The 55965-nt window shown below is 73.8% G+C and carries 50 protein-coding genes and 1 pseudogene (2 of these 51 only partly in view); 38 read left to right on the forward strand and 13 right to left on the reverse strand.

Annotation, left to right across the window (positions count from 1 at the left end; genetic code table 11):
• The 4 genes from ACZ4WQ_RS10670 to ACZ4WQ_RS10685 all read left to right on the forward strand — a co-directional run.
• A protein-coding gene (locus ACZ4WQ_RS10670) for a glycosyltransferase (protein WP_358843681.1) crosses the window boundary here: on the forward strand, nt 1–432 show its end. It extends 843 nt beyond the left edge of the window; 432 of the gene's 1275 nt are visible here — the last part of the coding sequence; its start codon lies off the left edge, out of view; the stop codon is at nt 430–432.
• A gap of 529 nt (nt 433–961) precedes the next feature.
• Nucleotides 962–2173, forward strand: coding sequence for a GDSL-type esterase/lipase family protein (locus tag ACZ4WQ_RS10675; protein WP_385343629.1), 1212 nt, complete (start codon nt 962–964; stop codon nt 2171–2173).
• Entirely contained in the window at nt 2170–5784 is a 3615-nt protein-coding gene (locus ACZ4WQ_RS10680; RefSeq protein ID WP_398376834.1) for a hydantoinase B/oxoprolinase family protein, read from the forward strand. Before ACZ4WQ_RS10675 ends, ACZ4WQ_RS10680 begins: the two co-directional genes overlap by 4 nt.
• Nucleotides 5785–5939: 155 nt before the next feature.
• The gene (locus ACZ4WQ_RS10685) at nt 5940–6188 is read left to right on the forward strand and encodes a WhiB family transcriptional regulator (RefSeq protein ID WP_352127805.1); all 249 of its coding nucleotides are present in this window, start codon (nt 5940–5942) and stop codon (nt 6186–6188) included.
• Nucleotides 6189–6288: 100 nt separating this feature from the next.
• On the opposite strand, the gene ACZ4WQ_RS10690 is transcribed toward ACZ4WQ_RS10685, so the two are convergent.
• Nucleotides 6289–6795: a mycothiol transferase gene (locus ACZ4WQ_RS10690; RefSeq protein WP_311723075.1), complete on the reverse strand. Its 507-nt coding sequence runs from the start codon at nt 6793–6795 to the stop codon at nt 6289–6291.
• A gap of 159 nt (nt 6796–6954) precedes the next feature.
• On the opposite strand from ACZ4WQ_RS10690, the gene ACZ4WQ_RS10695 reads away from it, so the two are divergent.
• The gene (locus tag ACZ4WQ_RS10695) at nt 6955–8352 is read left to right on the forward strand and encodes a S1 family peptidase (RefSeq protein ID WP_311723074.1); all 1398 of its coding nucleotides are present in this window, start codon (nt 6955–6957) and stop codon (nt 8350–8352) included.
• 97 nt (nt 8353–8449) lie between these two features.
• Here the strand turns inward: ACZ4WQ_RS10695 and ACZ4WQ_RS10700 are convergent, their stop codons facing one another.
• A complete protein-coding gene (locus tag ACZ4WQ_RS10700) occupies nt 8450–8737 on the reverse strand; it encodes a DUF1876 domain-containing protein (RefSeq protein WP_311723073.1) in 288 nt (95 codons plus the stop codon).
• Nucleotides 8738–8826: 89 nt separating this feature from the next.
• Nucleotides 8827–9996 carry an acyltransferase family protein gene (locus ACZ4WQ_RS10705; protein WP_398376837.1) on the reverse strand — a complete coding sequence of 390 codons (1170 nt, stop codon included), beginning with the start codon at nt 9994–9996 and terminating at the stop codon, nt 8827–8829.
• 218 nt (nt 9997–10214) lie between these two features.
• On the opposite strand from ACZ4WQ_RS10705, the gene ACZ4WQ_RS10710 reads away from it, so the two are divergent.
• Nucleotides 10215–11117: an endonuclease/exonuclease/phosphatase family protein gene (locus ACZ4WQ_RS10710; RefSeq protein WP_398376838.1), complete on the forward strand. Its 903-nt coding sequence runs from the start codon at nt 10215–10217 to the stop codon at nt 11115–11117.
• On the opposite strand, the gene ACZ4WQ_RS10715 is transcribed toward ACZ4WQ_RS10710, so the two are convergent.
• Nucleotides 11114–12001, reverse strand: a complete 888-nt coding sequence (locus ACZ4WQ_RS10715) for a LysR family transcriptional regulator (protein WP_311723070.1) — start codon at nt 11999–12001, stop codon at nt 11114–11116. The genes ACZ4WQ_RS10710 and ACZ4WQ_RS10715 overlap by 4 nt on opposite strands.
• A gap of 106 nt (nt 12002–12107) precedes the next feature.
• Here ACZ4WQ_RS10715 and ACZ4WQ_RS10720 point away from each other — a divergent pair, with 106 nt between their 5' ends.
• Nucleotides 12108–12476: a YybH family protein gene (locus ACZ4WQ_RS10720; protein WP_358843621.1), complete on the forward strand. Its 369-nt coding sequence runs from the start codon at nt 12108–12110 to the stop codon at nt 12474–12476.
• A gap of 2 nt (nt 12477–12478) precedes the next feature.
• The gene (locus tag ACZ4WQ_RS10725) at nt 12479–13615 is read left to right on the forward strand and encodes a flavin-dependent oxidoreductase (protein ID WP_398376839.1); all 1137 of its coding nucleotides are present in this window, start codon (nt 12479–12481) and stop codon (nt 13613–13615) included.
• Between the two features lie 31 nt (nt 13616–13646).
• Here ACZ4WQ_RS10725 and ACZ4WQ_RS10730 read toward each other — a convergent pair whose 3' ends face one another.
• Both ACZ4WQ_RS10730 and ACZ4WQ_RS10735 read right to left on the reverse strand, forming a co-directional pair.
• Complete coding sequence (locus ACZ4WQ_RS10730; RefSeq protein ID WP_398376841.1) at nt 13647–14687, reverse strand: hypothetical protein; 1041 nt, start codon at nt 14685–14687, stop codon at nt 13647–13649.
• Between the two features lie 117 nt (nt 14688–14804).
• On the reverse strand, nt 14805–15755 hold the full coding sequence (locus ACZ4WQ_RS10735) for a sensor histidine kinase (protein ID WP_311723066.1): 951 nt from the start codon (nt 15753–15755) through the stop codon (nt 14805–14807).
• A 230-nt stretch (nt 15756–15985) separates the two neighbouring features.
• Between ACZ4WQ_RS10735 and ACZ4WQ_RS10740 the strand changes: the two genes are divergently transcribed.
• The 3 genes from ACZ4WQ_RS10740 to ACZ4WQ_RS10750 all read left to right on the forward strand — a co-directional run bounded on the left by ACZ4WQ_RS10740 (nt 15986) and on the right by ACZ4WQ_RS10750 (nt 18318).
• A complete protein-coding gene (locus ACZ4WQ_RS10740; protein ID WP_311723065.1) occupies nt 15986–16867 on the forward strand; it encodes an alpha/beta fold hydrolase in 882 nt (293 codons plus the stop codon).
• 242 nt (nt 16868–17109) lie between these two features.
• Nucleotides 17110–17433 (forward strand): hypothetical protein, encoded by a 324-nt coding sequence (locus ACZ4WQ_RS10745; protein ID WP_311723064.1) that lies wholly within the window; start codon nt 17110–17112, stop codon nt 17431–17433.
• Nucleotides 17434–17487: 54 nt separating this feature from the next.
• Complete coding sequence (locus ACZ4WQ_RS10750; RefSeq protein ID WP_398376842.1) at nt 17488–18318, forward strand: SAM-dependent methyltransferase; 831 nt, start codon at nt 17488–17490, stop codon at nt 18316–18318.
• 29 nt (nt 18319–18347) lie between these two features.
• Here ACZ4WQ_RS10750 and ACZ4WQ_RS10755 read toward each other — a convergent pair whose 3' ends face one another.
• Together ACZ4WQ_RS10755 and ACZ4WQ_RS10760 are read right to left on the reverse strand one after the other, a co-directional pair.
• Nucleotides 18348–21155, reverse strand: a complete 2808-nt coding sequence (locus ACZ4WQ_RS10755) for an AfsR/SARP family transcriptional regulator (protein WP_398376843.1) — start codon at nt 21153–21155, stop codon at nt 18348–18350.
• Between the two features lie 108 nt (nt 21156–21263).
• Nucleotides 21264–22124: a pentapeptide repeat-containing protein gene (locus ACZ4WQ_RS10760; RefSeq protein ID WP_385343574.1), complete on the reverse strand. Its 861-nt coding sequence runs from the start codon at nt 22122–22124 to the stop codon at nt 21264–21266.
• A gap of 202 nt (nt 22125–22326) precedes the next feature.
• On the opposite strand from ACZ4WQ_RS10760, the gene ACZ4WQ_RS10765 reads away from it, so the two are divergent.
• The 6 genes from ACZ4WQ_RS10765 to ACZ4WQ_RS10790 all read left to right on the forward strand — a co-directional run bounded on the left by ACZ4WQ_RS10765 (nt 22327) and on the right by ACZ4WQ_RS10790 (nt 26978).
• Complete coding sequence (locus ACZ4WQ_RS10765) at nt 22327–22890, forward strand: redoxin domain-containing protein (RefSeq protein WP_311723060.1); 564 nt, start codon at nt 22327–22329, stop codon at nt 22888–22890.
• A gap of 118 nt (nt 22891–23008) precedes the next feature.
• Complete coding sequence (locus ACZ4WQ_RS10770) at nt 23009–23212, forward strand: hypothetical protein (RefSeq protein WP_311723059.1); 204 nt, start codon at nt 23009–23011, stop codon at nt 23210–23212.
• A gap of 155 nt (nt 23213–23367) precedes the next feature.
• On the forward strand, nt 23368–23910 hold the full coding sequence (locus ACZ4WQ_RS10775) for a MauE/DoxX family redox-associated membrane protein (protein ID WP_398376844.1): 543 nt from the start codon (nt 23368–23370) through the stop codon (nt 23908–23910).
• 28 nt (nt 23911–23938) lie between these two features.
• A complete protein-coding gene (locus tag ACZ4WQ_RS10780) occupies nt 23939–24520 on the forward strand; it encodes a TlpA family protein disulfide reductase (RefSeq protein WP_398376846.1) in 582 nt (193 codons plus the stop codon).
• Nucleotides 24517–26511: an ABC transporter ATP-binding protein gene (locus tag ACZ4WQ_RS10785; RefSeq protein WP_385343582.1), complete on the forward strand. Its 1995-nt coding sequence runs from the start codon at nt 24517–24519 to the stop codon at nt 26509–26511. Before ACZ4WQ_RS10780 ends, ACZ4WQ_RS10785 begins: the two co-directional genes overlap by 4 nt.
• Entirely contained in the window at nt 26508–26978 is a 471-nt protein-coding gene (locus tag ACZ4WQ_RS10790) for a S26 family signal peptidase (RefSeq protein ID WP_385343585.1), read from the forward strand. The genes ACZ4WQ_RS10785 and ACZ4WQ_RS10790 overlap by 4 nt, the downstream gene beginning before the upstream one ends.
• Nucleotides 26979–27025: 47 nt before the next feature.
• Here ACZ4WQ_RS10790 and ACZ4WQ_RS10795 read toward each other — a convergent pair whose 3' ends face one another.
• Nucleotides 27026–29875, reverse strand: a complete 2850-nt coding sequence (locus ACZ4WQ_RS10795; RefSeq protein ID WP_398376849.1) for an AfsR/SARP family transcriptional regulator — start codon at nt 29873–29875, stop codon at nt 27026–27028.
• A gap of 159 nt (nt 29876–30034) precedes the next feature.
• Here ACZ4WQ_RS10795 and ACZ4WQ_RS10800 point away from each other — a divergent pair, with 159 nt between their 5' ends.
• Nucleotides 30035–30490, forward strand: a complete 456-nt coding sequence (locus ACZ4WQ_RS10800; RefSeq protein ID WP_311723052.1) for a winged helix-turn-helix transcriptional regulator — start codon at nt 30035–30037, stop codon at nt 30488–30490.
• A gap of 49 nt (nt 30491–30539) precedes the next feature.
• Here ACZ4WQ_RS10800 and ACZ4WQ_RS10805 read toward each other — a convergent pair whose 3' ends face one another.
• Nucleotides 30540–31757 carry a globin domain-containing protein gene (locus tag ACZ4WQ_RS10805; RefSeq protein WP_398376851.1) on the reverse strand — a complete coding sequence of 406 codons (1218 nt, stop codon included), beginning with the start codon at nt 31755–31757 and terminating at the stop codon, nt 30540–30542.
• Nucleotides 31758–31829: 72 nt separating this feature from the next.
• Nucleotides 31830–32273 carry a nitric oxide-sensing transcriptional repressor NsrR gene (gene nsrR / locus ACZ4WQ_RS10810; protein ID WP_311723050.1) on the reverse strand — a complete coding sequence of 148 codons (444 nt, stop codon included), beginning with the start codon at nt 32271–32273 and terminating at the stop codon, nt 31830–31832.
• Between the two features lie 112 nt (nt 32274–32385).
• Here nsrR and ACZ4WQ_RS10815 point away from each other — a divergent pair, with 112 nt between their 5' ends.
• The 7 genes and pseudogenes from ACZ4WQ_RS10815 to ACZ4WQ_RS10845 form a co-directional block, all read left to right on the forward strand.
• Complete coding sequence (locus tag ACZ4WQ_RS10815; protein WP_311723049.1) at nt 32386–32865, forward strand: cupin domain-containing protein; 480 nt, start codon at nt 32386–32388, stop codon at nt 32863–32865.
• Between the two features lie 147 nt (nt 32866–33012).
• Complete coding sequence (gene mptB / locus ACZ4WQ_RS10820) at nt 33013–34452, forward strand: polyprenol phosphomannose-dependent alpha 1,6 mannosyltransferase MptB (protein ID WP_398376853.1); 1440 nt, start codon at nt 33013–33015, stop codon at nt 34450–34452.
• A complete protein-coding gene (locus ACZ4WQ_RS10825) occupies nt 34449–35699 on the forward strand; it encodes a glycosyltransferase 87 family protein (RefSeq protein WP_358843638.1) in 1251 nt (416 codons plus the stop codon). The genes mptB and ACZ4WQ_RS10825 overlap by 4 nt, the downstream gene beginning before the upstream one ends.
• A gap of 50 nt (nt 35700–35749) precedes the next feature.
• Nucleotides 35750–36721 carry a YbhN family protein gene (locus tag ACZ4WQ_RS10830; protein WP_398376856.1) on the forward strand — a complete coding sequence of 324 codons (972 nt, stop codon included), beginning with the start codon at nt 35750–35752 and terminating at the stop codon, nt 36719–36721.
• Between the two features lie 367 nt (nt 36722–37088).
• Nucleotides 37089–39815: a YfhO family protein gene (locus tag ACZ4WQ_RS10835; protein WP_398376857.1), complete on the forward strand. Its 2727-nt coding sequence runs from the start codon at nt 37089–37091 to the stop codon at nt 39813–39815.
• Nucleotides 39816–39843: 28 nt separating this feature from the next.
• Nucleotides 39844–40806, forward strand: a complete 963-nt coding sequence (locus tag ACZ4WQ_RS10840) for a glycosyltransferase family 2 protein (RefSeq protein ID WP_311723347.1) — start codon at nt 39844–39846, stop codon at nt 40804–40806.
• Nucleotides 40806–41186 (forward strand): annotated as a pseudogene (locus tag ACZ4WQ_RS10845) (GtrA family protein); the annotation flags it as partial. The gene ACZ4WQ_RS10840 and the pseudogene ACZ4WQ_RS10845, both read left to right, overlap by 1 nt.
• 424 nt (nt 41187–41610) lie before the next feature.
• Here ACZ4WQ_RS10845 and ACZ4WQ_RS10850 read toward each other — a convergent pair.
• Together ACZ4WQ_RS10850 and ACZ4WQ_RS10855 are read right to left on the reverse strand one after the other, a co-directional pair.
• Complete coding sequence (locus ACZ4WQ_RS10850; protein WP_358843641.1) at nt 41611–42261, reverse strand: response regulator transcription factor; 651 nt, start codon at nt 42259–42261, stop codon at nt 41611–41613.
• Between the two features lies 1 nt (nt 42262).
• Nucleotides 42263–43495, reverse strand: coding sequence for a sensor histidine kinase (locus ACZ4WQ_RS10855; protein WP_398376860.1), 1233 nt, complete (start codon nt 43493–43495; stop codon nt 42263–42265).
• A gap of 102 nt (nt 43496–43597) precedes the next feature.
• Between ACZ4WQ_RS10855 and ACZ4WQ_RS10860 the strand changes: the two genes are divergently transcribed.
• The 13 genes from ACZ4WQ_RS10860 to ACZ4WQ_RS10920 all read left to right on the forward strand — a co-directional run.
• Complete coding sequence (locus ACZ4WQ_RS10860; protein WP_398376862.1) at nt 43598–44509, forward strand: ABC transporter ATP-binding protein; 912 nt, start codon at nt 43598–43600, stop codon at nt 44507–44509.
• Nucleotides 44509–45297 carry an ABC transporter permease gene (locus ACZ4WQ_RS10865; RefSeq protein ID WP_398376863.1) on the forward strand — a complete coding sequence of 263 codons (789 nt, stop codon included), beginning with the start codon at nt 44509–44511 and terminating at the stop codon, nt 45295–45297. Before ACZ4WQ_RS10860 ends, ACZ4WQ_RS10865 begins: the two co-directional genes overlap by 1 nt.
• A 16-nt stretch (nt 45298–45313) precedes the next feature.
• Nucleotides 45314–45916, forward strand: coding sequence for a GNAT family N-acetyltransferase (locus tag ACZ4WQ_RS10870; RefSeq protein WP_398376864.1), 603 nt, complete (start codon nt 45314–45316; stop codon nt 45914–45916).
• Between the two features lie 21 nt (nt 45917–45937).
• A complete protein-coding gene (locus tag ACZ4WQ_RS10875; RefSeq protein ID WP_398376865.1) occupies nt 45938–47440 on the forward strand; it encodes an ABC transporter substrate-binding protein in 1503 nt (500 codons plus the stop codon).
• Nucleotides 47441–47445: 5 nt separating this feature from the next.
• Nucleotides 47446–49209 carry an ABC transporter permease subunit gene (locus ACZ4WQ_RS10880; protein ID WP_398376946.1) on the forward strand — a complete coding sequence of 588 codons (1764 nt, stop codon included), beginning with the start codon at nt 47446–47448 and terminating at the stop codon, nt 49207–49209.
• Nucleotides 49206–50786: an MFS transporter gene (locus ACZ4WQ_RS10885; protein ID WP_398376867.1), complete on the forward strand. Its 1581-nt coding sequence runs from the start codon at nt 49206–49208 to the stop codon at nt 50784–50786. Before ACZ4WQ_RS10880 ends, ACZ4WQ_RS10885 begins: the two co-directional genes overlap by 4 nt.
• 114 nt (nt 50787–50900) lie before the next feature.
• A complete protein-coding gene (locus tag ACZ4WQ_RS10890; protein WP_352135355.1) occupies nt 50901–50981 on the forward strand; it encodes a putative leader peptide in 81 nt (26 codons plus the stop codon).
• A 231-nt stretch (nt 50982–51212) separates the two neighbouring features.
• Nucleotides 51213–51767: an NADPH-dependent FMN reductase gene (gene ssuE, locus ACZ4WQ_RS10895; RefSeq protein WP_311723036.1), complete on the forward strand. Its 555-nt coding sequence runs from the start codon at nt 51213–51215 to the stop codon at nt 51765–51767.
• A 52-nt stretch (nt 51768–51819) separates the two neighbouring features.
• The gene (locus ACZ4WQ_RS10900; protein WP_398376868.1) at nt 51820–52974 is read left to right on the forward strand and encodes an LLM class flavin-dependent oxidoreductase; all 1155 of its coding nucleotides are present in this window, start codon (nt 51820–51822) and stop codon (nt 52972–52974) included.
• Nucleotides 52975–53108: 134 nt separating this feature from the next.
• Entirely contained in the window at nt 53109–53879 is a 771-nt protein-coding gene (locus ACZ4WQ_RS10905; RefSeq protein ID WP_398376870.1) for a hypothetical protein, read from the forward strand.
• Nucleotides 53880–53945: 66 nt separating this feature from the next.
• Complete coding sequence (locus ACZ4WQ_RS10910; RefSeq protein WP_311723033.1) at nt 53946–54620, forward strand: GntR family transcriptional regulator; 675 nt, start codon at nt 53946–53948, stop codon at nt 54618–54620.
• Between the two features lie 65 nt (nt 54621–54685).
• Complete coding sequence (locus tag ACZ4WQ_RS10915) at nt 54686–55693, forward strand: 1-aminocyclopropane-1-carboxylate deaminase (protein WP_398376871.1); 1008 nt, start codon at nt 54686–54688, stop codon at nt 55691–55693.
• Nucleotides 55694–55782: 89 nt separating this feature from the next.
• A protein-coding gene (locus ACZ4WQ_RS10920; protein ID WP_311723031.1) for a nuclear transport factor 2 family protein crosses the window boundary here: on the forward strand, nt 55783–55965 show its beginning. 291 nt of this gene lie beyond the right edge of the window; the window shows 183 of its 474 coding nt (coding positions 1–183); it begins with the start codon at nt 55783–55785; its stop codon lies off the right edge, out of view.

Genomic DNA, 55965 nt, shown 5'->3' on the forward strand with positions numbered 1-55965 from the left:
GTCGTGCTCGCCCCGGGGCCCGCGGAGACCTTCGGGCTGGCCGCGCTCGAGGCGCTGGCGTGCGGCACGCCTGTCGTCGTCAGCGAACTGTCCGCCCTCCCGGCCATCGTCGGCGCCGCGGGCGCGACGGCGGCGGACCATGGCGCGGCGTTCGCGGACGCCGTCGAACACGTCCTGTCCCGCCCCGAGCCCATCCGCCGCGCCGCGGCCCGTGCCCGCGCCGAGCGCTACAGCTGGCCGGAGGCGGTGGCCGCGTTCCTCGCGGCGCACGACGCGCAGCCCGTCCACGACGTGTCTCCTGTCCACGGCGGGTCGCTCGTCAGCGGCGATGTCTCCGGTCGTGATCGCCGTACCGATGAGGCCCCCTCCTCGGAGGCGTCGGCGCGCGCGGACGGCCTGCCGGTCGGCCCGGCCGCCGGGACCGGGCGATGAGCTCGGCCCGCGGCGCAGGCCCCGTTCGGGCGGTCTCGGCCGCCGTCCCGCGTCAGCCGGTTATCGACCGCAGCACCCGACGCGAGGGCGCCCCTGTGCCCTGTGATGCCCCTTCAGCCTGGACTCATCTGGGGCGAAGGCCAGGGGAGTCACAGCCTCGGAGATCGCCCGGCCGGGGCCCGGGCCGCGTCCGCGATGTCCCGCCGGGCCCAGGACCGCGACCCCGCGGACACGACCTGGGCACACGGCGCCGCGGCCTGCCGGGGCGCCGACGGCTGTCCAGCGCGGCCTCGGCCTCGGTGCACGCGGCTGCCGCCGCTACCCGCGCCGACCGGAGCCGGACGCCGTACCGCGGACCCGGTGGCCGGCAGCAGCGAAGCGGTACGGCGATGCGACGCCCGCCCGGACAACCTCGAGGCCAGGCGGCGGGATCCCTCTCGTGGCGGGCGGTCAGCCGGACGCGGCCGGGCACTTCCGAAGGCGCTGCCGACCACGGCCTGTCCCGCGTGCGGCGGCGGCTGTGACCGCGATGTGGGGCCCGGGCGCCCCGGTCCCGGCGGATCCGGCGGGGCGGCAGGACGGAGAGGTCCCGCCGGACGGCGTCGTCGTGGCGCCGCGTACCGCCGCGCGACGAGCCGTCGGGCAGCGGCCGGAGACGGGCGAGCCGGGCGGCCTGACCGTGGGCCCGCTTCCGGCACGTTCTCCGCGGCCGCCGGTTTCGGCCGCCCCGGCCGTTTTCGCGGCCGTCCCGGACGACCCGGGCGGCCATCCGGCCGTACAGCCGCCGCGGTCCCCGGGCCCGCCCGCCGCCGTCGACCGCGCACCCCACACCCTGCGGTTCGTCGCGCTCGGCGACTCGCTGACCGAGGGGATGGGCGACCCCGCGCCCGGCGGGGGCCGGCGCGGCTGGGCCGTGCACCTGGCGGCCGGGCTCGCGCCCCTCCCGGGGGCGGTGGAGCTCGTGAACGTCTCCCGGAGCGGCGCGCTCTCCACCGACGTCGCCGACGGGCAGCTGGCCGCCGCCCGCGCCGCCCGGCCGCACCTCGCCTCGGTCGTGGCCGGCGCGAACGACACCCTCCGCGCCGCGTTCGACATCCGGCGGGTCGCCGAGGCGCTCGACACGACGATCGGCGCGCTGCGCGCCGACGGCGCCGTGGTGCTCACCGCGTGTCTCCCCGACCCCGGCCGGATGCTGGGGCTGCCGCCCCCGCTCGCCCGGCCCCTGGCCCGCCGGATGCGCGCCGTGAACGCCGTCGTGCACACGCTGTCCCGGCGGTACGAGGCGGTGCATGTGCATCTCGCCGACCACGCCTGGGTCGCCCGGCGGGCGGCGTGGAGCGTGGACCGGCTGCATCCGAGCGAGCTCGGACACCGGCTGCTGGCGCGGGAGTTCCACGCGTGCCTCGCCGCGCGCGGGATGGCCACCGGCCACCCGCCCGCCGAGGCGCTCGACGGCCCGCCGCCGTCGCTGCTCTCCGGCACCTGGTGGATGGCCACACGCGGCACCCGCTGGGTCGCCGACCGCTGCACCGATCTGCTGCCCGACCTCCTCCGGCTGGCGGCCGTCGAATGCCGCCACGCCGTGCTGGGCACCGGCCACCTGCTGGACGCCCGGGACCGTCGGGAGACCCGCGCCGCCCTCGCCACCATCACCCGCGAGCGGGCCACCCCCCACGACACCGACCAGGCCGATCACACAGACCCGGCCGTCCGGACAAAAGGGGCGACAATGGCGGGGTGACGACGGGACGCTGGGAGTTCTGGATCGACCGTGGCGGGACCTTCACGGACGTCGTGGGCAAGCGCCCGGACGGCCGCCTGGAGACCCGCAAGCTGCTCTCGCACCACCCCGAGCGATACCGGGACGCGGCCGTCGCCGGCATCCGGCTGACGCTCGGCCTCGCCCCCGACGAGCCCATCCCGGCCGACCGGATCGCCGTCGTCAAGATGGGCACCACCGTCGCCACCAACGCCCTGCTGGAGCGCACCGGCGAGCCGACCGTCCTGGTGGTCACCGAAGGCTTCCGGGACGCGCTGCGCATCGCGTACCAGAACCGCCCCCGCCTGTTCGACCGGCGGATCGTGCTGCCCGAGGCGCTGTACGACCGGGTCGTCGAGGTGCCCGAGCGGGTGGACGCCCACGGCGGCGTGGTGCGCGCGCCGGACCTGGACGCCACCGCACGCGCGCTGCGCACCGCGTACCGGGACGGCTTCCGCAGCGCCGCCGTCGTGCTGCTGCACGGCTACCGGCACGCCGCGCACGAGCGGGCGGTCGGGGCGGTGGCGCGCGAGCTGGGTTTCACGCAGGTCAGCTGCTCCCATGAGGTGAGCCCGCTGATGAAGCTGGTGCCGCGCGGCGACACCACCGTCGTCGACGCGTATCTCTCCCCGATCCTGCGCCGCTATGTCGAGGACGTGGCCGCGGAGCTGCGCGGCATCCGGCTGATGTTCATGCAGTCCAACGGCGGGCTGCGCGAGGCCTCGCACTTCCGGGGCAAGGACGCGGTGCTGTCCGGCCCCGCGGGCGGGGTCGTCGGCATGGTGCGCGCCTCGGGCGAGGCGGGCCACGACCGGGTCATCGGCTTCGACATGGGCGGCACCTCGACCGATGTGTCGCACTACGCGGGCGAGTTCGAGCGGGTCTTCGGCACCGAGGTGGCCGGGGTGCGGATGCGCGCTCCGATGATGAACATCCACACCGTGGCGGCGGGCGGCGGCTCGGTGCTCCACTTCGACGGGCGGCGCTACCGCGTGGGGCCCGACTCCGCCGGGGCCGTCCCGGGCCCGGCCTGCTACCGGCGCGGCGGCCCGCTGACCGTGACCGACGCGAACGTGATGCTGGGCCGCGTCCAGCCGGGCCACTTTCCCGCGGTGTTCGGCCCCCGCGGCGACCAGCCCCTGGACGCCGAGACGGTGCGCGGCCGCTTCGCCGCCCTCGCCGCCCGCATCGCGGAGGAGACGGGCGACCGGCGCGGGCCGGAGGAGGTCGCGGCCGGTTTCCTGGACATCGCGGTGCTCAACATGGCCAACGCCGTCAAGAAGATCTCCGTGCAGCGCGGCCACGACATCACCCGCTACGCGCTCACCAGCTTCGGCGGCGCGGGCGGCCAGCACGCGTGCGCGGTCGCCGACGCGCTCGGCGTGAACACCGTGGTCGTGCCGCCGCTCGCGGGTGTGCTCTCCGCGTACGGCATCGGCGTGGCCGACGCCACCGCCATGCGCGAACAGGCCGTCGAGGCGGAGCTGGGCGAGGCCACGCTGCCGCGGGTGCGCGAGACCTGCGCGGAGCTGGAGCTGCGGACGCGCGCCGAGCTGCGCGCGGACGGCGTCCCCGAGGAGACCGTCACCACCTCGGCCCGGGTCCATCTGCGGTACGCGGGAACCGACTCGGCCATCCCGGTCCGCCTGGACACCGCCGAGGCGATGGCCGAGGAGTTCGTACGGGAGCACCGCGCGCGCTACGCCTTCACCATGGACAAGCCGCTCGTGGCCGAGGCGGTGTCGGTCGAGGCCGTCGGCGCGGCGGGCCCAACGGCCCCCACCGGCGGGTACCCGGACGGGCGGCCGGGGCGCGCGGGCGGGCCGCGCCCGGCCGCCACCGTGCGGATGTTCACCGAGGGCGCCTGGCGGGACACCCCGCTGTACGAGCGCGCCGAACTGCGCCCCGGGGACGCCGTCACCGGCCCCGCGATCGTCGCCGAGTCGGACGCCACCACCGTCGTCGATCCGGGCTGGCGGGCCGCCGTCGGCGAGGGCGGCCATCTGCTGCTCACCCGGGTGCGCCCGCGGCCGCGCACCATGGCGGTCGGCACCGAGGTCGACCCGGTGATGCTGGAGGTGTTCAACAGCCTCTTCATGGCGATCGCCGAGCAGATGGGCCTGCGCCTGGAGAACACCGCCCACTCCGTGAACATCAAGGAGCGGCTGGACTTCTCCTGCGCCCTCTTCGACGCCGGGGGAAATCTCATCGCCAACGCCCCGCACATCCCGGTGCACCTCGGGTCCATGGGCGAGTCGATCAAGGAGGTGCTGCGGCGCAACGGGGACGCGATGCGGCCGGGCGACGTGTACGCCATCAACGACCCGTACCACGGCGGCACCCATCTGCCGGACGTCACCGTCGTCACCCCGGTCTTCGACGAGCGCGGCGCCGAGCTGCTGTTCCTCGTCGCCTCGCGCGGCCACCACGCCGAGATCGGCGGCATTACGCCCGGCTCGATGCCCGCCTTCAGCCGCCGGATCGAGGAGGAGGGCGTGCTCTTCGACAACTGGCTGCTGGTACGGGACGGCCGACTGCGCGAGCGGGAGACCCGCGAGCTGCTGACCTCCGGGCCGTATCCGTCGCGCGCCCCCGAGGCGAACCTCGCCGATCTGCGGGCCCAGATCGCCGCCAACGAGAAGGGCATCCATGAACTGCGCCGGATGATCGGGCAGTTCGGCCTGGACGTCGTCCACGCCTATATGGGACACGTGCAGGACAACGCCGAGGAATCCGTGCGCCGCATCGTCCCGCGCCTCAAGGACGGCTCGTACCGCTACGAGACGGACAGTGGCGCGGTCATCGAGGTGTCCCTGAGGGTGGACCGCGCGGCGCGCGGGGCCGTACTGGACTTCACCGGGACCTCACCGCAGCAGCCGGGCAACGCCAACGCGCCCAGCTCGGTGGTGATGGCGGCCGTGCTCTATGTCTTCCGGACGCTGGTGGCCGAGGACATCCCGCTCAACAGCGGGTGCCTCAAGCCCCTCGAGGTCCGCATTCCCGAGGGCTCGATGCTCGCGCCCGCCTTCCCCGCCGCCACGGTCGCGGGCAACGTCGAGACCTCACAGGCCGTCACCGGCGCGCTGTACGCGGCGCTGGGCATCCAGGCCGAGGGCTCCGGCACGATGAACAACGTCACCTTCGGCAACGACCGCGTGCAGTACTACGAGACCGTGGCCAGCGGCTCGGGAGCCGGGGACGGCTTCGACGGCGCGGACGCCGTGCAGACCCATATGACCAACTCCCGGCTGACCGACCCCGAGGTCCTGGAGTGGCGCTACCCGGTGCGCGTGGACGCCTTTGAGGTGCGGCGCGGCAGCGGCGGCCGCGGCCGCTGGCGCGGCGGCCACGGCGTCACCCGCCGCATCCGCTTCCTGGAGCCGATGACGGTGGCGCTGCTGACCGGCCATCGGCGGGTGCCGCCGTACGGCATGGCGGGCGGCGGGCCGGGCGCGTGCGGCGAGAACCTGATCGAGCGCGCCGACGGCTCGGTGGACCGGCTCGGCGGCTGTGACACGGCGGAGGCCGGGGCGGAGGACGTGCTCGTCGTCCACACGCCGGGCGGCGGCGGCTTCGGCCCGCCGCGCGACTAGGGTGTTCCGACTGCCCGAGCGACTGCTGAGCTGACTGTCTGTCATAACCCGTATGCCGTAACCGGAGTTCGGCGCCCGTACGGCCGTTTGCCGCCCGGGCCGCGGGGGACCCGCCACCCGTCAGGCGTACGGCGATCGGCAGCTGAGGAGCGGCCATGGAGTGGTGGCGCCACGCCGCGTGCGTGGACGAGGACCCGGAACTGTTCTTCCCGGTGGGGGTGGCGGGCCCGGCGGCCCAGGAGCAGCGGGCGCGGGCCAAGCGGATCTGCGGCCGCTGCCCGGTGATCGACGAGTGCCGGGAGTACGCGCTGGACGCGGGGGTGACCCACGGCGTGTGGGGCGGCACGAGCGAGGAGGAGCGCCGGGCGCTGCGCGTCCGGGCGCGGCGGCGGCACGCACGGTGACGGTCGGGCGCGGCTGAGCGGCAGCCGGGGCGGGGCGGCGGACTGCCGCGGCGCGGAGGGATGGCGCTGAGCTGAAGGACGGATCGCGCCTCGGGCCGCGCTACCGCCGCCGCAGCACGCCGCGGATGAACGCCGCCTGCCCCGCGTGCTGGAGATCGTCGGAGATGACGCTGACCAGCCGGACGCCCAGCGTCACCGGTGGGGTCCACGCCTCGTCCACGATCACGTCCAGATCGGCGTCGCGCAGCCCCCGGACGAAGCCGACGGTGCGCTCGTGGACGGCGTCGTGGTACCCGAGGAGCAGCTTCGGGGGCACCCGGACGGCGGCCACGTCCTTGGCCCGGTGTCCGTAGCCCGTCGCCGCCGCCGAGAAGGGCAGCCCGAACCGGTCGTACCAGCCCTCCTCGGTCCAGACCTGCTCGGTCTCCGCGACCTCGGAGACATGGTCGTCCTGAACCCGCGTCAAGTGCCACACCAGCCAGGCGACGGTGTTGGCCTTGTCGTCGAGGCGGGTGGCCAGCTGGTCCTCGTTAAGTCCCTTCACCGCTTCGTGAACCGTCTCCTGAACGCGGCCGAAGCCGTCGGCCAGGACGTCTGCGCTGTTCATTCTCACGATCGTAGGTGGCCCGGCCCCGATTTCCCGGTCATCTGAGGTCGTGGTGAGCGGAATGGCGCCGCGGTCCGTATGGAAGGGGGGTCCATGCCGTCCAGGGCCCCGGCGACCGGAGGGCGGCGCCGTGCTGGAACGACGTAAGGAGGCAGGCTGGTGGGACACACGCGGCGCAGGGCGCACCGTGTCGCGCGCCTGGTGGCCATCGGGGCAGTGGTGTGCGGCGGTCTGATGGTCTCTCAGGCCGCGGCGGACGGATCGCCCGCCCACAAGTCCGGCGGCGATCCCACCCGGGCCCTGGGGGCGAGAGACACCCGGGACGCCGAGCTGGCCAGGAGCCTGGTGGACAAGCTCGGCACCTCCCGTACGGCCGGCGGCTGGATCGGCGCCGACGGCCGGGCGGTGGTCGCGGTGACGGATGAGGCGGCGGCCGAGGAGGTCACCCGGGCGGGGGCGCGGGCCAAGCAGGTGCGGTACAGCATGCGGCAGCTGCGCTCGGCGACCGACACGTTACGGGCGGCGCCCCGGGTGGCGGGGACCGCTTGGGCGGTGGACGCCACGACCAACAAGGTGGTGGTGCTCGGCGACAGCACCGTCTCCACCGACCAGTGGTCACGGATGAAGGGGGTGGCCGCGGAGATCGGCGGCGAGGTGCGGATGGAGCGGACGACCGGCTCCTTCACCACCCGCACAGCCGGCGCCGAGCCGATCTTCACCCAGGGCGGGCGCTGCTCGGCCGGGTTCAATGTGACCAACGGCCAGGCCGGGTTCATCCTGACGGCGGGCCACTGCGGTCCGAACGGCACCCCGTGGTTCGCGGACAACCAGGGAAACACCACCGTCGGCACGACGGTCAGGAGCGACTTCCCCGGAAGCGACTTCTCCCTCGTGCAGTACCAGAACGCCGACCTGGACCAGAGCAGCGTGCTGAACGTCGGGAACGGGCAGATCGTGCGGATCACCGGCGCCGCCGATCCGGTCGTCGGCCAGCAGGTGTCGCGCAGCGGCAGCACCTCGGGGCTGCGGTCGGGCGAGGTGACGGCGCTGAACGCGACGGTGAACTACCCCGAGGGCACCGTCAGCGGGCTCATCCAGACCAATGTGTGCGCCGAGCCCGGTGACAGCGGGGGCCCGCTGTTCGCGCAGAACGTGGCGCTCGGCGTGACCTCCGGCGGCACCGGCGACTGCACCAGCGGAGGCGTGACCTTCTTCCAGCCGGTGACCAAGGCGCTGACTGCGCTCGGCGTGTCCATCCCGAACGCCCCGGCGAGCGACGGCGGCGACGCCGCCGCGGGCGCCGCGCCCACCACCCCCGCCAATGGCGCCAACGGCGCGGGCGCCCCGGTTGCGCCGGGAGGCGCGGGCGGACAGGTCAGCCCGATCATTCCGGGGACCCAGGGCGACACGTCGTCGCTCGCCGGGATCGTCTCCTACGCGGAGAGCCTCGGCCCCGGGCTGGCGCTCATCGGCGCGGGACTCCTCGGGTTCCTGGCCACGCTGGTCATCCGGCCGGGCCGGCGGAGGTACAGCGGCTATTCCACCCGCTGGGGGTGAGGTCCTCCGGCGGGCGGCCGCGTGTCGGGCGGCCTCCTGCCGCAGCCGCCGCGCGGCGCCGCCGGTGGACCAGCGGCGCCCGCGGCGGAGCGACCGCCTACAGGGCCCACCCGGGGGCCGGCCTGATCCGTGGGCGGTGCGAGACGATCTCGCCCTCGATATCGCGTTCCGCGGCGATCAGCAGCTGTTCGCCCAGGTCGTGCATGGCCCGCCCGGCCGCCAGCTCGTCGCCGATCTCCGGCACATCGTGGTCCTCGGGGCTGCACCGGGCGACGCCCCGGCCGGTGAACGAGGTGTCCTTCGTGTCGAGCACCACACGCGCCTTCGTCGTTCCCTGGTCCTCGTAGAGGTAGAGGTGGACCTTCCACTCCATTGTCTGCGGCATGGCCGACTCCTCACCTGGTTTCTCACCTGATGGCGGTCCGGTGTGCTCCGGATATGGCTTGTGCCCGCCTCACGCGGATATCACCCACTCTAGTGAGTGTCCTGTGCTGTTTTCTGATGCTGCGCGGTGTTTGCGGCGTTCTTGGCGGCGCCCCGGCCGGAGCCCTCGGTCTCGCGCCGGAACGCCCAGGCCATCCGGGGCTCGACCAGGGGGCGGAACACGCGCCGCACGGGCGCGGTGCACTGCACGGTGATCATGGCGATCGCGGCGCCCGTGACCGCCAGCTCGCCGACGGGGGTGTGCAGCCAGGGGTGGTCGTACCAGTCCCAGAAGCGGGACGACTTGATCACAAAGCCGTGCAGCAGATAGCCGTACATCGTCCCGGTGCCGAGCGCGGTGATCCACAGCCGCCGCCCTGGCACCCAGGCCAGGAACGCGGCCGTCAGCGCCAGCGCCAGCAGAAAGAGCGCGGGGGTGGTGAACACCCCGGCCCAGGCCGGCACGCCCCGGCCTGCCACGCTCCCGCGCCGGTAGAACCACCCCGCGTCCAGCCGGGGCGCCAGCGCGTACGCGGCGAGCAGCGCCCCCGCGCCGACCGGCAGCGCGGCCAGCCGGACCCGCCGGGTGCGCAGCCGCGTGAAGTGCTCGGGCCGCAGCGACAGCCCGAGGACGAAGAAGGGCAGGAACGCCAGCACCCGCTGGAGGGCCAGATCGCCGCCCACGTCCGGTGAGACCGCGGCGAGCACGGACAGGGCCAGCGCGACCGGCACCGGATGGCGCAGGGCCGGCCACAGCGGCGTGGTGAGCCGCCAGATGAACAGCGCGACCAGGAACCACATCACATACCAGGGGTCGAACAGGCTGATCGGATAGCCCGGGTCGTCCTGCGCCCAGCGGTAGAAGAGGGTGTACGCGACCTCGAAGACGACGTACGGCACCGCGACTCCGGTCAGGAGCCGCCGCAGCCGCCCGGGCCCCAGGTCGAAACCGCGCGAGAAATAGCCCGATATCAGCGCGAAGGCCGGCATGTGGAACGCGTACACCGTGAGATACGCCGCGGTCACGGTGCGGCTGCCGTAGGTGAGCGGCTCCCAGGCGTGACCGCAGACCACCAGCACGATGGTGAGGTACTTCGCGTTGTCGAAGTACGGGTCGCGGGTGCGGCCCGCGGAGCCGCCGGCCCGGGGCGGCGCGGCGGCGGCCGACGGAGTTCGCACTCGCGTGGGGCTGTCCTGCTGCACTGACTCTCCCGGGAACATTTGATCGAACGGTCATCGGACCCGGGGGCGCCTGCCCCGCCGCGGCCGCTCTCAATACAGATCGCCGCGGGGAAATCTCCGCGATCCGAGCCGCCGCGCGGTGGCTCGGCGGCAATCCGCGGGTAGTCCTACGTTTCAAAGCACGGTCACCGCAGGTCACTTCGCCCACACCGCGAGGCCCGAGACTTGAGGCCATCGCCGGACCTTACGGAGGAGCCATGCCCGCACCTGTGTTCAGCCGTCGCCACGGCATGCGCGCCGCGACAGCCGCGGCCCTGGCCATGCCACTGGCCATCCACGCCGAGGGCGCCGCCGAGGCCGACTCCGGCCCGGAGCGTGACGCGCGGCTGCGCGTCATGACCTTCAACCTCCGCTACGCCTCCGACGCCGAGCCCAACTCCTGGGCCCGGCGCCGCCCCGTGATGCGGGAGCTGCTGCGCCGCGAGGCGCCCCAACTCCTCGGCACCCAGGAGGGGTTGTACGGCCAGCTGCGCGATATCGCCCAGGACCTCGGGGCGCGTTACGACTGGCTGGGCACGGGGCGGGCGGGCGGCAGCCGCGATGAGTTCATGGCCGTCTTCTATGACACCGGCCGCCTCGAACCGCTCGAGTACGACCACTTCTGGCTGTCCGACACCCCGTATGTGATCGGGTCCAACACCTGGGGCGGGGCGGTGGTCCGCATGGTCACCTGGGTCCGTTTCCATGACAAGCGCACCGGAGGGCAGTTCTACGCCCTGAACACCCACCTCGACCACCGCAGCCAGCCCGCCCGCGAGCGCGCCGGCGCGCTGATCACCGAGCGGCTCGGCGGCCTCGACGCCGCCCTGCCCCGCATCGTCACCGGCGACTTCAACGTCGCCGCCCACGGCAACCCGGTCTACGACGCGATGCTGGGCGGCGGCTCCCTGGTCGACGCCTGGGACGCCGCCGAGCGGCGCAGCGCGCTGTACGCGACCTTCCACGGCTACAAGCCGCTGGTCCCGGACGGTGACCGGATCGACTGGATCCTCACCTCGCCCGCGGTGCGCACGCATGCCGCCACCATCAACACCTACTCCCGGGACGGCCAGTTTCCCAGCGACCACCTCCCGGCGCAGGCGCTCCTGGAACTGCCCTAGGCTGCCCAGTCGCCGATCTGCCGCCGCGCGCGCCCGATCAGGGCGCGGGCGGCGGGGCTGATGGGGCCCTCGGCGCGCCAGGCAAGCGCCAGGGTGCCGCGCAGCGCGGGCCGGGTGATCGTGAGCGCGCGCAGGTCCTCGCGCGACCGCACGATGCCCGAGGGCACGATCGCGATGCCCAGCCCGCGCGCCGCGAGCTGGGCGAGCACCGCGGGGGTGCCGGCCTCGAAGGCGATGTGCGGGGTGAACCCGGCCGCGGCGCAGGCCTCGTTGAGCAGCGAGCGGATGCCCGTGCCCTGGGGCAGGCTGATCAGCACCCGGTCGCGCAGCGCGTCGAGCGGGATCGTCGACCGCCCGGCCAGTTCGTGATCCGGGCTGACGGCCGCGACCACCGCGTCCTCCGTGACGACGTGGGTCTCGAGGTCCGGCGGGGGCGTGGTGCCGAAGGCGATGATCGCCGCGTCCAGCCGGCCGCCGCGCAGCGCGTCGATGAGCCGGTCGGATCCGTCCTCGGTGAGGGTGATCTCCACTGCCGGGTGGTCGTCGTGGAACTCGGCGAGCAGCGTGGCCAGGTCGACGTTGTGGGAGGTCACCGTACCGATGGCGACATGTCCGCGGACCAGCCCGGTCAGCTCCTCGACGGCCAGCCGCACCCCGGACACCGCCGAGAGCGCGGCCCGGGCGTGGGGGAGGACTGCCGCGCCGACCTCGGTCGGCCGCACCGAGCGCCCCGAGCGGTCCAGCAGCTCCTGCCCGAGCTCGTGCTCCAGGCGCCTGATCTGCGCGCTGACGCCCGGCTGGGCCACATGGAGCCGCTCCGCCGCCCTGGTGAAGTTGGCCTCCTCGACCACGGCCACAAAGTATTCGAGCTGCCGAAGTTCCATAACGATTGATTCTAGCGAGCAGCACAACCAGCTCTTGGACTTCTAGATCGCGAGGCCGCAGAGTGGAGGTGTCAGGACGAGAGACGACCGGAGACCGGGAGCAGCCATGACCGATCGGACCACCGCCCGCGAGCGGGCCACCGAGCCCGAGGACCTCACCCGCCTGTTCGTGGAGCGGGCCAACGCCGGGGACGCCGAGGGCCTCGCCGAGCTGTACGAGCCCGACGCCGTGCTTGCCTATCCGCCCGGGTCGCAGACGGTCGGCCGCGACGCGATCCGGGCCGTGTTCGAGCGGATGCTCGCGCAGGTGCCCCGCTTCGAGCAGGAACCGGCGCTGCCGACCGTCCGCAACGGCGACCTCGCCGTCACCTCCACGCACCCCGCCGACAACACCGGCGGGCGGGTCCAGGTCGTACGGCGCCAGCCCGACGGGAGCTGGCTGCGCGTGATCGACCGCCCCGAGATCAGGAGCTGACCGTGCGGGTGCTCATCGCCGGGGCCGGGATCGGCGGGCTGACCGCCGCCCTGAGCCTGCACGCGGCGGGCATCGAGGCCACCGTGATCGAGGCCGTCCGCGAGCTGCGCCCGCTGGGCCTCGGCATCAATCTGCTGCCGCACGCCGTGGGGGAGCTGACCGCGCTCGGCCTCGGCGAGGACCTGGCCCGCATCTCGGTCGCCACCGCCGAGAACGTGTACTGCGACCCGTCCGGGAACACGCTCTTCACCGAGGCGCGCGGGCTCGCCGGGGGCTACCGGTGGCCGCAGTACTCGGTGCACCGCGGCCGGCTTCAGGCCCTGCTGCTGGCCGCCGTGTACGACCGGCTCGGCCCGCAGGCCGTACGCACCGGCGCCCGGCTGCTGGACTTCGAGCAGGACGCCGACGGGGTCCGGGCCCGGGTTCCCGGGGCCGAGATTCAGGCGGCGGCGCTGATCGGCGCGGACGGGCTGCACTCGGCGGTGCGCGCCCGGCTGCACCCCGACCAGGGCCCGCTGCTGTGGTCGGGGGTGCGGATGTGGCGCGGGGCGGCCGAGGCCGGGCCGTTTCCCGGTGGCCGCTCCATGATCATCGCGCGCGGCCCGTCGGGTGCCGAGCTGATCGCGTATCCGATCGGCCCGTCCCTGGTGAACTGGGTGGCCATGGTGACGGTCGCCGAGCCGGGCCCGCTGCCCGGCGGCGCCGACTGGAACTCCCCGGGGCGCGCCGATGAGGTCCTGGAGCACTTCGGCGCCTGGGACCTGGGCCGGCTGGACGTACCCGCGCTGATCGAGAACAGCCCGGAGATCCTGGAATACCCGATGGTCGACCGTGACCCCCTGCCGACCTGGGGCGAAGGGCGGGTCACCCTGCTCGGCGACGCCGCGCACCCCATGTACCCGGTCGGCGCCAACGGGGCCTCGCAGGCCATCGTCGACGCCCGGGTACTGGCCGAGGAGCTCGCCCGTGACTTCTCCCGCGGCCTGGCCGCCTACGAGAAGGCGCGGCGGGAGGCCACCGCCGCCGTCGTCGCCGCGAACCGTGAGATGCAGCGCTCGGGGGACGCGCGGTCCCCGGAGGAGCTCGCCCGGATCACCACGACCTACCGGCGCGCCACCCGCGCCGACCACCACCACTGAGCCGGCGCCGAGGAGCACCGCAGCCGCGCGCTCAGGGGCGGCGGGCCCCCTGCCGGGCGCAGCGCAGCCAGGCGTCGAGCAGCCGGGCGGCCGAGCCGCCGACCGGCCCGACGGCGTCCGCGAGGACGGCGGCATCCGGGAGGTGGGCCGCGTCCACCGCGGCGACCGCCGCGCCCGCGTCGTCGACGGTGGCCGAGCAGACCGCCAGCAGGTAGTCCGGCACGGTCAGTTCGGGGTCGGTGCAGCCGACCAGCGGGGTGCCGACGGCGGCGACCAGCGGGAAGACCGTCCCGGGGATGCCGATCGCCGCCTCGGCGCGCGCGGAAGCCGTGACCGACGGGACGTCGCTGATCTCGTAGCGGTCCCAGAGCCGGCGGTCCTCGCGCGGGTGCAGACCGACCAGGATCCGCTTGCCCGCCGCGGCGAGCTTCTCCGCACCGGCCAGCAGCAGTTCCGTGCCCGGGGCCGCGTCTCCCGTGGCGTCCGGGTGTGTGACGCTGGTCAGGACGAGCACCAGACCGGGCTCCGGGCGGCGCGCCGGGAGGCGGTCGGTCTGCGGTGAACCGACCGCCCGGACCGGCCGCCGCGTGCCCAGGTACTGGGCGAACGCCCGTCCCTCGGCAGGCGAGGAGGCGGTCAGCAGCCGGATCCGGGGGCGCAGCTCGCGGGCGCGCGGCGCCTCGACCGGCTTCTGGTAGGCCAGGGCGCTCGCGGCCAGCGGGAGCCGCCGGAACCGGGCGGCGCAGTCCGCCGGCCAGTCCCCGGCCCCCGTGACGACCAGCAGATCCGCCTCCGGGGCGTCGGCCGGGGTGGCGACCCGCACCGGGTCCCCGGGGGTGATCTGGGTGTAGTCCGGCACCAGTTGGGTCAGCTGCCACCCGCGCCGCGCCACCTCGGCGAGCAGCGGCTTGACGTGGTACGTACCCCAGGGCTCGTTGGTGGCCACCAGCACCCGGGGCGGCCTGCCGCGCCCGGGCTCCGCGGCCGTCGCCGTACCGCCGAGCGCCAGCCCCGCGGCCCCTCCCAAGACCCCGCCGAGCACGGCGCGGCGTGACACCTGAAGTCCGTTCATGATCGGCACCGTAATGATCCGGCCCGGCGGACGAAGGCGACAGCGCGTGAACACCTCAGGAACACGCGCCGTCGCCTTCGCCCGCCGGGCCGCTGCCTTTCCGCGGTTTATCCGCGCTCAGATACGGGTGCGCAGCCTGATGACGGTGCCGTCCGTGTCGGCCTGCATCTGCACCACATCGCACAGCATGCGGACCCCCCACAGCCCGAACGCGGGCTCCGAGTCGGCCGGCGGGGCGAAGCCCCACAGCGCGTCCGGGTACCAGTGGCCGGGGCCGGAGATCTCGCTGACCAGATCGCCGTTGTCGGTCCACATCCGGAGGGCGGCCGGCGCCCTTCCGTGCCGGGCGGCGGTCGTGGCCACCTCGACCACGGCGGCGACCATGTCGCGCAGCGCGTCACCCGCAAGCCCGTGGCGGTCGGCCCGCTCGGTGGCGAAGGCGCGCAGGGCGTCCATGTCGGCCGTGTCGATGGACATCATCTCGGCCAGCCGGGGGGCGCGGGGGAGCGGCCGGCGGTCGCAGGTGGCGATGAACGGGCCCGGGTCGGTGTACTGCGGGCTCCTGCGCGGCCCCTCGCCGTCGATCATCTCGGGGTGGGTCCGCCGCGCGTAGTCGAGGATCTCGTTGGGCAGCGTCTCCCGGTCGTAGCAACAGATCACGCGCGCGCCGGAGTCGCTGAACGCCGCGTTGACGATGGACTCGTAGCGCGCCCACTCCACGACCTCGAGCGGGGTGCGCCCCTGCCACACCGGCTCCGCGACCAGCCGGGCCCGGCGGGGCTTCTGGGCCTTGACGTAGGCGTCGTAGGCGGCGATGGTCCGCACCGGGTGCTGGTACCAGCTGAGCGCGTCCTCGAACTGCACCGACGAGGCGTCCTGGCCCAGAGCGTCCCGCAGCGCGGTGATGTTCGCTTTGGAGGCGACGACGGCGACGGCGTCGTCGGCCTCGAGACCGGCGCGCAGGAAAGGCACGCCGACCGAGACCACCTCCTCCTCGTCCTGGTAGAGGAATCCGCGGTGCACCATGGAGCCGCGGTCCTCCGCGACTCCACTGCTCTGGCCGGTCATAGGGGCTCCCTCGCGCTGTGCCGGAAATACGCACACACGTCCGTTGCTCGGTCAACTGGACGGTGTGATGCGCAGTCTGCCACCCTCGCCCGTGTGTTGCACCGCCCTCCTCAACATCGAACAACACGTGAACGCAACGGTGTTGCCCATCGAAGGGGCAGGCGGTGGGCCGCGGCAGGGACACCTGCCGCTCATGGACGAGCCCATGGGGGTGGCATAGCATCCCCGGCGTGACACAGCTGAAATATGTCAACGCAAACGGACTTGACTTCGCCTACTACGAAGCGGGCCCGACCGACGCGCCGTTGGCGCTCTGCCTCCACGGATTCCCCGACACCGCGCACACCTGGCGCCATCTGCTACCGGCCCTCGGCGACGCGGGCTACCACGCCGTCGCGCCCTTCATGAGGGGCTACGCGCCCACCGGCATACCCGCCGACGGCGCGTACCAGGCCGGCGCGCTGGCCGCCGACGCCAACGCGCTGCACGACGCGCTCGGCGGCGGCGACGACGCCGTGCTCATCGGACACGACTGGGGCGCGATCGCCACCTACGGCGCCACCGGCCATTCCCCCGAGCGCTGGCGGCGGGCCGTCACCATGACCGTCCCGCCGCTCGGCGGAGTGCTGGCCGACTTCTTCGGCTTCGACTACGGCCAGTTCAAGCGCTCGTTCTACATTTTCCTGTTCCAGACGCCCCTGGCCGAGGCGGGGGCCGCGGCGCACGACATGGCCCTGATCGACGGCCTGTGGCGGGACTGGTCGCCGGGCTACCACCACGCCGAGCAGGACATCGCCCACGTCAAGGAGAGCCTGCGGGAGCCGGCCAACCTCGAGGCCGCCATCGGCTACTACCGCGCCCTGTTCGACCCGTCGAAGCACCTGGAGAAGTACGCCGCCGAGCAGGAGGCGGTCACCCGGACCGGGGAGCGGCCCACGCTCTATCTGCACGGCACGGACGACGGGTGCATCGGCGCGGACGTGGTCGGCAGCGCCAAGGACCACCTCCCGCCCGGCTCGCGCGTCGACCTGGTCGAGGGGGTGGGACACTTCCTGCACCTGGAGCGGCCCGAGGTCATCAACCGCAAGATCCTGGACTGGCTGGCCGAGTAGGCGCCCTTTTCTTTTGGGCTCGGTTCGCGGCCGGCTGAGGCGGCGATACCGCGACACGTGGCGCGCCGCGCGCCCACCCCACCGGTGAACCCGGCTCCCACCAGCGGATACGGGCTCACCGGTGGCCGCGGTATACCGGCCCGCCCCTCGGTTTACCGCCGCTATACCGCCGCTACCCCGCCCTCTTCCACACTGGACACATCGCTACAGCCGTCCGGTTGGGATGCGTCTGGAGAGGGCCAGTGAACGTCGACGAGCAACAGCACACGCACACCGAGCACGAAGCCCTCTACGCCTGGAGCACCTTTCAGGTCTCCGGCGGAGTGGAAGGGTCCGGCCCCAGCGGCACCTGCCGCGCGGAGAAGACCGCACGCGCCTGCCTCGAGGCGGCGCTTCAGGCCGCGGCCGTCCACTCGGACGTGTACTCCTGGGGACAGCTCAGCCAGGTGCAGGGGAACCTCGACCAGCCCTTCCACCTGTGGTCCCGCGCCCCGGTCGCCTGGGCGGAACCGGGGCCGCGGGAAACGGTCACCTGGCGGCCCGGGCTCGCGCCGCGCGGGCAATGACGCGCAACGGCATGCGGTGAGGCGGTGGCAATGCTCGTGTCAGGGGAATTCGGGATGAACAGCAGCGGAGCCGGAATCGGGCTCAGGACACCGGGAAGCCGGCCACACGCCGGCCACGGCCGCGGCCAGGGGCGCGAGGCGAATCCCGCCCGGGTCTACAACTACCTCGTCGGCGGCAAGGACAACTACCTCGCCGACTACGAGCAGGCCCAGCGGTTTCTGAAGGTCGCCCCCGAGGTCCGGGACACCGCGCTGTCCAACCGCCGCTTCCTGGCCCGGGCCGTCCGCGACCTGGCCGCGGACGGCATCACCCAGTTCCTGGACATCGGTTCGGGCCTGCCGGTGAACCCGAACGTCCACGAGGTCGCGCAGTCGGTCAACCCGCTGGCCCGGGTCGTCTACGTCGACAACGACCCGATCGTGGCCAGTCACGGACGCGCGCTGCTGGCCGGCTCGGGCACCACCACCATCAGGGCCGACCTGCGCGAGCCCGAGCGGATCCTGGACAACCAGGAGCTGCGCCGGCTGCTCGACCCGCAGCAACCGGTGGCGATCGTGATGGCGTTCGTCCTCGACTACATCGCCGACGCGGAGGACCCCTGGGGCCTGGTCGCCGAGCTCATGGACTGGGCCGCGCCGGGCAGCTGTCTGGTCCTGTCCCATGTCACCGGCGACTTCACACAGAACCCCTACCGGGACTGGTCCGGGTTCACCAGCCCCGTCTCGTCCGGGGCACGCGACCAGTCGCAGATCCAGGGATTCTTCAGCGGGCTGGAACTCCTGGAGCCCGGCCTTGTGCAACTGCCGCTGTGGCGGCCGGGCATCGGCGCCGAGCACGACCCGTCCCGCGTCTGGGCCTACGGCGGCGTCGCCCGCAAGCCGTAACCCACGGGCAGACCCCGGCCCGGCCCGCCTCAGCGCGGGCCGGGCCGTACGTCCAGCGTCATAAAGGCGGGGAAGAGCCCGCTCCAGGTGTGCCCGCGCCAGCTCTCGTACGTACCCGCCTGCTTCCACACCGGCAGGCCCTGGTCCAGGTGCGTCCGGCCCTCGGGGAACCTCCCCTGCTCCATGTACGTGATCCCCATCTCGTACAGGGCGAACCCCTGGTGGTGGATGTTGCCGGTCCGCCGCGCCCCCTCCAGGCTCTCCTTGAAGCAGGTCAGCGCCTCCTCGGACCGGCCGAGACCGCGGTGGGCCCGGCCCAGGTTGCCCAGGCCGACCACCTCGGCCGCCCGGTCGCCGGTCTCCCGGGCCAGGGCCAGATGGCGCTCCTGCACCTCGATGGCCTCCTCGTGGAGCTCCAGTTCGCACAGCGCGTCGGCCAGGTTGCACAGAGAGCGCAGCTCGCCCTCGCGATGACCCAGCTCCCGCCAGATCTCCAGCGCGGACTCCAGACACTCCCGCATGTCCTCATACGAGTGCTCCAGCCAGCACGCCCCCGCGAGGTGGTCAAGCGCCCACGCCTCGCCCTCCAGGTCGCCGAGGCGGCGGGCGGTCCGCATGGCCAGCTCGTTGATCGTCCGGAGGTCCTGGGTGTGCGCCCGCGGATAGAGGAACCACTGCAAACACTGCGCCAGCCACATCCCGAGGCGCGCCACCGGCTCCGGCTGGTCGGCGGAGTGGGTAACGGCGGCCAGCAGATTGCGGAGTTCGGCCTTCAGCCACGTCTCCGCCTCCCGGCCGTCGCGGAGCGGGACCACGGCGCTCTCGACGGCGTGGCGCGGCCAGGGGCGGAGCGGATCGAGCAGGGCGACCGCCTGCTGCGCGGTGGCCACATAGCAGGACAGCGCGCGTGTCACGGCCGACGAGCGCTCGCTCTCGGAGTCCTCCTGCTCGGCCCGCTCGGAGGCGAACAGCCCGAGCAGATCGTGCATGTGGTAGCGGATCGAGTCCGGGCTCTCCAGCAGCTGCGCGTCGACCAGCCGCTCCAGGGCGCTCTCGGCCCGGCTCTCGCTCAAGCCCAGCAGGGCCGAGGCCACCGGCAGGCTCACATCCGGCCCGGGCAACGCGCTGAGCAGCCGGAACGCCCGCGCCGCGTCCTGGTCGTCGGACCGCCGGCCCTCGCGGAAGGCGTCATAGCTGACCTGGAAGCTGGTACGGACGGCCAGGTCGCCGAAGCTCAGCTCGTCCAGCCGGCCGCGCGCGTCGGTCAGCTTGGTCACCAGGGAGCGCAGCGGGCGGTTGGGGCGGGCGGCCAGCCGGGCCCCGGCGATCCGCAGCGCCAGCGGCAGCCCGCCGCACAGCCGGGTGATGGCCTCGGCCTCCTCGGGCTCGGCCCCGACCCGCTCCGCGCCGACGATCCGCTCCAGCAGCGCGACGGCCTGGTCGCGGGGGAGGACGTCCAGGTGCAGATGGGTGGCGCCCTCCAGGGTGGTGAGCATCTCGCGGCTGGTGACCAGCGCGCTGCAACCGGGGCCCGCGGGAAGCAGCGGGCGGATCTGCTCCACGGAGGCGGCGTTGTCGAGGATCACCAGCAGCCGCCGGCCCGCCGCCAGGGAGCGGAACTGGGCCGCCGCCTCGTCGGTGTCGCTGGGGACGCTGGAGCCGTCCACCCCCAGGGCGCGCAGAAACCGGCCGAGCACCTCGCCGGGGTCCAGGGCGGTCAGCCCCGCGGTGGCGCCGTGCAGATCCACATAGAGCTGGCCGTCGGGGAAGCGGTCGGCGAGCTGGTGCGCGGCGTGGATGACCAGGCTCGACTTGCCGACCCCGCCGGTGCCGTCGATGGCCGCGATCACCACGGGCCGCCCGCCCGCGCCGCCCTCGCCGCTCTCGGCCACCAGGTCGTCCCGCTCCTCGACCAGCGTCCGGATCACGGCGACCTCGCTGTGCCGCCCGGTGAAGGCGGGGCTGGCGGGCGGCAGCTGTTGGGGGCCCCGGGGAGCCGGCCGGGGAGCGGCCGAGGGCGCCCCCCAGCCGCCGCGCGGTGCCCCCTCCTCCGTACGGTCCGGTGGCGGCGGCATCAGGGTCTCGTCGGCGGCCAGGATGCGCTGGTGCAGCCGTTGCAGCGCCGGGGTCGGCTCGACGCCGAGCTCGTCGGACAGGGCCCGGCGCAGATCGCGGTACGCCGCCAGGGCGTCGGCCTGCCGCCCGGACCGGTACAGCGCCAGCATCTGCCGGCCGCGCAGATCCTCCCGGAAGGGGTACTCGGCCGTCAGCGTCTCCAGCTCGCCCAGCACCGAGGCGTGGCGGCCGCACCGCAGATCCGCCTCGACCCGGGCGTCCAGGGCCTCCAGACGGCACTCCTCGAGCCTTGCGGTTTCCGCCTCCACGGCCGGGGTCGGGGGCACGTCCTGGAAGGGGGAGCCGCGCCAGAGCGCCAGCGCCTCGCGCAGCCGCTCCGCGGCGGCCTCGGGGGCGCCCCGGTCCAGACCGCGCCGCCCCTCCTCGACCAGCTGCTCGAAGCGGTGCGCGTCGAACTCGGCCGCCTCCACGGCGAGTCGGTACCCGTGGGCCTTGTACCCCTGCTTGTCGGTGATCAGGACGTCGCCGGACTCGTCCCCCAGGGCCTGCCGCAGCCGCGAGACATAGGTCTGGAGCAGCTTGCCCGCGCTCTGCGGGCGCCCCTCCTCGCCCCACAGCTCGTCCATGAGCCGCTCGGTGGGCACGGTCCGGTTGGCGTGGCACAGCAGCACCGCCAGCAGCATGCGCCACTTGGCAGGGCCGAGGGAGGTCCATTCGCCGCCGTCCCTCAGCTCAAGCGTGCCCAGGACCCGATACCGCACCCGTTACCTCCGAGGCCCTCGGTCCAAGCCACGGCCCCTGTCTCGTCGAAAAACGTCAACTCTTCGTTCTGGTAACGGTTATACCTTCTCAGCGGCCGTTCCCGTGCATCATTCACCGGACGGCCAGTGCGCCGGGCGGCTGAGCGTCCGGGGCAGCCTCGTGGTGGCGTCTCCCTTGGCCGCGTTCAGCTGGGCCTGGGTGAGGAAGACGGCTCCGGTGAGGTCGGCTCCGGTCAGCTCGGCGTCCCGGAAGTCCACCCCGATCAGATCGGCGGTCCGCAGGTCCGCGCCGGTCAGATCGGCCGCGATGAGACGGGCCCCGCGCAGGTTGGCCCCGCGCAGATCGGCGCCCTTCAGACGGGCCCCGATGAGATCGGCGCCCCGGTGGTTCTTCTTGCGGCCCGGGACCCGGGCCCGCACCAGCTCACTGGTCCGCAGCAGCAGGGCGTTCACCTCCTGGCGCAGCGCCGCCACATCCACCCCGGCCAGCGCTTCGGCGCTGCCGCGGGTGAGGGCGTCGATGTCCTCCAGCGCGCGGCGGAGGTCGGCGTGGACCGGGCGGGCCGGTGGCAGGGTCAGCGCCTCGGTGACGTACCACAGCAGCTCGTGCAGGGCCCGCATGACGGGGAACACCTCGAACATCCGCGGCGCGGTGTCGGGCGCCTGACGCCAGTCGCGGCCGCCGAAGGTGACCTGGGAGACCTTCTGGCCCGCCCCGAAGCAGTCGAAGACCGTGCAGCCGGAGAAGCCCCGCTCGCGCAGGTGCGCGTGGATGCCGCAGCGGAAGTCGGACTGGAGGTTCGTACACGGCCGCCCGGCCGGCTTGTCGACCGCGAAATCGGCCGAGGCGGCGAAGGGCAGGGCGACACAGCACAGTCCGAAGCAGTTCGCGCAGTCGGCCCGCAGGTCGAGCCGGTCGGGGGCGGTGGCGGGGGTGCCGACCGCGGGGGTTTCGCGCTTCCGGGACAACGTGCCTGAACTCCTGCCGTGAGGTGAGCACCGCGGTCCGCCGTGCTCGGGATGGATCTCCATTGTCCCTGAAACCCCCCGGGGGAGGTGTTGGCGGGCTGTTAGGGGCCTGTTAGGGACCGGTTAGCCCGCTTCGACATGGTCATCGGCGAGCGGCCGCGGGGCGCCGGTGCCCGCAGGTTCCAGGGAGAGGACGCATGTCGTGATTTTCGCTGTGGTGGGGCTCGTCCTGGTCGGCGTCGTCAGCGCGCTGAACCTGGTGATCCTCCTGGTGGTGCTCCGCCGTTGGCGGGAACTGGAGGCTTCGGGTGGCGGCGGGCACAGCCATGGCTTCCCCACGACCGGAGCCATCTCCAACATCCGGACCGGCGACCGGCTCCCCGATTTCTCCGCTCGTGCCCTTGACGGCACCGCGGTGACGGAGCGCACTCTGCTCGAGAAGGAGACCCTGGTCGGGTTCTTCTCGCTCACCTGCAAGGCCTGCGTCGACGCCGTGCCCCTCTTCGCCGGGCACGCCGAGCGGCTGCGGGCCGACGGAGGGACCTCCTTGGCGATCGTCCATGGAGACGACTCGGCCGACAGCGAGCTGGCCGCGATGCTCGGCGAGGTGATGGACATCGTGATCGCCGAGGACTCCGAGGCCGAGTTGTCGAAGCGGTACGGCGCCAAGCACTACCCGAGCTACGCCTGGTACGGGCCCGACGGCATGGTGACCACGGCGGGCGCGGGCGTCGCCGCCCTGCGGGCCCAGCCGGTCGCCTCCTAGCGTCCCGAAGGCCCACCCACAAAGCCCGCGCGGGCCGCGGCCGCCGCGTTCGACGTCCCTTTGTGGCGGCGGTCCACCCGTGTGCGGAAACCGATCACACCAACCCCAAGGAGAAGCTATGTTCCGCAGCGTGACCGAGCGTGTCACCCGCGCCGTCGAGGTGCTGCTTCCCAAGGCCACCGCCGACGCCGCCTGCCCGCCGGACCCGTACACCGAGTGCAAGGAAATGAGCGGTACCTGCTTCTGTCGCAACTGCTCGACCAACGGCGCCTGCAAGGTCGTCTGCGGCGCCTGGTACAGCATGAGCCACAACTACTGCTGATTTACTCTGAGCACTGAATAACGCCGGTTGATCTGCCGCGTGGCCATCCCGTCGGGGCGGCCACGTCGGCACGCCGAAGCTCGCCGAACGAGCCGCGATGTGGCCTCCGCCGAAGCGGCCACATCGCCTTCGCGCAACCCCTCCCAGGAGCCTCCGTGTTGTACGTATCGCTTGCCTGCCGCCTCGCTCTGGTGGCGGTGATGACGCTGGCGGCGGTGTCCAAGCTGCGTTCCCCGGGCGTCTTCGCCGCCTCCCTCGAAGGTTTCGACTTCATCCCCGCGCGGCTGAGGTCCCCCCTCGCCGTACTGGTCCCGGTCGCCGAGCTGCTGATCGCGCTGGTGCTGGCCGTCCCGCCCACCGTCACCATCGGATTCGTCCTCGCCACGCTGTTCTGCTGCGGTCTGACGGCCGTCCCGATCCTGGTGCTGGTCCGCGGGAAGACGGTGAAGTGCGCCTGCTTCGGCGCCAGTGAGGTCCCCATGAGCGGCTGGCACGTCGCCCGCAACGCGGTACTGCTGGCGGCGGCCGGCCTGGGCACCCTCGTGGCGCTGCGCCTGGGCGACGGGGTGCCCGCCCATGCGCCGGGGATCGCACTGGCCGTCGTCGCGGCCGGGCTGCTCACCACTTTGATCGTCTTCGTCGATGACATCGCCGCGCTCTTCGAGTCCCCGGTCGCGGTCGGGGACCTCGGCCGGTGAGACGGCGCCGGAGCCGGAAAGGACACCCGTGGAATACCTCGTCGCAGGACTCGTTCTGGTCGCGGCGGTCACCGCGCTGAACGTCGTGCTGACCCTGGCCGTGGCGCGCCGCTGGCGTGCCCGGCTGAGCGCCCCGCCGGCCGCGCACCACGGCCACCACGGCCCCGTCGCATTCGACGGGGAGCTCGAGCTGGGGATCGCGCCCGGAGACCGGATGCCCGCCTTCACCGCGGTCACCGCCGACGGCGCGACGGTCACCCGTGACGAACTGGCCGGCCGGCCGGCGCTGGTCGCCTTTCTGTCGCTGGAGTGCTCGAGCTGCGACGACAGCGTCCCCGAGCTCGGCGAGCGCGCGCGCCGAGTGCGCGACGCGGGCGGCACGGTGCTGGCCACGGTGGTCGGCATCGACGCGGCCGACAGCGAACTGGCCGCCCGCCTCGCGGGCGTCGCGGACCATGTGGTGCCCGAATTCCTCGACGCACCCGTCAGCAACCTCTTCGGGGCCCGCTTCTACCCCGGATTCGCCCACTACGGCCCCGACGGGGTCGCCACCGCCACCAGCATCGGCCTGGAGGGGCTGGGCGAGCCCGCGCAGCCGTCGGTGCCGTGAGCGACGTCGTCCCCGGCACGAAGCCCGGCACGAGCCCCGGCATGGAGCCCGACACGGAAGACATGGCAGACGAGGTCTCCGTCGTCCGGGGGATGAAGGCGGCCTACGCGCTCGCCTGGCGGGCCTGCCCCGGCATGCTGCTCCTCCAGGCCGCGATGGCGGTGATCGGCGGCACGGCACCGGTGGCCACCGCCTGGCTGACCAAGGTCGCGCTCGACGAGCTCACCTCCCCCGACCCCCGGACCGGGGCGCTGGTGTGGATGGCGGCGGGCATCGGCGCCCTGGGCATCGCGATGGCCGCCACCTCGGCCGTCACCGCCTACGCTCAGGGGCGCGCCCGGCGCGCCATCGGCCTGCACGCACAGGACCGGCTGTTCGCCGCGGTCAACCGGCTGAGCGGGCTGGCACGCCTGGAGGAGCCGCGCTTCCACGACCGGCTGCGGCTGGCTCAGCAGTCCGCCGAGCACGCCCCGGACCAGCTGGTCCAGATGGGCCTGTCCTCGCTGCAAGGGACGCTGGGCATCGCCGGATTCCTGGGCACCCTGTTGGCGATCAGCCCGGTCATGGCGGGCGCCGCGCTGGTGGCCGCCGTACCCGCGATGATCGCCCATCTGGCGCTGAGCCGACGGCGCGCCGGCCTGCTGTGGCACACCAGCCCCGTCATGCGGCGCAAGTTCTTCTACCAGATGCTGCTGACTGACCTTCAGGCCGCCAAGGAAGTCCGCCTGTTCGGGCTCGGTGACTTCCTGCACGGCCGGATGCTCACCGAACTGCGCGCGGCCAACACCGCCGAGGACCGGCTGGAGCGCGGCGTGGTGCGCGTCCAGGTCTCCCTCGCCGCCCTCGGTGCCCTGCTGTCGGCCGGGGGGCTGCTGTGGGCCGTGCACGCCGCGGCCGCGCGGACGATCAGCATCGGCGATGTGTCGGTCTTCATCGCCTCCCTGGCCGGGCTCCAGTCCGGGCTCGGCGTCCTGGTGCAGGGCATCGCCCAGGGACATCAGTCCGCCCTGGTCTTCCACCACTTTCTGATGGTGGCCGGGGTCCGGGACGACCTGGCCGGGCCCTCGCACGCCGGGGAGCTCGCCCCGCTGGCCCGCGCCATCGAGCTGCGCGATGTGTGGTTCCGCTACGACGAGAACTCCCCGTGGATTCTGCGCGGTCTGAACCTGACCATTCCGCACGGCACCAGCGTGGCCGTGGTGGGGCTCAACGGTGCCGGCAAGAGCACGCTGATCAAGCTGCTCTGCCGGTTCTACGACCCACAGCGCGGCGCGGTGCTGTGGGACGGCGTGGACATCCGCGACGTACCCGTGGAGCGGCTGCGGCAGCGGATCGGGGCGGTGTTCCAGGACTACATGGACTACGACCTCACCGCCGCCGAGAACATCGGGCTGGGGGACCTCGCGGCGATCGACGACCAGGACCGGGTCAGGGCCGCCGCCCGGAGCGCGGGGGTCCACGAGACCGTCGAGCGGCTGCCGGCCGGCTACCGGACCATGCTGAGCAGGCTGTTCCACCCGGGGGACCAGGAGGAAGACGAAGAGGGCGGGGCGGACGGGGAGGAGGCCGCGCGGACCATCGGCGTCCATCTCTCCGGCGGGCAGTGGCAGCGCCTGGCGCTGGCCCGCGGGCTGATGCGTCAGGGCCGCGATCTGATGATCCTGGACGAGCCCAGCTCCGGTCTCGACGCGGTCGCCGAGCGGTCCGTCCACGACCGGCTGCGGTCGCTGCGCGAGGGCTCCACCAGCGTCCTGGTCTCCCACCGGCTCAGCGCCGTCCGCCGGGCCGACCGGATCGTCGTCGTGCAGGACGGCCGGATCCTGGAGAGCGGCGACCACGCCTCTCTCACCGCGTCCCCCGACGGTGTCTACGCCCGGCTCTTCCACACCCAGGCGGAGGGCTACCGGGAGGACCCGGACCCGTCGGCGGGCGGCGCCCGGCCGGGGTCCGGGGAGACCGGCGCGGTGCCGACCACGGTGGGTGCCGGATGAGCCCGGCCCTGGGCTGGGCCGCGGCCGCGGCGCTGGTCATCGGGTCCGCGGCGGCGGCCCGGCTGGTGCTGTCCACCGTCACCGTGCGGGGCGGCAGCATGACCCCGGCGCTGCTGCACGGCGATGTGCTGCTGGTGCTGCGCCACCGCCGCCGGGCCCGGCCCGGCCGGATCGTGGTCGTCCAGCGGCCCGACCGCGCCACGGGGTGGCACGGTCCCGCCGACCCCTCCGGGGCCGCCGGATGGTACGTCAAACGCGTCGTCGCGGCGGTCGGGGACCCGGTGCCGCCCTGGGTGGCGGGGGCGGCGGCCGACCGGCCCGGCCGGGTGCCGCCCGGCATGCTGGTGCTGCGCGGCGACCACCCCCGCTCGGAGGACTCCAAGCAGTGGGGCCTGTGCCCGGCGGACCGGATGTACGGAGTGGTGCTGCTGCGGCTGCGCACCGGGGGCGAGCGCGCCGCCGCGTGACCGGCGGCGCCGTGCCCGGGCCTCTCACACCCCGAGTCCCGGCGCGCTCAAAGGCCCGGCCGCGCCACGTCGGCGGCCCGCGCCGGCAGCCGCAGCTTTCGCCCCGTCGTCAGCGAACGCTCCCAGTGCTCCCGGGCGGCGTGCTGGTCACCGAAGTGGAAGTGGGTGAGCGCGATGGTCTCCAGGGTGTCGGCCGTGCCGCCGCGCTCCCCGAGGCGCAGCCGGATCCGCAGCGCCTCCTCCAGCGTCCGGAAGGCCTCCGCCGGGCGGTTCAGCGCCCGCAGGGCGTCCCCGATCCGGGTCAGGGCGGCGGCCGTGCCGTCGAGGACATCGTGCTCCCGCCACAGCTCCAGGGCCTCCCGGTAGCGCTGCTCGGCCGCCGCCGGCTCGCCGGCCGCCATCAGCGCGTCGCCCATGCTGCTCAGGACCGTCGCGACGCTCCTCGCATCGCCCGCCTCCCGGTAGAGTTCCACGGCCCGCTCACCGCAGGACAGCGTCTCGCCGAGCCGCCCCAGCCTGCGGTGGACCTCCGCGAGCCCGGCGTACGACGACGCCTGTCCCGTCACGTCGTCCGCCTTCTCGAAGTACGACAGGGCCAGGTGCAGATGGTCCAGACACAGCTCCATACGGTGGGCCGAGCCGTGGGCTTCACCGGTGCGGCTGTGCAGCCACCCCTGGCCGACCAGGTCGTGGTGTTCCTCCGCGCACCGCAGCGCGAGCCGCGTACAGCGCTCCCACTCCCTGGTCCACCAGAACCGCTGCGCGTAGCCGAACAGCCCCGCGGCCATCCGCCAGGCCAGGTCGGGCCGCCCGTACCGGGCCGCCAGCCGGATCGCCTCGGAGAGCGCGGGCAGCTCCCGTACGCACCACTGAAGCGCCTGCTCGGCGCCGGTGAACGCGGGCGGCGGCGCCGCGGCCTCGGCCTCCAGCGGCGGCAGCGGGTGGGACCGGGGCGTCAGCACGGCGTCCGCCTTCGCCACCGCCGCCGTGTACCAGACCAGCAGCCTCAGCCGGGCCGTCACCCGGGTCTCTCGTGACTCCTCCGCGGCCGCCCGCTCCAGCGCGTACTCGCCGAGCAGGTCGTGGAAGGTGTACTGGCCGGGCGACGGGGTCTGGAGCAGATGGGCGTCGACCAGCGCCTCGAGCAGGTCGTGCGCCTCCTCCACCGGCCGGCCCAGCAGTGCGGCGGCCGACTCCGCCGACAGCGTGTGCCCCGACCACAGCCCGAGCATCCTGAAGCCGCGCGCCTGCTCGGCCTCCAACGGCAGTGGACTGTCCCGCATCGCCACATAGCTCATGGCGAAGGCGTCCTGGACGGCGAGACCGCCCGCGGACAGCGCCCGCAGCCGCCCCCGGCTGGAGTCCAGGCGCCGCGCCAGCGCGGCCAGCGGCCAGCCGGGGCGGTTGGCCAGTTGGGCCCCGGCCAGCCGCAGCGCCAGCGGCAGCCCGCCGCAGGCGTCGAGAATCCTCGCCACGGCCTCCGGCTCGTCCCGCGTCCGCCGGGAGCCGCAGAGCGAGGTCAGCAGCCGTCGCTGTCCCTCCGCGTCCAAGGGCTCGAGACACAGGCGCCCGGCGCCGGGCAGATCGGCCAGGGTGTGACGGCTGGTGATCACGACCGCGCAACCGCCGCTGCCGGGCAGCAGTGGCGTCAGCTGCGCCGCGTCCCGGGCGTTGTCCAGCAGCACCAGCATCCGACGGCCGTCCAGGGTCGAACGGAACCGGGCCGCGCGGTCGTCGGGGTGCTCGGGCAGCGCCTTCTCCCGTACCCCCAGGTCGGTGAGGAACCGGGCGAGCAGGTCGTGCGGGCTACGAGCGTCACCGGCGCCGAAGCCGCGCAGGTCCGCGTGGAGCTGGCCGTCGGGAAACCGGGCGCGCAGCCGGTGTGCCGCGTGCACGGCCAGGGCGGTCTTGCCGACGCCCGCCATGCCCGAGATCACCACGACCCGGGGCGCCGCCGGCTCCGGGTCCGGGCGGAGCATGGCGCTCAACCGCTCGAGCTCGGCCTCCCGGCCGGCGAAGTCCACGGTGTCGGCGGGCAGCTGGGCCGGGTGCGGGCGGAGCCTGCGGGTGGCACGGGGCGGCGCGGGGGGCGCGATGGGGGTGCCGGTGGTGGTGTCGGGCACGGGCGGCGCGACGGACACCGAGAGCTGCTGAGCCGTCAGGATCTCCTGGTGCGCCTCCTGGACGGCGGGCCCCGGCTCGATGCCGAGCTCGTCGATCAGCGTGCGCCGCAGCCGGTGGAACACGGCGAGCGCCTCGGCCTGCCGGTCGGTGCGGTGCAGGACGAGCATCAGCTGGCGGTGGAACACCTCGCGGAGCGGATGCTCCTCGGCCAGCCGGGCCAGCTCGGGGGCCAGCCCGCCGTGGCGGCCCAGCCGCAGCTCCGCGTCGAAGCGCCATTCCAGCGCCTGGAGCCGGGCCTCTTGGAGCTGCTGGATATGGGGTCGCACCTCCGGGTGGCTGAGGGCCGGATCCGGCAGGTTGGCCAGCGGCGCGCCGCGCCACAGCTCCAGCGCCTGTACGGTCTCCCGGCCGACCGCCGCCCATTCCTGCCGCAGCCGGCCGGCGCGGGCGCGCTCCAGCCGCTCCGTGAACAGCTCGCTGTCCAGCTCGCCCGCCTCGACGGTCAGCAGATATCCGCCCGGCACCGCCCGCAGCCGCGGCTCGCCGTCCTCGGCGAGGATGCGCCGCAGCCGGGCCACATGGTTGTGCAGCGAGGCGCTCGCGGTGGCGGGCGGATGCTCGCCCCACAGCACGGCCTCCAGGGTGCCGAGCGGGACCGCGCGATTGGGCCGCAGCAGAAGCGCGCCCAGCAGCGCCCGGCCCTTGGGGCTGCCGATCAGGCGGGCGGCCGCGCCGTCGTGGACGGTCAGCGGACCGAGCAAGCCGAACCTCATCTGCGCACCTCCTGGCATCTCCGGACAACTGGGCTGATCGGCCCTTCAGTTGCCGGTGGATGCTCAGTTGGCGGGTATGATAACTGCCCGTTCGGGCAAGGGTCGGCAATTCTTCGGCCATGGTTTGAGAACCAAACGCACTGCTCGTACGCTGCGGGTATGAAGGATCCGCGGCCCTGCTCCATCGCCGATTCGCTCGCGGTGGTCGGGGAGAAGCACTCGCTGCTCGTGCTCCGCGAGGTGTTCCTCGGGGTGCGGCGCTTCGACGCCATGGTCCGCAACATCGGCGCGCCCCGCGACGTCCTGGCGGCGCGGCTGCGCCGCCTGGTGGCGGCCGGGGTGCTGGAGAAGGTCCTCTACAGCGAGCGGCCCCGGCGCTTCGAGTACCGGCCCACGCAGGCCGGCTGGGAGCTCGAACCGGTGCTGCTGATGCTCATGAAGTGGGGCGACCGTCACCTCGCCGACCGGCCTCCGGTGGCGCTGGAACACTCCTGCGGCGCCGAGCTGGAGCCCGTGGTGGTCTGTGGCGCGTGCGGGCAGCGGGCGTCCCGGGACACGCTCACCCACCGCGTCCAGGCGCCGGGGTGGACCACCACCGGTCCCGAGGCCGGCTGAGCCGCGCCTGTCCCGGCATCCGGTGATTCCGCACGCGCGATAAGCGGCCTCAGTCCCGGCCGAGCCACAGGTCCGGGCCGAAGACCTCGTAGTGGATCGCCTCGGCAGGCACGCCGAGCCGGAGCAGGTCTTTGCGGACCGCGCGCATGAACCCGAGCGGGCCGCACAGGAACACCGTCAACCCTTCGGGAAGGTCCAGCGTGGCCACGTCGGCCCGGCCGACTGTCGCCTCGCCGTCGCTGTGGTCTGCGTCGTGCTCGGCGTGCTCGGCGTTCTCGTACCACAGGCGCAGCCGGGCGCTGGGGAGTGAGCCGGCCAGCCGGCGCTGCTCGTCCTTGTGGGCGTGGTCGGCGGGGGAGCGGTCGGCGTGGACCACGGTGACCCGGCGGGTGGATCCGGTGGTGACCAGGTGGTCGAGCATGGCGAGCATCGGCGTGGCGCCGATTCCGGCGGAGGCGAGCAGCAGCGGGCCGTCGCCCTCGGGCAGCACCAGGTCGCCGAAGGGGGCGGACACGGTGAGCACGTCTCCCACCCGCGCGTGTTCGTGCAGCCAGGACGACACCTCGCCGTCCGGCCCCGCGTCGCCCCGGACGCGCTTGACGGTGATGCGCCACCCCGCGCGGCCGGGGGCGGCCGAGAGGCTGTACTGGCGGATCTGCCGGGCGCCGTCGGCCAGTTCGACCTGGACGCTGACGTACTGGCCGGGGCGGAACGGGCCGGTGGGCAGCGCGTCGGCGCGCCGCAGCACCAGCGACACCGCGTCCGGGGTCTCCCGGTGCCGCTCGGCGATCTCCATCCGCCGCCACACCTGGCCCTCGGCGGCGCCGGCTTCCTGGTACAGCCGGGCCTCGGCGGCGATCAGGGCGTTGGCCATCAGCCAGTAGACCTCGTCCCAGGCGGCGGTGGCCTCGTCGGTGAAGGCGTCGCCGAGCACCTCGGCCATGGCCGCGAAGAGATGGCGGTGGACGACCTTGTACTGGTCGGAGGTGATGCCGAGGGAGGCGTGCTTGTGGGCGATCCGGGCGAGCATCGCGTCCGGCCGGGCGCCGGGGTGCTCGATCAGCAGTCCCGCGAAGCCGGCGAGGGCGCCGGCCAGCGCCTTCCGCTGCTCGCCGTTGGCCTGGTTGCCGCGGTTGAACAGATCGCGCAGCAGGTCCGGGTGGGCGGCGAACAGCTTCCGGTAGAACAGCCCGGCGATGTCCTCGATGGCCGCGCCGACGGCGGGCAGGGTGGCGCGGATGACCGGGGTGGATCGCTCGGTGAGCATGGCTGCTCCTTAATTGGTTAATGATCTTCGTGTTTAGCGGCAGAAGGACGCGCCCCACGGCGGGAGCGCGGATCAGTCGGGGCGGCGGCCGGTCAGCCCGACCAGCACCGGGCCGGTGGGCGCGGTCACCAGATCGGCGACCGTCAGCGGATCGAGCGTGCGATAGAACGCCTCCTGCGCCTCGCGCAGCGCCCCGCGCAGCCGGCAGGCGCCGCGCAGCGGGCAGGGCGTGTCGCCCTCGCAGGCCACGACCTCGCCCTCGCCCTCCAGCTCGCGCACCAGCCAGCCGACCGAGGCGGTGCGCCCGAGCCCGGTCAGCTCGAGCCCGCCGCCGCGCCCGCGCCGGGCCTCCACCACGCCGAGGTGCTGGAGCCGGGTGATCGCCTTCGCCATGTGCGCGTACGGCACGTTGACCGCCTCGGCCACCTCGCGCGTGGTCAGCGGCGCGCCCCCCTTGAGGACCGCGAGGCGCATGACGGCGCGCAGCGCCAGATCCGTGAACTTGGTCAGTCGCACGGCACGACCGTATTAAATCCGCATGCTAGATTCCAGTTATCGGTGGGCGGCGGTCTTGTGGTATCCGTCTCACGGCCGAGCGGGTGGAACGGGAAGGAACGGTGGGAAGCCGATGCCGTCGGTATCTGGTGTGCTGGGGCGGATGACGGAGCTGCTGCGCGAAGTGGCGGAGGACCGGGGCGGGGCGCTGTGGCGGCTCCCCGCCGAAGGGCGTCAGCTCGACGCCAACATCATCCGGTTGCCCGCCGACGCCCGGGTCGACCCCCATGTGGAACCCGACCTCGACGTGGTGCTGTTCGTCGCCGACGGCGGCGGATGGCTCGAGGTGGCCGACGTCCGGCAGCGACTGGAGCCCGGCTGTGTGGCATGGCTGCCGCACGGCGCCCGCCGTGCGCTCTCCGCCGGCGCGGACGGTCTGGTCTACCTCACGGCACACCGCCGCCGCCCCGGCCTCGCCATCCGCACCGCGGCCCCGGAAGGGGGCGAGCCGGCCTGCCTGCTCAACCGGGTCTGCACGGAGTGCGGCCGGCTCGCGCAGGAGTCCGACGCGCGCTACTGCGCCCGGTGCGGCACCCGCCTGCCGTCGGACTGACGCGCCGCCGTCTCCGCGACGGCGTGACCGCGCGGGCGACCGCCGGGCTCGTCGGACGGTCGACACCTGGACGCCGACTGACGGTGACCGCGGCGTCAAGTTTCGGCCATGCGCCGGGCCAATTCTGGTCAGGTGCTGGTCCGTCGTGTGTTCAATCGAGTCGCCGTCGTCGACCTTCCGCGCCAGTGCCTGCTGCTCGGACTCGCGGGCTCGGTGGCACTGGCCGCGGGAGGGCTGACCGCCGGCGCGCTGCCCATGGCGGACGCGCTGGTCCCCGGGACCGGCGGCGCCGCGATCGGCCTGGTCAGTACGTACTTCGGCCTCGTACTGCTGGTCGCGGCCTGGCTGCTGCTGGGCCGCGCGGTACGCGGCCCGGCGCCGCCCGGCCCGCGCGCCCTGCTGCTGACCCTCGCCGTCTGGGCCGCCCCGCTGCTCCCCGCGCCCCCGCTGTTCAGCCGGGACGTCTACAGCTATCTCGCCCAGGGCGCGATGGTCGACGCCCGCGTCGATGTGTACGTCCACGGGCCCGCCCTGCTCGGCGGACCGCTCGCCGCCGAGGTGGCGCCCGTGTGGCGGTACACCCCAGCCCCCTACGGCCCGGTCTCCCTCGCCTTCGAGACGGCCATCGCCAACGTCTCCCGGGCCGAGGTGTCCGCCGGGGTGTTCGGCATGCGGCTGGTCGCGCTGCTGGGCGTGGCGCTGATGATCCTCGCCCTCCCCGCGCTCGCCCGCCGCTGCGGCACCGATCCGGCCGAGGCCCTGTGGCTGGGGGCGCTCAACCCGCTGTTGCTGCTGCACCTGGTGGGCGGGGCACACAACGACGCCGTCATGATGGGGCTGCTGGGCGCCGGGCTGGTGGCCGCGACCGGCCGGTGGCCCGCCTGCGGCGCCGTGCTGGTCACCGTGGCCGCCCTGGTCAAGGCGCCCGCCGCGCTCGGGCTGCTGGCCGTCGCCGCGCTCTGGGCGGGCCTGCTGACGGGGAGATGGCGGCGCACCCGGGCCGCCGCGGCGACCGCCGCGCTGGCGCTCGGCACCACGGGCGCGGCCACGGCCGTCGCCGGCACCGGCTACGGCTGGATCACCGCCCTGGCCACGCCGGTCTCCCCGGACAACTGGGCGCTGACCAGCGCCCTCGGCCGCGCCACCGAGGCCGGTCTGGACGCCGTCGGCAGCGGCCTGGCACCGCTGGCCACCCCGGCCTGGCACGCGCTGGGACTGCTGGCGACCGCCGTCACCGTGTCCGTCGTCTGGCTGCGCGCCTCCCGCTCCCGCCCCGTCTACGCGCTGGGGCTGAGCCTGACCGCGGTGGCGGTGCTGGGCCCCGCGATTCGCCCGTGGTATCTGCTGTGGGGGCTGTTCCTCCTCGCCGCGGCCGCGCCGAGCGGTCCGGTGCGCCGGGCGGTCGCCGCCGCCAGCGGGGTGCTCGCCCTGGCCGTGCTGCCCAGCGGATTCGCGCCTGACCAACGGCAGTTGACCCTCGCCGTATGCGGCGGAGCGCTGGCGCTGCTCGCCCTGTGGTGCGCCCACCGTGCCCCGGGACTCGGCTCAGCGTCCGCCGCCGGGGAACGCAGTCCGGAGGCGGCATGACGGGGCCCACCACCACGCGCGGCCGGCTGCTGCTGACGTTCGGGCTGACCGGGGCCGTGGCGCTGTTCCTCGCCACCGTGCCGCTGCACCGCGACTGGTTCGACCTGAGCGTCTACTACGGGACCGTCGGCCACTGGCTCCACGACGGCGGGCGCATCTACGACTACACGACCCCCGGCGCGGACGGCACCGCCTACGGATTCACCTACCCGCCCTTCGCGGCCCTGTGCATGCTGCCGATGGCCCTGGTGAGCTGGCCCGGCGCGATCACCATCTGCCTGCTGCTCAACCTGGCCGCCTCGGCGGCCGTGCTGTACTGGCTGACCGGCTCCCTGGTACGCCGGCACGCCCGGCACCCCTGGTTCGGCTTCACCGTCGTGGCCTGCCTGTTCGCCCTGCTGGAGCCGGTCCGGGACACCTTCAGCTTCGGCCAGGTCAATCTGGTCCTGCTGGCGCTCGTGCTCTTCGACGCCCGGCTGCTGGCCACCGGCCGCGGCCGGTACGCCGGGTTCGGCATCGGCCTCGCCGCCGCCATCAAGCTCACCCCGGCGATCTTCATCATCCATCTCCTGGTCACCGGGCGCCGGCGCGCCGCCGGGACGGCCGCGGCCACCGCGGCGGCCGCGACCCTGCTCGCCGCGTGGGTGGCGCCGACCCCGTCGCGGGACTACTGGACCGAGGACCTGTGGGACACCGACCGCATCGGGGTCGCCGCGTATGTCTCCAACCAGTCATGGCGCGGCATGCTGGCCCGGCTCGTCGACCCCGTCCCCCCGAGCGGCGCCGTCTGGGCGCTGGGGGCGCTCGCCGTCCTGGCCGTCTGGGCCCACCGGGTGCGGCGCGCCGCCGCCGCCCGGGACGAGGCGGCGGGCTTCGCGCTGACCGGCGTCGCCGCCTGCCTGGTCAGCCCGATCACCTGGGTGCACCATCTGGTCTGGCTGATCCCGGCCCTGACCGTGCTGGCCGACACCGCGCTGCGGCCCGGCACGCCGCCCGCGCGCCGTCGCCGGCTGCTGTCCACGGCGGTCGCGGTGTATGTGATCCTGTGCAGCAGCGTGGTGTGGCTGTGGCGCTTCCACCCCACCGGCCTGGACGGCTTCCTCGGCGGCAACGCCTATGTCTGGATCTGCCTCGGTCTGCTGCTGACCCTCCCGGTGCGCGCACCGGACGTCGCCGTTTCGCCACCGCCGCGACGAACGGATGTCGGCCGCGATACGCCGGAACGCCACCCACGGCGGACATGCTGACCGTACCGCGCCTCCTGCCCCCCGGCCCTCGTCAGCACCTGTGAGCGCACATGCCCGCGACCCTGCCCGAGCGGCGCCGCCTCTCCGCCCCCCGACGGCTTCCGCTGCGCCAGATCCTGTGCCTGGTGCCGATCGCCGTCGTCCTGGTGTGGGTGATCGGACACTGGTCGCTCATCGGCTCCGGCGCCCGTCAACTCCTTGACGCCAACCCCTACTGGCTGCTCGCGGCGGTCACCACCACCGGACTCGGATGGGTCGCCGTGTCCTTCGCCCGACAGGGAACCGTCCTTGAACGGCTTCCCGCCGGGCGGCTGTTCGCCACCCAGTTCGCCGCCGGGGCCGCCAACCACCTCCTGCCGTCGGGGATCGGCGCGAGCGCGGTCAACATCCGCTTCATGACCGGCTGTGGCCTCCCCGCCGCCCGCTCCTCGGCCGCGCTCGCCCTGTACTTCCTCGCGGAGGCCGTCGCCCGCATCTCGCTGCTGCTGATCCTCCTGGTCGCCTTCCCCGAGGCGCTCAGGCTCGGGCCGCTGCTCCCGGACCGGATCGGGGCGGCGCTCCCGGTGACGGCGGCCGCGGTGGTCTGCGCGCTGCTGGCCGTGGTCCTGACCATCCGTCCGGTGCGCCGGATCGTCCGCACCTTCCTGGTCACCGCGCTCACCGACGCGCGCTCCCTGCACGCCCGGCCCTCCAGGGCGCTGGCCCTGTGGGGCGGTTCGCTGGCCTTCCCTGTTCTCCAGGCGGCCGGGCTCGCCGCGGTCGCCGTCGCGGTGGAACTGGACGTGCCGCCTTCGCATGTCGTGCTCGCCTATCTGGCCGCGACCGTCGTGGCCGCGGTCGTCCCGTCGCCCGGAGGCATCGGGTCGGTGGACGCCGCTCTGGTCATCGCGCTCGTCGCGACCGGGGCGCCGGCGGACGCCGCCACCTCCGCGGTGCTCGCCTACCGCTTCATCACGGTCTGGCTGCCGCTGATCCCCGGAGCGCTGGTGCTCGGAACCCTGGTGCGCCGCAAGGTCGTCTGACCCGCCCCGCGCCCGCGCCGACCGATCCCCTCCGGTCTTCTCCCCGGCGTGCGGTTGCCCTTCGCCGTCGAAAAGGTGAACACAGGAAATCCGAAGGATTAATTCTGGGGGCCGGCCCATCGTTGGGTAAATTCCCGGGGCCGAGAGGCAACCAATCCCTGATTCAAAGGGTCAAACAGTCAGACTCGGCACGGCGCGCAATACAGGGGGAAGTGGTGCGACATCTCATTCGGCTACCCGCGTGCGCGGCGCCGATGTGTGACCCGGCTCATGGGAACTCATCGGCGTCGCCGGACAAGTAATCGGCGTGAAGCAAAAAAATCCGCGCCGACTTTCGGAATTGGATCCTGACGAATTGCGATCGCTCATGACCGGCCGAACGGCCCGCACCCGGCCGGATGACCAGCCGCGCACGGCCGCCGCACCACCCGCGGCCGAAGCTCTGCCCGAAACCCCGCGCGACGCCCCGCCCGACGCCTCCCCAGAGACCCCGAGTGACGCCCCGCGCGGCCTCCGTGCGCGGGCCGGGGCGCTCGCCGCGCTGGTCACGGTGGCCGCCGTCTGCCTCGGCGACGCCGTGGCCCGCAGCTATCCCTTCGGGTTCAGGACGCGCAGCGTGAACGACCTGGGCAACCAGTTCGTGCCCTTCCACGCCCACCTGTGGGACCTGCTGCACGGCCGGGGGACCGGCGGTCTGTTCGTCAACTGGCAGTCCGGATATGGCAGCAGCTTCCTGCCCGACCTGGGCACCTACCTCGGCAGCCCGTTCGCCCTGCTCGTCGCCCTCTTCCCGCGCGACGAGATCGATCTCGCTGTCTACGTGATCACGCTGCTGAAGATGGCGGCGGCCGGCGCGGTGATGGCCCAGCTGCTGCTCACGCTGCGCCCCGGCCGGTGGTGGGCGGCCGGGGCGCTCGGCGCCTCGTACGCGCTGTGCGGCTGGTCCGTGGCCGAGGCCTCGTACAACCCCATGTGGCTGGACGGGCTGATCGCGCTGCCGCTGCTGTGCCTGGTCGGCCACTGGGCGCTGGCGGGGCGGCGGTTCGTCCTCGGCACGCTGCTGGTCGCGCTCGTCTGGATCGCCAACTTCTACACCGCGTACATGGCCACCCTCGGCGCCGTGCTGCTGCTCCTCACCCGGCTGCTGGTGGAGCACGCCCCCACCGGCGTCCCCCTCCGGCGGCGCCTCGCGCCGCTGTGGCGGCCCGTGGCCCGGCTGGCGGGCGTCCTGGCGCTCGGGGTGGGCCTCGCGGCGCCCATGGTCTCCGTCGTCTACTTCGGCACCAAGCACGCCTACCCGGGCCGGGTCGTGGAGTTCTCGGCCAAGCCATGGACGGACGTCATGGCCCGGCTGCTGCCGGGCACGTACAACTTCAGCAGCCCGGCCGTCTACGTCGACACGGTGGCACTGCTGCTCGCCCTGACGCTGCCGTTCAACCCGGCGGTCCCCAGGCGGCTGCGGGGCGGCTGGACGCTGCTGGTCGCGGGGGTGGCGCTGTCCCTCCAGTGGGGGCCCACCCAGCTGGCCTGGCACGCCTTCTCCACCCCCAACGGCAGCCAGTACCGGGAGACGTTCGTGCTGAGCGGGTTGCTGGTGACCGCCGCCTGGCTGTCCTTCGCCCACGGCACACCGGGCCGGCGCCCGCTGCTCGCCGGAGGCGCGCTGCTGGCGGCGATCGCGGCCGCCGCGTCCCGCGCCACCGAACTGATGCGCCCGTGGACCTACCCGCTGCTGCTGGCCGGGGTCGCCGCCGTGGCGGCCGCCCTCGTGCTGGCCCGGCTCGCCCGCCGGTACCACCGTCCGCTGCCGGCCGCCCTCGCCGTCGTCCTGCTGATCGGCGCCCAAGTGGGCCAGTCCGCGGCCACCACGGCCGTCGCCGACCGGCTGCGGCTGGGGCACCTGGACGACTACGCGCCCTGGGGCGAGCGCCAGCGGACACAGCAGGCGCTGATCGCGGACGCGGACGGCTGGCCCCGGTACCGTACGGACCCGGGCCGCGAGCAGACCGTCGGGAACGACCCGCTGCTGGTCGGCGGGCAGGGCGCGCAGTACTACAGCAGCCTCACCTCCGATGTGTTCAGCCGCACCCTCACCGCCCTCGGCGGCGGCTGGTACTCGCGCGGCCGATCCGTGCAGAGCCTGGACAACCCGGTCACCGACGCGATCTTCTCGGTCGGCGCCCGCGTCCATTCCGCGCCCGATCCGCACCGGGACCCGAACGCGACGACCGACATCGCGCCGTATGTCACCCGCGAGGCCGTACCGCCCCTGGTCACCGTCCGGCCGAAGGCCGAGAGGGCGCCCGCCTTCGGCCCCTCGCCGTTCCGCAACCAGGAACTGCTCCTCGGGGCCCGGGTGTACACCATGGCCGACAAGATCTCGATACGAGGCGCGGACGGCAGGCCGGCCGCCCGCACCCCCGACGGGGGCTATCGACTGCCTCCCGGGCCGACCGAGCAGTCCCGCCCGAAGGCGCTGCTGACCGCCATGTGCCCGGGCGGCTCGCAGGTCTTCCTGTGGGCGCCGCACTACTGGGGCACCGCCGCGCTGCGCGGCGCCGACCGGCCCCCGGTCGGCTTCCGGGGCGACCACCCGGTCACCAAGATCGCTCCCATGCAGCCGCTGGGGACGGCCCCGGCCTCCGGGCGCGTCGAGGTGGGTCTGACCATCCAGAAGGGCGGCACCGTCCCCGTTGATTCCGTCGGCTGCCTGGACACGGGACGGCTGCGCGCGGCCACGGGCCGGCTCCGGGCCCAGGGCGCCACCTCCGTCCATGTTTCCGACAGCGTCTCCGACACCGGCATCCGCGCCGAACTGCCACCCGGCTCCCGCGGCATCGCCGTGGTCGCCGTCCCGCGGATCGCGGGCTGGCAGTGCGCCGCGGGCGGCGGCCGGCACCGCCCGGCCGACAGCTACCTCGGCCTGGTCGCGGTGAAGCTCGACGGCTCCGCCACCTCCATCGACTGCACGTTCCGCCCTCCCGGCCTGCGGCTGGGCACCGCCGTGGGAGCCGCCGCGCTCCTGGCCCTGACCCTGTCGGCCGCATTCCGGTTCCTGCGCGCCCGACGGGAGAGCCGCCATGTCCACCACTGACGCCCGCGAATTCCTCACGGGGGAGACCATGCTGATTTCGATCGTCGTACCCTGCTACAACGAAGAAGCCGTGATCGGTCGTTTTCATGAACACCTCACCCGGGAACTCAAGGCGGTCGGACACGACTTCGAATTCCTTTATGTGGACGACGGCAGCAAGGACCGCACGCTTTCTCTTCTGAAACAGCTGGCCGAAACCGATCCCCGGGTCCGCTACGTCTCCTTCAGCCGCAATTTCGGCAAGGAGGCGGCGATGCTGGCCGGGCTGCGGTTCGCCTCCGGCGACGCCGTGGTCCTCATGGACGCCGATCTCCAGCACCCGCCGGAGCTGGTCAAGCGCATGGTCGAGCTGCATGCCCAGGGCCATGACCAGGTCATCGCCAAGCGCACCCGGGACGGCGACCGGGTCACCCGGGCGCTCACCGCCCGCGCCTACTACCGGCTCATCAACCGCTTCGTCGACGTGGAGCTCGTCGACGGCGTCGGCGACTTCCGGCTGCTGTCCCGGCGCGCGGTGGACGCCGTGCTGGAGCTCACCGAGTACAACCGCTTCTCCAAGGGGCTGTTCGCCTGGGTCGGCTTCCCGAGCGTGACCTTCGAGTACGAGAACGCCGTGCGCGAGGAGGGCCGCAGCAAGTGGACCTTCGGCCAGCTCCTCAACTACGGGGCCGACGGGCTGATCTCCTTCAACAACAAGCCACTGCGCGCCGCGGTCTACCTCGGCCTGCTGCTGGTGTCGGTGGCCGCGCTGTACGCGGTGTGGATCGTGGGCAGCGCGGCGGTCAACGGGGTCGACACCCCCGGCTATGTCACCCTGCTCGTGGTCATCACCGCGCTGGCCGGGGTCCAGATGGTCATGGTCGGCGTCATCGGCGAGTACATCGGCCGCATCTACTATGAGGTCAAGCGGCGCCCGCACTTTCTGGTGCAGTCCACCAACGCGGTCCCCGCCGCCACGCTGAACGACCAGCTGAAGGACCTCGTCCGGTGATGCATCGCCCCCTGCTCGGCCAGCTCGTGAGATTCGGCCTGGTCGGCGTCGTCAACACCGCCACGTACTACGGCATGTATCTGTGCTTTCTGCGCCGGCTGCCGTATCTCGTGGCCCATGTCGCCGCCTTCGCCCTCAGCACGGTCGGCTCGTTCCTGCTCAACTCCTGGTTCACCTACCGTACCCGCCCCACCTGGCGGAAGTTCCTGCTCTTCCCCCTGACCACGGCCGCCAACTTCGTCATCACCACCGGCGGGGTCTATGTCCTGGTCGACCTGGTGCACATCGGGGACCGGGCGGCCCCGCTGATGGCCGCGGCGGTGGCCGTGCCCATCACCTTTGTGCTATCCAGGACGATCATGCTCGGGCCCGCCTCCGGGGGGCCGGGCGAAAACGCGGTGCACGGGGGAGACATGACGGCCGGAGAAGAGCCCGGGGTGTACGAGATCCGTGTGCACGGCTTCGCGGACAGCGAGGAGGCCCTGGCCCTTCAGGACCCCATCGCCCGCCTGCTGTGCCCGGAAGAGGGGCACGACGGCCCGTGCGAGGTGCCCTGGGGCTTCACTCTCGGCCGTGACGATCGGGCCCGGGAGCGGGCCGACGACGACGGGGCCACGGTGCTCGTGCTCGGCGTCTACGCCTCCGGCGCGCGGGCGGCGGAGGTGGCCGACCGGGTGCGCGCCGCCCTCGGCGAGACGCGCCCGGTCGAGCTCGGAGAGGGCGATGCCGAGCAGTTCGAGACGCTGGTGAAGCAGTACTGGATCGAGAACGCGCCCAGCGGGGGCTGACGCCTGGGCGGCCGTGTCACCCGGCGGGGCCGGCGTCGCGGACCAGCAGGGCCGCCTGGACCCGGTTCGAGCAGTCCAACTTGGCCAGCACACGGCTCACATACGTCTTGATGGTCTTCTCGCTCATGTGCAGCGCGCGGCCGATCTCGGCGTTGGACATGCCCTCGGCCACCAGACGCAGCACCTGTGACTCGCGCTCGGTGAGCGCGGTCAGGCGTTCCACGGCCTCCCGGCGGCGCCGGGCCGCGACCGGGGCGATCAGGTCGAGCACCGGCCGGGTGACCCCGGGGGACAGATAGGCTTCGCCGCCGTGTGCCGCCCGCACCGCGCGGATCAGCTCGTCGGGCGTGCAGTTCTTGAGCACGAATCCCGCCGCGCCGCCCTGGAGCGCCCGCAACACGTTCGGCTCAGCCCCGAACGCCGTCAGCACCACCGTACGCAGCTCGGGCGCCTGCCGCCGCAGCTCCTCCAGCGCGCCCAGCCCGTCCAGGTGCGGCATGTTGATGTCGACCAGGGCCACATCCACGCGATGCCGGACCGCCTCGGCCACGGCGGCCCGGCCGTGCTCCGCCTCGGCGACCACCTCGATGTCGGGCGCAGACTCGAGCACGGTGCGGATACCGGCCCTGATCAGTGGCTCGTCGTCGGCCACCAACACCTTGATCATCTCAGTTCACCCCCAGCAGCATGCCCACGGGCAGCACCACGAACATCACGGCGGCGGTGGCGAATCCGAGCGCGGCGGTGCGCAGATGCCCGACCGCGGGCGGCACTTCGTCCCCCTCGCCAGTGTCGGTGGCGGCGGCGGTCGGCACCATCGCCACCAGCCGGAAACCCTGGTCCGACAGCCGGTGGTCGGCGAACCCGCCGACCTGCCGCATCCGCTCGTCCAGCCCGCGCAGCCCGTGTCCGCCGCCCGCCCCGCCGGGATCCCGCGGCCCCTCCGCAACCGGATTGTCCACGGTGACCAGCAGCGCGTCCGGCTCCCAGGTGAGGCACACCGTCACCGGGCGACCCGGGGCGTGCTTGGCCGCGTTGGTCAGCCCCTCCTCGACGGTCCGGTACACCGCCTCCCCGGCCGCCGGGGGCAGCGGGCGGGGCTCCCCGCCCCGCCGCAGCGTCACCGGCACCCCGGCCGCCCGGAACTCCGCCACCACGTCGTCGACGGCCTCCGCCCCGGGGCCCCGGGCGGCCGTCTCGTCCGTTCCCCGCAGGGCGCCGACCAACTCGTGCAGCTCGTCCATGGCGCCACGCGCCGTCCCCGCCAACTGCCGTACCGCCTCCCGCTGCCGCTGAGGCAGTTCGGCCACCTCCAGCGCCGCCGCCTGGACCGACACCAGGCTGAGCCGGTGGCCGAGGGAGTCGTGCATGTCCCGGGCGATCCGCAGCCGTTCGCGCAGCCGCTCCCGCTCGGCCAGCAGCTCGCGCTCCCGGCGCAGCCGCCGGTTGCGCCGGCCGAGCTCGGCCACCAGCCGCCGATGCTGTGCCAGATACCGGCCGACGAGCAGGGGCAGCACCACGAACACCACGAAGAGCGCCATCAGTTGCGACAGGGCGGGCGCGTCCGCGGGCCGGGCCACGAGCCCCACCGCGAGCCAGCCGAGCGCGGCACCGGCCACCTGGGCCGTGTCCCGCCGCGCCACCGCGCGGTGTCCGGCCTGGTAGGCGGCCCACAACAGCAGGACATACGAGCCCCCGGCCAGGGCGGACAGCAGCAGGCACGCCGTGAAGGCCGCCGCCGGGGCCCGCTCGCCCAGCGCGAGCACGCCCGCCACGGCGAGCGCGTACGCCACGGCGGCCCAGGGCAGCGCACCGCCGTGGGGCGTGGCCACGAACAGCGCGGTGTCCGCCACGAACACGGCGGCGGCCAGCAGAGGTCGGCCGAGGGGCAGCAGGCTCATGGCAGCAGGCTAAGGCCTGGCCGATGGTGTCGACTTTGGTCCCGGCGACGGGCGACTTTCGGCGACAGCCCGGCGCCGGGCCCGTTGCCTAGCGTGAACGGCGTGATCGAAGTGCGCGACCTCAGCAAGAAGTACGGGAACACCACCGCCGTTGACGGGTTGTCCTTCACCGTGCGGCCCGGCCGGGTGACCGGTTTCCTCGGGCCCAACGGGGCGGGCAAGTCCACCACGATGCGGATGATGCTGGACCTCGACCGCCCCACCACGGGCCACGTTCTCATCGACGGAGACCGATACCGCCGGCTCCCGGATCCGCTGCGCCGGGTCGGGGCGCTGCTGGAGGCCCGGGCGGTGCACGCCGGCCGCAGCGTGTACGACACCCTGCGGTGGCCGGCCCGCAGCAACCGCATCCCCGAGAAGCGGGTACGCGAGGTGCTGGAGCTGGTGGGGCTCGCGGGCGTGGCCCGCAAGCGGGCCAAGGGCCTCTCGCTCGGCATGGCCCAGCGGCTCGGCATCGCCGCGGCGCTGCTCGGCGATCCGTCGGTGTTGTTGTTCGACGAGCCGGTCAACGGGCTGGACCCCGAGGGGATCCTGTGGATCCGGAACCTGATGAAGGACCTGGCCGCGGAGGGCCGGACCGTGTTCGTCTCCAGCCATCTGATGAGCGAGATGGCCCTCACCGCGGAACACCTGATCGTGATCGGGCGCGGCCGGCTGCTCGCGGACACCACCGTAAGGGAGTTCATCGAGGCCAACTCCAGCTCGTACGTGCGGATCCGCACGCCGGAGCCGGAGCGGATGCGCGCCGCGCTGGCGGCCACGGGCGTCCGGGTGCGGCGGTCGGCCGACGGGGCGCTGGAGGCCTACGGGGCGCGGTCCGAGGCGGTCGGGGAGCTGGCGGCGGCCCAGGGGCTGACCGTGCACGAGGTCAGCGCGCAACAGGCCTCGCTCGAAGAGGCGTTCATGCGGCTGACGGGGGAGGCCGGCGACCACCGGGCGGGAGGTGTCCGGTGATGGATACGACCCGGGTGCGCGCAGCCTTCGCCGCCGAATGGATCAAGATCCGTACGGTCCGGTCGACCCTTTGGACCCTGTTGCTCGCCTTCCTGCTCAGCGTCGGTCTGGGCCTGCTCGTCGGCCACTCCCTGAGCGCGGGCTTCTCCCGGATGAACCAGGAACAGCAGGAGAACTTCGACCCCGTGGCGGCGGGGTTCCTGGGGCTGATGGTCGGCCAGATCTCCCTCGTCGTGTTCGGCGTGCTCCAGATCGGCGCCGAGTACACCAGCGGCACCATCCGCGCCTCGCTCATCGCGGTGCCCCGCCGGGGGCTGTTCTACGGCGCCAAGGTGGCGGCGGCGACGCTGACCGCGATGGTGTTCTCGCTGCTCACCGTGTTCCCCGCCTTCTTCGCCGCGCAGTGGGCGCTCGGCCCGCACGGCGTGTCCCTCGGCGACCCCGGTGTTCCGCGCGCGGTCCTCGGCGCCTGGGCGTATCTGACGCTGATGTGCGCGTTCTCGATCGGAGTGGCCACGATGCTGCGCAGCACGTCGCTCACCCTCGGCATCCTGATCCCGCTGCTCTTTCTCAACTCGCAGGGGCTCGGCAACATCCCGAAGATCCGGATCGTGGCGCAGTTCCTGCCCGACCAGGCCGGGGCCGTGATGATGCAGGTGGTCTCGGTGGACGAGTCCTTCATCGGCCACCGGGACTTCGGCCCCGGGGTCGCCCTGGTGATCCTGCTGGCCTGGACGGTGGCGGCCCTCGCCGGGGGGTATGCGGTGCTGCGTCGCCGCGATCCTTGATGCATATGATGTGCAAGTGCATGATTACCGCATCAGGACGGCCACGCCCGAAGACCTCGACGGTGCCCGGAGCGTGATGCTGGACACCGTGTACCGGGACTTCGGTACGGGATATGTGCCGCGCTGGCACGGCGACATCGTCGATCCGGAGGGCGCCTACCTCCGTTCCGCGCGGCACACCCTGCTCGTCGCGGTCGACGGGTGCGACGGGCGGGTCGTGGCGACGGCCGCGCTCGACTCGCGGGGGCCCGCGCATCCGCCCAACCCCCGCGCGCTCGCCGAGCGCTACCCCTCGGGGCGCACCGCGCAGCTGCGCCGGGTGTACGTGCGGCCCGAACACCGGCGGCGGGGGCTGGCCCGGCAGTTGGTGGCCCGGCTGTTGGACTTCGCGGCGGCGGACGGCGGCTATCGCTCGGTCTATCTGCACACCGACCCCGCCGTGCCCGGCGCCGAGGCCTTCTGGCGGTCCCTGGGGGAGGTGGTGTGCGACGAGCGGGCGGAATCCGGGGGCGGGGAGCGGGTCGTGCACTTCGAGGTGGCCCTGCGAGGGCAGCCCAACCCTGGGGGCAGCATTAATGGAAACGATAATCATGTAACCTGTGCGGCGTCCCGCTCGTAGAACCCGTGGAGAACGAGGACCATGCGCTTCGCCCGCCGCCGTCGGCTGCTCTCCGGCCTGCTGCTCGCCCCCCTGCTCTCCGGCTGCTTCGCGGCCGAGGACAAGTCCTCCCCGTCCGGCTCCGGTTCCGGCCCCGGCGAGCGGCTGCGCGTCGCGCTCGCCTTCCCGCCCGCCGAGAACTTCTCGCCGTACGGCAGTGACGCCACCCTGCTCAGCCGGCTCGGTGTCACCGAGGGGCTGACCCGGCTGGACGCCAACGGCGCAGCGTCCCCCGCGCTCGCCGAGTCATGGCGTCAGGAGGGCGAGCGCGCCTGGGTGTTCACCCTGCGCGAGGCCCGGTTCCAGGACGGCACCGAACTCACCCCGGCCGCGGTCGCCGCCGCCCTCACCCACGCCACCCGGGCCGACCCGGCCCCCGCCGCGCTCTCCGGGGTGCGGCTCACCGTCGAGCCCGCCGGAAAGCGGCAGGTCCGCGTCACCACCACCGACCCCGACCCGGCGCTGCCGCTGCGGCTGTCCAGCCCGAGCCTGGCCGTGCTGTCCGCGAAGGCCTACCGCGAGAAGGGCACCGTCGATCCGGCCGGGACCGCCACCGGGCCGTTCGAGCTGACCAGCACGGGCGGCGGCAACCGGGCGGGCCTGGACCGCTTCGACGACTACTGGGGCGGCCGGGCGCAGGCCTCCGGCATCGACGCGCGGTTCATCGCCGACGGCACGGCCCGCACCAACGCCCTGCGCACCGGCGAGGTGGACATCGCCGAAGCCGTGCCGGTCGCCCAGGTCTCCTCCCTCGACAAGGGCACCGCCCGCGAACTGGCCACCACCCGCACCACCAGCCTCCAGCTGAACACCCGCTCCGGCCCCTTCGCCGACCCGAAGGTGCGGGCCGCCGCCCGCGCGGCGGTCGACACCTCGGTCCTCGCCAAGGACGTGTACGAGGGATACGCCGACCGCGGGCAGGGCGTGTTCGGGCCCGCCCTGAGCTGGGCGGCGGACAAGCGCGAGGAGCCGAAGGGGCGGGCGCGGGCCGCGCGCGTCCACGGCACCGCCATCACCCTCGCCACCTACGACAACCGGCCCGAGCTGCCCGAGGTCGCGCAGGTGCTGCAACAGCAGCTGAAGAAGGCAGGGTTCACGGTCGAGGTGGAGGTGCGCGAGTCCTCGCGGATCGAAGGCGACGCGCTGGCCGGCAAGTTCGACGCGTTCGTCGGCGCCCGCAACACCATGCTCGACACCGGCGACCCGGTCTCCGTCCTCGCGAGCGACTTCACCTGCGACGGCAGCTACAACCTGGCGCTGCTGTGCGACAAGCGGGTCGACCGGGCGGTCGCCGAGGCCGAGACCACGGCCGACCCCGCGCGGCGGCAGGGCGCGGCGATGGCGGCGGAGGCCGAGATCCTGCGCACGGACGCGACCGTTCCGCTCGTCCACCAGCGGATCGTCCACGGCGTCCGCACCTCGGTTCACGGCGTCCTCCTCGACCCGTACGAGCGCACCCTCATCGGCCCCGGGACCCGGCGCTGAGCGCCATACGCCGGGGCGCACCGGGCGCGCTGTGGCGCGCCGTCGTCGTCGCGGCCCTGCTGTGCGGCATCGGTCTGCTGCCCTGGCTCTCCCGCACCGACCCGGCGCTCACCGTGCTCGAGGCGCGGTCCGCCGAACGCGACCCCGCCCCCGAGGTGCTGGCCGCCATCCGCGGTGAACTCGGCCTCGACGCGGGCCCCGTGCACCTGCTCGGGCGGTGGCTCGGCGGGCTGCTGCACGGCGACGCCGGACACTCCTGGATCTCCGGCGGCGCCGTGCTGCCCGCCGTCACCACCGCCCTCGGCGCCTCGCTGCTGCTCATGGCCGCCGCGCTGGCCGTCGCCGCCGTCACCGCCGCCGCCGTGTGCGCCCGCACCCTCCGGCTCGGCGCGCGGCGCGCCCTCACCGGGCGGCGCACCGGCGGCGCGGCGGCGATGCTCGCCGCGCTGCCCGAGTTCCTGACCGCCTCCGTCCTGGCCACCGTGGTCGGGGTGCAGCTCGGGTGGCTGCCCGCGCTCGGCTGGTACGGCCCGCGCTGGCTCGTCCTGCCCGCGCTGGCCATCGGCCTGCCCACCGGGGCGCTGCTCGGGCGGATGCTCGACGACGCCCTGCCCGGCGCCTTCGCCGAGCCCTGGGCGCGGGCCGCCGCCGCCCGCGGCATCCCGGGCCGGCGCATCGCCCGGCACGCGCTGCGCCGGTGCCTCCCAGGCCTGCTGCCCAACCTCGGTCTCTTCGTGGTCGGCCTCACCGGCGGCGCGGTCGCCGTGGAGCAGATCTTCGACATCCCCGGGCTCGGCCGGCTCACCCTGGACGCCGCCATTGCCCAGGACCTGCCCGTGCTCCAGACCGGCACGCTCGCCCTGGTGGCACTCGCCGCGGCCGTCAGCGGCCTGGCCCGGCTCGCGGGCCGCGCGCTGCTCGGACCCGCGCTGCGCGACGGCGCGCTGGTCACCCTGCACCGGCCGGACGCCCCCGACCGCAGCCGCCTTCCCCTTGTCCACGGCGCGCTGCTGCTCGGCGTCATCGCCCTCGGCCTGGCCCGCGACCCGCTCGCGCTGGACACCGCCGCCCGGCTGCGCGCCCCGTCCTGGGCGCATCCGTTCGGCACCGACGCGCTCGGCCGCGACCTCCTGGCCCGGGTCGGCCACGGCGCGCTCACCACGCTCGCCCTCGCCCTCGCGGTCAGCGCCGCGGCGCTGCTGGCCGGGGTGGCGCTCGGCCTGGCGCCCCGGCTGTCCCCGGCCCTCGTCGACACCGCCAACGCCGTGCCGCCCGTACTCGCCGGACTCCTCGTCACCGGAGTCACCGGCGGCGGCCCCGCCACGCCCGCGCTCGCCGTGGCCGCGGTCGCCTGGGCCCCGCTGGCCGCGCACACCTCCGCCCTGCTGCGGCAGGAGCTCGCCACCACCCACCTCGCCGCCACCCGCGCACTCGGCGCGGGACGGGCACATGTGCTGCGGCGCGCCCTGCTGCCCGCCGTACTGCCACCGGTGACCCGGCACGCGCTGCTGCGGCTGCCCTCGGTGGCGCTCGCCCTCGCCTCCCTCGGCTTCCTCGGCCTCGGCGCCGGGCCGCCGTCCCCCGAGTGGGGCCTGCTGCTGGCCGAGAACCACCCGTACGCCGAGCGCGCCCCCTGGGCCGTGCTCGCCCCCGCCGCGATGCTCGCCGTCCTCGGGGCGCTGGCGGTCACCGCGTCCGGCGGGGTGCGGTGGCCATGGCTGGACCGTGGCGGTCGGGCGTCCTCCGCGGCGCGTGAGGAAGCCCGATGACCGGCACCCCCGTCCGAACGCCCGCCGCCACGGCCCGGACCTGGCGGCGGTGCCCCGGGTTGCCGCCGCTGCCGCCCCTGCTGCGGCTGCTGATCTGGACCCAGCTCGCCTTCAACATCGGCTTCTACGCGGTCCTGCCCTTCCTCGCCGAACACCTCGGCACGGCCATCGGCATGGCCGGCTGGCTGGTCGGCCTGGTACTCGGCCTGCGCACCTTCAGCCAGCAGGGGCTGTTCGTGGTGGGTGGCGCACTGGCCGACCGGTACGGCATCCGGCCGGTGGTGCTGGCGGGCTGCGCGCTGCGGATCGCCGGCTTCGCGTGGCTGGGCTGGGCGGAGCGGACCTGGGCGGTCATCGGCGCGGTGCTGCTGATCGGCTTCGCGGCCGCGCTGTTCTCGCCCGCCGTGGAGTCCGAGGTGGCCCGCCAGGCGGTCCGTTGGGAGGAGGCGGGCGGCGGGCCCCGCACCCGCGTCCTGGCGCTGTTCTCCGTCGCCGGGCAGGCCGGCGCGTTCGTCGGACCGCTGCTCGGCGCGCTCCTGCTGGCCGTGGACTTCCGCGCCGTATGCCTCGCCGGGGCGGGGGTGTTCGTCCTCGTCCTGGCCGGACATCTACGGCTGCTGCCCCAGCACATCCCCGGCCGCAAGCCCACCCGGCCCCGGGGTGGGCCAGGTCGTGTCCGCATAGTCGCGTCGGATCAGCCCGCGGCGCGGGGGCGCCCCCAGCTACCGCTGGGAGGTGCCCCCACAGCGGTAGCTGGGAGGGGGCACCGCCCAGCGGTAGCGGGGGGAGCGTGCGATCGCAAGGCGGAGGGTCGCCCTCGTACTGGGCGTACTTGGGCGACCCCGACAACGCAGCGCGGGGGTACCCCCAGCGGTAGCTGGGAGGGGGCACCACCCAGCGGTAGCGGGGGGAGCGTGCCAGGCGTCGCGGGCCCGGCGGGACTATGCGGACACGGCCTACGGACCCTGGCGCGCAACCGGCGCTTTCTCGCGCTGTGTCTGGCGTACGGTGTCTACCTGCTGGCGTACAACCAGCTCTACCTCGCCCTGCCGCTGGAAGTGGAGCGCGCGGTGGGCTCGCAGGCGCCGCTGGCCTGGCTGTTCGCTCTCTCCTCCGCGCTGGTGGTGACCGCCCAGCTGCCCGTCACCCGCTGGGCGGCCGCCCGGCTGGACCTGCGCCGCTCCATGGCGGCCGGGCTGCTGCTCGTCTCCGCGGGCTTCGCCGCGGTGGCCGCCGCACGGCCCGCCGCCTGGACGGGCGCGGCCGGGCTGCTCCCGGCGGCGGGCCTCGTGGTGCTGCTGACCCTCGGCCAGATGCTGCTCGTCCCGGCCGCCCGCGCCTGGGTGCCCGACCTCGCCGAAGAAGGCAGGCTCGGCCTCTACACCGGCGCGCTGTCGTCCGTCTCCGGCCTCGTCGTCCTGGCGGGCAGCGCTGCGACCGGCTCGCTGCTCGACGCGGGCCTGCCCGCCGCGGTGCCGTGGCTGGTACTCGCCGCGCTCCCGCCGGCGGCGGTCGCCCTGCTGCCGCGCCACCGCGGTGGGCCTCCGGAACCCCCGGCCCCCACGGCGAGCCGGTAGCCGCACCGGCGGCCGAGTGGGCCGGGCGGGCCGGGTGTTCCGGGCGTTCCGGGATATGGAATCCCGCACGGGCCTCCTTGACCCGGTGTACCCGCCACTGATTTGATCGATGACATGAAGCGACAGGACCTCACGCGGCGGCGCCACGTCGATCTCGTGCGTGTCTCGAGCGCGTTCTGTTGCCGTCGGGTCTGAGCGAGCCCGTCAACCTCCGCTTCGCATCCCCGCCGCGCCGCCGCTGACGCATTCCGGCCGCGCGCCCTCCGGCTACGGCGTTTCCACCGCCGCCACCTCACGTCCGTGACGTCCGTAACGGCTGTGCCGCCCGTTGCCGTTGCCCTTTGATGCCCCGTCAGTTCTTTCTCGTGCCTTCACCGGCCGATCGGCCCGACCACCGCATCGCACCACCGTCCCGAAGGGTCCGCCATGGCCACCGTCCTGTCCGTCTCCGGAAGCCCCTCCGCCACCTCCCGCACCGCCCGGCTGCTGCGCCACCTGGACGCCCGGCTGGAGCGGCACGGACACGAGGTGATACCGCTGGACGTCCGTACGCTCCCGGCCGGGGCCCTGCTCGGCGCCGACTTCGCGCACCCGGCCATCACCCGGGCCACCGCCCTGTTCGCGCGGGCGGACGGCGTCGTCATCGGCACACCCATCTACAAGGCCGCCTACTCCGGCCTGCTGAAATCCCTGTTGGACCTGCTCCCGCAGTACGCCCTCGAAGGCAAGACCGTGCTGCCGCTGGCCACCGGCGGGACCACCGCACACGTCCTGGCCATCGACTACGCGCTGCGGCCGGTGCTCAACTCCATGGGCGCCGGACACATCGTCCAGGGCTGGTTCACCCTCGACAAGGATCTCCAGACCGGGCCGGACGGCGCGCTCACCATCGCCCCCGGCTCCGCCGAAGCCCTGGCCCAGGTCGTCGACCGGTTCTCCCTCGCACTGGGCGGCACCCCACTGCTCGCCGCCGCCGGCTGACACCGGCCCCGTCCGCCCCCACTGCCGCCGCCACCCCGAACGGAGTTCCCGAGTGAGCCTCACCTTCCACTGGTTCCTGCCCACCAACGGCGACAGCCGCCATGTCGTCGGCGGCGGCCACGGCACCCCGGTCACCGAGGCCGGCGGCGACCGGCCACCGACCGTGGGCTACCTCTCCCAGATCGCCCGCGCCGCCGAGGACCTGGGCTTCGTGGGCGCGCTGACGCCGACGGGCGCCTGGTGCGAGGACGCCTGGCTGACCACGGCCATGGTCAGCCAGCGCACCGAGCGGCTGAAGTTCCTGGTGGCCTTCCGGCCCGGGTTCCTCTCGCCCACCTTCGCCGCGCAGATGGCCTCCACCTATCAGCGGCACACCGGCGGGCGGCTGCTGCTCAACGTGGTCACCGGCGGCGAGAGCCGGGAGCAGCGGGCGTACGGCGACTTCCTCGACAAGGACGCCCGTTACGCGCGCACCGGCGAGTTCCTGGGCATCGTCCGGGATCTGTGGGACGGCAGAACCGTGAATCTGACCGGCGACCATCTGCGGGTGGCGGAGGCGAAGCTGACCCGGCTGCCCGACCCCGTCCCGGAGGTGTACTTCGGCGGCTCCTCGCCCGCCGCCGGAGCCGTGGCGGCCCGGCACGCGGATGTCTATCTCACCTGGGGCGAGCCGCCGGCCGCGGTGGCGGAGAAGATCACCTGGGTCCGGGGGCTGGCCGCGCGGCAGGGCCGCAGCCCGCGCTTCGGCATCCGGCTGCACGTCATCACCCGGGACACCGCCGAGCAGGCCTGGGCCGAGGCGGGGCGGCTGCTGGACGGCTTCGACGACGACACCGTACGGGCGGTGCAGGAGGGCCTCGGCCGCAGCGAGTCGGAGGGGCAGCAGCGGATGCTCGCGCTGCACGGCGGCGGCCGCGACGGCCTGGAGATCCACCCCAACCTGTGGGCCGGGATCGGGCTGGTGCGCGGCGGCGCGGGGACCGCGCTGGTGGGCAGCCACGCCGAGGTCGCCGACCGGATCGCCGAATACCACGCCCTGGGCATCGACGAGTTCATCCTGTCCGGATATCCGCACCTGGAAGAGGCGTACTGGTTCGGCGAGGGCGTACTGCCGGTCCTGCGCCGCCGCGGCCTGTGGAGCCACCCTTTCCGCGGTGACGAACGCATCGCCGCGGACACCCCCCTCGCGGTGTCCGGGAGTTCATGACGACTCTCGCGATACGCGGAGCGTCTACACGTCCTGGGCCACGACGCCGGACACCGCGTGGGTGACGGAACACCTGGTAGAGGGGTCCGTCACCCACGCCAAGGTGTTCCACGTTCCGGCATCCTGAAGAGGTCATGGACGAGATGAACCAGACCACGGTTCCGCTGCGCGCCGCCCAACAGGCCTGCGCGCAGCTGGCCCGGCAGGGGTGGGAAGCGGCCCGCCTGGCCCTGGAGGAGCTGGAGCGCCGGGGCGCCGGGTCGGTGCGGGCGTCCCGGGCCGGGGCCGCCACCATGGCGGGGGTGTACGCCCTGCGGAGCGAGCTGATGTCCGCGTCGCCGGGGCGGACCGTCGAGCTGGCGCGGTTCGCCGACGAGCTGGCGCGGTACGGCGAGGACACCGTCCGCTTCTTCTCGGTGGAGCGCGCCGGCTGGACCGTCCTGTGCGTGGTCTCGGACGACCTCGCGCGGGGCGTGGCCGCCACCGCGGTCCGGGGCGGCGAGCGGCCCGGGCGGAGCGACGCGGGCGCGGCGGCGGAGGGGGAGCTGCCGGCCACGGCGGCGGGGGGCTTCTGTGAGGAGCTGCTCGCGGACGGCTGGAGCTCGGCGGAGCTGGGCGTTCAGGGGCTCGCCGAGCGGCCCTCCGCCACGGTTCCGCTGTGGCTGGGGAGCGCCGCGGCCCTGGCGGACGGCTACCGGGCCAGGGCCGAGGAGTACGCGCGGATGTCCAGCCCCCGTCGGACGCGCGACCTGGAGCGGTTCGTGGCCGCGCTGGCGGAGCACGGCGAGGACTTCGTCCGCTTCTTCTCCGTGGAGCGCGGCGACTGGACCGTCCTGTGCGTGGTGGCCGGTGACCTCTCGCGCGCGCTGGCCGCCAACGCGATCAGCAGAGCTTCCACGGGCTGACGTCCGCCCCGGCTCCCCGCCCCCGACCCTTGACACGGCGACGATATGCGGCGTGCAATATTTCGCATGCCGGTACCCCAGAGCCGAGGGCTCGTCTCCAGGCCCCTGCTGCGTGAAAGCGCCTATCAGGCGATCCGTGACGCGATCGTCGACGGCACGCTCGCCCCGGGCGAGCGGCTGAACGACGGCGATCTGGTGGAGTGGCTGGGCATCAGCCGGACGCCCATCCGGGAGGCCCTGGCGCGGCTTGAGCAGGCCGGGCTGGTGCGCACCAGGCCGGGCCACTCCACGACCGTCAGCCCGCTGGACGTCCGGGCGGTGCGGGCCGCTCAGTCGGTGACGGCGGCGATGCACGAGCTCGCGGTGCGGGAGGCGGTGCCGAATCTGTCGTCCGCCGAGCTGGACGCCATGCGCGAGGCCAACGCCCGCTTCGCCGACGCCCTGCGCCGCAATGACGTCGGGGCCGCGCTCGCCGCCGATGACGACTTCCACGCCGTGGCGGTCACCGCCTCCGCCAACCAGGCGGTCCGTAGCGTCCTCGAGCAGTTCACGCCGGTGCTCAGGCGGCTTGAGCGGCAGCGCTTCGGCTCGCTGAGCGGGCGGAGCTCGGTCGCGCAGCACGAGCGGATCATCGAGCTGTGCGCGGCCGGGGACGTCGAGGGGGCGGCCGCCGCCGCCCGCGCCAACTGGCAGACGCTGGCCCCGCTCCTCGACGTGGTACCGGCGGACGACACCGAGTAGTCCGCGCCTCCCGATCCCCCTCGTCTCAGCACACCCTCGCACCCCGCACCCGCGAAGGAGCCACCATGTCCCTCGACGACTTCGAGCGCTATCCGCTGCTTTTCGGCCCCAGCCCCATCCACCCCCTTGACCGCCTCAGCGACCACCTCGGCGGGGCCCGCATCTGGGCCAAGCGCGAGGACTGCAACAGCGGGCTGGCCTACGGCGGCAACAAGACCCGCAAGCTGGAATACCTCGTGCCCGACGCGCTCCGGCAGGGCGCGGACACCTTGGTGAGCATCGGAGGTGTCCAGTCCAATCACACCCGCCAGGTGGCCGCCGTGGCGGCGAAGCTGGGGCTCAAGGCCGTGCTGATGCAGGAGAGCTGGGTGGACTGGCCCGACTCCGTCAACGACAAGGTCGGCAACATCCTGCTCTCGCGGATCATGGGCGCGCGGGTGGAGCTGATCGACGCCGGGTTCGGCATCGGCTTCAAGGACAGCTGGACCCGGGCCCTGGAGGAGGTCCGCGCCGCGGGCGGCACTCCGTATCCGATCCCGGCCGGGGCCTCCGACCACCCGCTGGGCGGTCTCGGCTTCGCCAACTGGGCCCGGGAGGTCCAGGCGCAGGAGCGTGAGCTGGGCGTTTTCTTCGACACCATCGTGGTGTGCAGCGTCACCGGCTCCACCCAGGCCGGCATGATCGCGGGCTTCGCGGGCCAGGACCGCCCCCGCCGGGTGCTGGGCATCGACGCCTCGGCCAAACTGGCCGAGACCCATGCCCAGGTGGAGAAGATCGCCCGCGCCACGGCCGAGCTGATCGGTCTGGGGCGTGAGCTGAGGGACGAGGAGATCACCGTGCTGGAGGGGTGGGCCGGCGATCTCTACGGGATCCCCGTGGCCTCCACGGTCGACGCGATTCGGCTCACCGGCGGTCTCGAAGGCGTGATCCTCGATCCGGTCTACGAGGGCAAGTCCATGGCGGGCCTCATCGACCTGGTGCGGGGCGGCGACATCCCCAAGGACTCCAACGTCCTGTACGCCCATCTCGGCGGCCAGCCCGCCCTCAACGCCTACAGCGGCGCCTTCGGCTGACCACGGGCGGCCCTTGCGTGAGAACCATCGTTCTCGTAGAGTCCCCGACAGGGGCAGAGAACGATGGTTCTCTGCTGTGAGGAGTTGATATGCCCGCCGAGTCGCGCCCCCCGTTCCCTCCCTTCACCCGGGAAACCGCCATCCAGAAGGTCCGTGCGGCCGAGGACGGATGGAACTCCCGCGACCCCGAAAAGGTCGCTCTCGCCTACACGGTGGACTCACACTGGAGAAACCGGGCCGAGTTCGTCGACGGCCGCGAGGAGATCGTCGCC

It is taken from the genome of Streptomyces sp. NPDC028305 (genome assembly GCF_055569495.1).

Bases quoted from the DNA above. Each gene is read 5' to 3' on its own strand.
- ACZ4WQ_RS10875 (WP_398376865.1), top strand. From the start codon at position 45,938: ATGCGCTTCGCCCGCCGCCGTCGGCTGCTCTCCGGCCTGCTGCTCGCC.
- ACZ4WQ_RS10795 (WP_398376849.1), bottom strand. From the start codon at position 29,875: ATGAGGTTCGGCTTGCTCGGTCCGCTGACCGTCCACGACGGCGCGGCC.
- ACZ4WQ_RS10890 (WP_352135355.1), top strand. From the start codon at position 50,901: ATGAAGCGACAGGACCTCACGCGGCGGCGCCACGTCGATCTCGTGCGT.
- ACZ4WQ_RS10720 (WP_358843621.1), top strand. From the start codon at position 12,108: ATGACCGATCGGACCACCGCCCGCGAGCGGGCCACCGAGCCCGAGGAC.
- ACZ4WQ_RS10730 (WP_398376841.1), bottom strand. From the start codon at position 14,687: ATGAACGGACTTCAGGTGTCACGCCGCGCCGTGCTCGGCGGGGTCTTG.
- ACZ4WQ_RS10850 (WP_358843641.1), bottom strand. From the start codon at position 42,261: ATGATCAAGGTGTTGGTGGCCGACGACGAGCCACTGATCAGGGCCGGT.
- ACZ4WQ_RS10790 (WP_385343585.1), top strand. From the start codon at position 26,508: ATGAGCCCGGCCCTGGGCTGGGCCGCGGCCGCGGCGCTGGTCATCGGG.
- ACZ4WQ_RS10835 (WP_398376857.1), top strand. From the start codon at position 37,089: ATGACCGGCCGAACGGCCCGCACCCGGCCGGATGACCAGCCGCGCACG.
- ACZ4WQ_RS10675 (WP_385343629.1), top strand. From the start codon at position 962: ATGTGGGGCCCGGGCGCCCCGGTCCCGGCGGATCCGGCGGGGCGGCAG.
- ACZ4WQ_RS10750 (WP_398376842.1), top strand. From the start codon at position 17,488: ATGAACAGCAGCGGAGCCGGAATCGGGCTCAGGACACCGGGAAGCCGG.
- ACZ4WQ_RS10705 (WP_398376837.1), bottom strand. From the start codon at position 9,996: ATGTTCCCGGGAGAGTCAGTGCAGCAGGACAGCCCCACGCGAGTGCGA.
- ACZ4WQ_RS10805 (WP_398376851.1), bottom strand. From the start codon at position 31,757: ATGCTCACCGAGCGATCCACCCCGGTCATCCGCGCCACCCTGCCCGCC.
- ACZ4WQ_RS10815 (WP_311723049.1), top strand. From the start codon at position 32,386: ATGCCGTCGGTATCTGGTGTGCTGGGGCGGATGACGGAGCTGCTGCGC.
- ACZ4WQ_RS10915 (WP_398376871.1), top strand. From the start codon at position 54,686: ATGTCCCTCGACGACTTCGAGCGCTATCCGCTGCTTTTCGGCCCCAGC.
- ACZ4WQ_RS10700 (WP_311723073.1), bottom strand. From the start codon at position 8,737: ATGCCGCAGACAATGGAGTGGAAGGTCCACCTCTACCTCTACGAGGAC.
- ACZ4WQ_RS10800 (WP_311723052.1), top strand. From the start codon at position 30,035: ATGAAGGATCCGCGGCCCTGCTCCATCGCCGATTCGCTCGCGGTGGTC.
- ACZ4WQ_RS10685 (WP_352127805.1), top strand. From the start codon at position 5,940: ATGGAGTGGTGGCGCCACGCCGCGTGCGTGGACGAGGACCCGGAACTG.
- ACZ4WQ_RS10710 (WP_398376838.1), top strand. From the start codon at position 10,215: ATGCCCGCACCTGTGTTCAGCCGTCGCCACGGCATGCGCGCCGCGACA.
- ACZ4WQ_RS10855 (WP_398376860.1), bottom strand. From the start codon at position 43,495: ATGAGCCTGCTGCCCCTCGGCCGACCTCTGCTGGCCGCCGCCGTGTTC.
- ACZ4WQ_RS10770 (WP_311723059.1), top strand. From the start codon at position 23,009: ATGTTCCGCAGCGTGACCGAGCGTGTCACCCGCGCCGTCGAGGTGCTG.
- ACZ4WQ_RS10735 (WP_311723066.1), bottom strand. From the start codon at position 15,755: ATGACCGGCCAGAGCAGTGGAGTCGCGGAGGACCGCGGCTCCATGGTG.
- ACZ4WQ_RS10905 (WP_398376870.1), top strand. From the start codon at position 53,109: ATGGACGAGATGAACCAGACCACGGTTCCGCTGCGCGCCGCCCAACAG.
- ssuE (WP_311723036.1), top strand. From the start codon at position 51,213: ATGGCCACCGTCCTGTCCGTCTCCGGAAGCCCCTCCGCCACCTCCCGC.
- ACZ4WQ_RS10840 (WP_311723347.1), top strand. From the start codon at position 39,844: ATGCTGATTTCGATCGTCGTACCCTGCTACAACGAAGAAGCCGTGATC.
- ACZ4WQ_RS10910 (WP_311723033.1), top strand. From the start codon at position 53,946: ATGCCGGTACCCCAGAGCCGAGGGCTCGTCTCCAGGCCCCTGCTGCGT.
- ACZ4WQ_RS10830 (WP_398376856.1), top strand. From the start codon at position 35,750: ATGCCCGCGACCCTGCCCGAGCGGCGCCGCCTCTCCGCCCCCCGACGG.
- ACZ4WQ_RS10690 (WP_311723075.1), bottom strand. From the start codon at position 6,795: ATGAACAGCGCAGACGTCCTGGCCGACGGCTTCGGCCGCGTTCAGGAG.
- ACZ4WQ_RS10715 (WP_311723070.1), bottom strand. From the start codon at position 12,001: ATGGAACTTCGGCAGCTCGAATACTTTGTGGCCGTGGTCGAGGAGGCC.
- ACZ4WQ_RS10865 (WP_398376863.1), top strand. From the start codon at position 44,509: ATGGATACGACCCGGGTGCGCGCAGCCTTCGCCGCCGAATGGATCAAG.
- ACZ4WQ_RS10885 (WP_398376867.1), top strand. From the start codon at position 49,206: ATGACCGGCACCCCCGTCCGAACGCCCGCCGCCACGGCCCGGACCTGG.
- ACZ4WQ_RS10825 (WP_358843638.1), top strand. From the start codon at position 34,449: ATGACGGGGCCCACCACCACGCGCGGCCGGCTGCTGCTGACGTTCGGG.